The sequence below is a fragment of the Collimonas sp. OK307 genome (assembly GCF_900113705.1).
Lineage (GTDB): Bacteria > Pseudomonadota > Gammaproteobacteria > Burkholderiales > Burkholderiaceae_D > Collimonas.
In genome coordinates this window covers 115,343-173,013 of sequence record NZ_FOQI01000012.1, presented here as the reverse complement: position 1 = coordinate 173,013, position 57,671 = coordinate 115,343, and the positions used below count along the sequence as shown (strand labels likewise).

Genomic DNA, 57,671 nt, shown 5'->3' with positions numbered 1-57,671 from the left:
GCAGTCAGCTGTTTGCAACCAATACGCAGGTGACGGCCAACACCACCGCGATCACCAATATCAACAATGGCGGCGGCATCAAGTATTTCCACGCTAATTCCACCTTGGCCGATTCGGCGGCGAACGGCACCGACAGTGTAGCGATCGGTCCGGTGTCCACCGCGGGAACCACCAATGCCGTGTCGATCGGCAACGGCGCTACCGCCGGCGCGAACGCGGGCGATGTGGCGTTGGGCGCAGGCAGCACGACGGCAGTGGCAGTGGGCACGCCCAGTACGACTATCGCCGGCACCACCTACAACTTTGTCGGTACCACGCCGACCAGCACGGTGAGCGTGGGCGCGGCGGGTGCCGAGCGCACCATCACCAATGTGGCGGCGGGCCGCATCAGTGGCAGCAGCACGGATGCGATCAACGGTTCGCAGTTGTTCGCCACCAACCAGGCGGTGGACAACCTCAGCAGCACGGTCACCGCCAACGCGACGCACTACTACAGTGTGAACGACAACGGCACACACGGCGGCAACTACACCAACAACGGAGCTACCGGCATCAACGCGCTGGCGGCGGGCGTGGGTGCTGTAGCGTCGGCGGACAACAGCACGTCGCTTGGCCAGAACACGAACGTCTCGATACTGGGCGGCGTGGCGCTGGGTTCTGGCGCAGTGTCCGATCGCGCGATTGCGCCGTCCTCGGGTTCGATCCTCGTCGGTACCAATGTCATTCCGTACAACACCACCGATCGCAATCTGCGCGGTGCGGTGTCTGTGGGCAATGCCATCGACTTCCGCCAGATCACCAATGTGGCGGACGGCACGACGGATCAGGACGCGGTGACATTGCGTCAGTTGAAGGGGGCGATGAGTTCGTTCTCGGTCACGCCGATCAAGTATTTCCACGCTAATTCCACCGCCTCCGACTCGGCGGCGATTGGTGCGGAGTCCGTCGCCATCGGTCCCAAGACCACGGTAAACGGTGACAACGGCATCGGCATGGGCAATGGCGCGATCGTGCAGCAGACAGCGCCGGGCGGCACGGCGATCGGCCAGAACGCCACGGTGAATCTTGCCGATGGTGTGGCGTTTGGCACCAACGCTACGTCCAACGGCATCCAGGCGATGGCATTGGGTGCTGGGACGCAGGCAGCCTTTGCGGGCAGCGTGGCGCTAGGTGCGGGATCGAAAACGGACGCGGCAGTAGGCACGGCCAGCACCATCATCGCCGGCACCACCTACAACTTCGCCGGCACGACACCGGGCTCAACCGTGAGCGTGGGCGTGACAGGTGCGGAACGCACCATCACCAATGTGGCGGCCGGACAATTGAACGCGAACAGCACAGATGCGGTAAACGGCAGCCAGCTGAATGCAACCAACCTGGCGATTGCTGCGAGCAAAAGCCACTACTACAGCGTCAACGACGGCGGCACCCAAGGCGGCAACTACAATAACAACGGCGCCACCGGAGTGGATGCCCTGGCGGCCGGCGTCGGATCCTCGGCCGCGGCGGCGAACGATGTCGCCATTGGCAATTTGGCTGCAGCTTCGGGCGGATCATCGATTGCCATCGGCGATGGCGCGCAGGCATCCGGCGCCAACAGCATCAGCATAGGCACCGGCAATGTAGTCAGCGGCGCCAGCAGCGTGGCGATCGGCGATCCGACCACCATTACCGGCACCGGCAGCTTCTCCGTGGGCAATAACAATAACATCGCTTCCAATAATACCTTTGTGTTCGGCAGCAATGTGACGGTACCCGCGGGGCTGGACGGTTCCGTGGTGCTGGGCAGCGGCAGTGCGGCAGCGGCGGCGAATCCTGTTTCCAGCGCCACGATCAACGGCACCACCTATGGCGGCTTTGCCGGGACCACGCCGACTTCCACCGTATCGGTGGGGGCGGCCGGAGCGGAACGCCAAATCACCAACGTCGCGGCGGGACAGGTCACGGCAAGCTCAACCGACGCCATCAACGGCTCCCAGCTCTATTCGGTAGCAAACGGCCTGGGCACTGCAATCAATAACCTGACCACCGTTGTCAACGCCAACCAGTTCCCGATTGCTTCCAGCGAAGGCAAGGCGTTTACTGGTTCTATCGGCGCGGCCGGCAGCAATTCGCTGGGCATGGGCACCAATGCCGTGGCAACCGGCCAAAATTCGACCGCCGCAGGCCAAGGATCGGTGGCCAGCCAGGCCAACACTACCGCGCTCGGCCAAGGCGCCCAGGCAACCGCTGCCAACAGCACAGCGCTAGGCCAAGGAGCGGTAGCCAGCACCGGCAACAGCGTGGCGATCGGCAGTGCTTCGGCTACCACAGCGGCCGTGGCAACCGCCGGCACCACCATCCTCGGAACCAGCTATTCCTTTGCCGGCGGCGCACCGGTGGGTACGGTGAGTGTCGGTTCGGCAGGAAACGAGCGGCAGATCCAGAACGTCGCGGCGGGACAACTGAGCGCGACCAGCACCGATGCCATCAACGGCAGCCAGCTATATGCGACCAACAGCGCCATCAACAACCTGACTAACGTGGTAGCGTCTACCCAGACCAAGTATTACAGCGTCAATTCCAGCGGCGGCGGCAATGTCAACAATGACGGAGCGACTGGAACCGATGCCATTGCCTCAGGCAAAAACACCACCGCCTCTGGCACGAATTCAGTCGCCATGGGTGCGGGTGCGAGCGCAACGGCGAACAATGGCGTGGCAATCGGCGCCGGTTCGACGGCTGATCGCGCAGGCTTGGGCGGCGCCAAGGAGTCGTTCTCCAACACGGTGGTGGCATCGACGCAAGGCGCGGTCTCGGTCGGCAGCGCCGGCAACGAACGCCAGATCACCAATGTCGCGGGCGGAATCCAGGCTACGGATGCTGTCAATGTGCGCCAATTGCAGGCGGTACAGTCCGGCGGGGTGCATTACGACACCAACACAGACGGTTCCACCAACTACAGCAGCGTCACGATGGGCAACGGCGCTAGCAGTCCTGTGGCAATTCATAACGTCGAAGCCGGCACGGCGGCCACGGACGCGGTGAACGTTTCCCAGCTCAATACCGGCCTGAGCGGGGCGGTACAGCAGGCAAACCAGTACACAAACGGGCTGGCCATGCAGTTGCAGAACAATATCAACGACGTTGCCAAGAAGGCTTATGCAGGTGTCGCAGCGGCCATGTCGATGGAGAGCGCTCCGTATATGGCAGGCAAGATCACCTATTCGGCAGGGTATGGCTATTACCAGAACCAGAATGCGATAGGCGTGTCGTTGCGCCGCACTGCGGATAATGGGCGCTGGAGCCTTAGCGGCGGCGTCTCCGGCACGACTTCCGGCGGTGTAGCCGCCCGGCTTGCGGTGTCTGGCGTTCTCAATTGAACGCAAGGCGGGATGGACGGTTATCCAAGCGGATCTCAGTGGCCGCTAGGGCGCAGAGACAATCTTTCGATTTATTTTTTTTCAGGACTAATGTATGCGACATTCTTCCAGCACTTTCCGTCGGGCCTTATGCATAGGCGCGCTTTATTGCATGAGCTTTTCCGCCACGGCGGCCGATACCGGAGAAACGAATTTTCCGGCGCTCGATAGCTCCTATCTGAAGACCGGGGATTTTGTCGGCCCGGACCATGTAAAGCGCGTGACGCCGGGCCTGAACAAAGACCAGGTGCGCCGCGAGCTCGGCAACCCGCATTTCAGCGAAGGCATCTTCAACGTCCGCGAGTGGGATTACGCGTTCAATTTTTATACCGGCAAGGGCAACGAGTATGTTACCTGTCAGTTCAAGGTGAAGTTCGACTCCAACAAACGGGCTACGTCTACCCATTGGAAGGACCCGGAGTGCGAAAAGTACATCAATCCGCCCTCAGCCAAAGATGCGCCGGTAATAGAGAAAATCTTGCCGCGCCGTGTGGAGTTGGGTGCCGACGGCCTGTTTGCATTTGGCAAATCGGATCTCGGCAACCTCGATACGGCAGGACGCAGCAAACTCGACGATCTGGCAAGCCGTCTCAAACAGGACGGAGTCAAACTGTCGTCGGTAGTTGTGACCGGGCACACGGACCGGATCGGTTCTGAACAGGCAAACCTAGCACTGTCGCAAGCAAGGGCCGATGCGATCCGCGATTATTTAATACAGAAAGGTCTGGATGGCCGTCTGGTGCGGGCTTATGGCGTCGGCGAAAGCAAGCCTGTCGTTCAATGTCCCGGGCAGAAGTTGACGCCACAACTGGTGCGTTGCCTGCGACCCAACCGTCGCGTGGAGATCGAGATCGTCGGAGAACAATGAGCATCGTCAATACAATTTGTTTGTCGGCGATCAATGGTTCTCGACGTTGTATGAGTCACGCATGGCATTATTCATGGTATTTGAAGGATTTCTTGCGGGAAAGTCTAATTAGATATTGGACTTTCTGAGTTAATTGATAATTGAGTGGGAGTGATCTGAGTCTAGCGCTCGCCGGTCAGTAGTAGAGAGTGCTCCAAAGCCCGCGTAAATGCGGGCTTTTTTATTTTCTGGTAGTCGTAGGGTGGGCACGATGTGCCCCCTGCGAGGCTGTCAAGCCATTCACAGCTAACTTGACAAGTGTCAGAAGTTTTTGTATATTTCTACCAAATAGGAGTGTTTCGTCATGCAAACCATTGCCAAACAAGTGCTGGAATACGTAGCCGAGTTGCCGGAAGGCACTCCTTTGGTTGCGAAAGAGCTTCTGCATTTAGGTGGCAGGGCTGCCGTCGATCAAGTGCTCTCTCGCCTGGTGAAGCGCGGTGCTTTGCTGCGGGTTGGGCGAGGTATTTACGTCTTGCCCGTGGAGAGCCGTTTCGGGACGCATGCACCGTCCACCAGCAAAATGGTCGAGGGGCTGGCTAGTCAACGTGGGGAAACGATCGTGCCCCATGGGGCAGCTGCAGCCAATGCGCTTGGCCTCACCACTCAAGTGCCAATGAAGGCTATCTATCTGACATCCGGGCGCAATCGGCGTCTGAAGGTCGGCGCGCAAACGGTCGAATTCCGGCACGCGCCAATCTGGCAACTGATCTTTCCTGGCCGTCCAGCGGGAGAAGTAGTGCGGGCGCTCGCTTGGCTGGGGCCTGAGAAGGCTGGCGAAGCACTACGCAAGCTTCGGTCCAAACTGCAACCGTCCGAACTCGAAGAAGTCGCATCGGTGCGTGCGCGCCTGCCGACCTGGATGGCGCAAGAAGTTAGCGCTTTGCTGGCGCATGGCTGAGTTTTTCGAACTCTCCACTGTTGAGCGTCTGGAGGCGCTCAACGCGGCTGCCAGCAGTTCCGGCCGTCTGCCTCATCTGCTTGAAAAAGATATCTGGGTCGTTTGGTCGCTACGACACCTGTTCGATGGCCCCCATGCCGGTCATCTGGTCTTCAAGGGTGGAACATCTCTATCCAAGGCCTATGGTGTCATCCGCCGGTTTTCGGAGGATGTCGATTTGACCTACGATATTCGCGCGATCGCTGGTGATCTGGTTGGAGGCGCCGACGTGCCCCTGCCAGTCAGCAAGAGTCAGGAAAGGAAGTGGAGCAAAGAGATTCGGGCGCGCTTGGTCGATTGGGTTGCCAATGAAATCGTGCCGAGGCTCAAGCAAGACTTTGATCGGCAGTCTCTACCCGCATCGGTGCGCGCCGAAGACGACAAGATCTTTATCGACTACGTTCCGTTGACCGCTGGCACGGGCTACGTTGCCCCGGCCGTCATGCTGGAGTTCGGTGCCCGCTCTACCGGCGAGCCCAGCGAACCACGCCTCGTCCAGTGCGATGCGGCTGCATACCTGCCGATGCTCGTATTTCCGACGGCCACGCCGCAGGTGATGCGCGCCGAGCGTACCTTTTGGGAGAAGGCCACGGCGATCCATGTCTTTTGTGCCCAAGGTACTTTCCGTGGCGGCGAACGCTTTGCCCGTCATTGGCATGACGTGGCTCGGCTTGATTCCGCCGGATTCGTTGATGCAGCCATCGCGGACACGGCGCTCGGAAAAGCAGTTGCCGATCACAAGAGCATTTTCTTCGCGGAGAAATCTCCGCACGGTGAACTAATCGACTACCACGCTGCAGTTTCTGGCGGCCTGCAACTTGTACCTGACGACGGTGCGCTGGCAACGCTGGCCTCCGACTATCAGCACATGGTCGATGACGGCTTGTTCCTGGATGACGCTGAGCCTTTTGAGGTTCTGCTGGAACGATGCCGAATCATTCAGCAAAAGGCAAATACAAAACCGTCTCAGGACGCGATTTTTCTGGGCGCGGCCGTGTAGGCATCTAACCACGCGGGTTTGGGTGGCCTGTTGATGATCGAGTGGGAGTGATCTGAGGTTTTACACTCGCTAGTATGCAAAAGTAGAGACTGCTCCAAAGCCCGCGTAAATGCGGGCTTTTTTGTTTTTTGGGTTAGCAGTAGGGTGGGCACAATGTGCCCGCCCTACGAGGCTGCGCCTGCTGTGGCCCCAAGTGTTGCGGCCAGTATGAGTGCCGGCCCCAACATTGTTCGAAGCGTCGTGACAACTTCAAGCAGGGGCGTAACGGCGAGTTGATTCTTCTTGAGGAATGCAAGCCACATGGTCTGCCGTGATGGATCGGTAGCAAACTCATCAGTCAGGCCAATGGGCAGAACGACCGGAACCGACATTTCCCGCCGAACGAAGGTTGCGGCGGATCGCTCTGGCCAAAGTGTGGGCGTTGAGCGTTTCGCGATCCAGTAACATCCAGATGTCCAGATAATCCTTCAACCGACTATTGGTCATGCCGAGCAAGACAATGGCGTGAAGCTTTTCCGAGACGACGGTATAGACGGGGTATGTTCGCAGCCGAGAGGTCTTCGAGCAGCACCGGGTAGATGGCGTGAACCGGGCCTGGCGTGACTGCATCACCGAACCCGATGTCGATCTGCGTCTTGCACCGTGCCTTGGCAATTTCGCCCGTAATCAACACCTGAGCGCCGGCGTACCCCGCATCTTTACGGATTTCCTCAACGCTCACCGTTGCCGGGTCGAAGATGATGCCATCCTCAACATCGACGCCTGCGATGTCACGGAATGTCTGGGTGATCGATGCGAGGTCGCTCGGCCCGAAGCCGAGCAGATCCGCATCACGCGTTGGCCGGTGGGGCATGTCATACCAGAGCGCGAACAGCAACGCTCCCTTGAGAAGGAATTGATCGGCATGCTTGGACTGGCTCAGGCGGTACAGCATGCGCTCCAGCGCAAAGCGCACCAGAACCTGGTTGAAGTCCGTGCCCTGCGCCTTGGCGACGTTCAGAAGGCGTGCCCGCACCGACGCGGCGAGACCTTTGGTCATTCAATTACCTCCAGATAGGGGCGCATCACATTCGCGACGCGGCAAATCTTGGCGAAACGCCAGAGATCGTCAGCGCTGGCCTTCCTTTGCGATCGCGCATCCTTGAGCGCCTCCAGCGCTACGTCGAGTCCGATCTTGTTGCGGTGCTTGAAGCAGTCGGCAATGGTCTTTGCCACACAGTAGACCCGCAGTGCGACTTGATCACGCTCATGAATCTCAATACCTTCGGAGTACGCTTCGCCGGCATACTGGACCATCTTGATCGGCGGATAGTCGATCTTGGGCATATGACTGCCGCGCGGCATGGCGATCCAGACCTGGCGTGGCAGTTGCGTGGTCAACTCGTGGAACTGCAGGGCAGTCAGCAGGCAAAACACCGCCTGTGGCACCTTGGTTGCGATGGTTGTCAGGCTCTCATGCTCGGAGCCTTGGCTGTCGGGCAACCGATAGAGACCGCGACCTGCTTTCTCCAGTTGCCCGTTAGCCGTCATGCGCGTCAGGACCACTCGGGGAGCCCCGATGGCATCAAGATCGCTGGGGCGCAGCATCCCCTTCTGACGCAGCAGGTCAAGGACGCGTTGGGCGTGGGTTTCATGGCGCATGGTAGATTAAGTATGTTCCATTTATTCGTTTAATGTAAATAAATGACGAATAAACGGAACTAGTTAGCTCAGATAATCCATCACCGTGCGTGGCGCACTGCTTCATACGCGGCCACTTCCTGTCTGCGCTTGTCGTTGCACTGCGCATTCATCGCAGTGGCAAATGTGCGTGATAGCGGCAACCAACACAACCATGCTGAAATTGAGCGTGACCATGTCCCCTGGCAGCCCACTATTTATCCATGTCGGCCAATATGCTCGCCAGTCTCCTATGCAACTGGCTCGGTGCTACGGGCTTATGCAACAACGGTATTCCACTGGCACGTGCATCGCGCAACCGCTCTGGCGCCGTGTCGCCAGTTATGAGAAGTGCTGGTAAATCTTCGCCGAACTCTTCGCGCAACGCGGCAATCGCTTGTGCACCCGTGTGCTGTTTGCGCAATCGGAAATCACTGATGACAATATCCGGTCGATTGGCGCGTGCCGAGGCTAGTGCTTCCTCGATCGATTCAACCGCCTCGCACTTGCAGCCCCAATCGTGCAGCAGTTGCAGCATGCCTGCGCGCACGGCTTCATCATCATCGACTACCAGCACGCGTATATCGAGCTTTTGCACAGAGACATGCGTAGTTTCAAGCTCATCGCTTATCACCGGGACACGCGCATTGGGCAAGGTCAGTCTGAACACGCTGCCACGCCCGGGTTTGGAAGATAACGACAATTCATGCCCCAGCTTGCGCGCCAGGCCATCCGCAATAGCCAAGCCCAAACCAAGCCCTTTACTGCGGTCTCGTTCGGCGTTGCCGAGCTGATGGAATTCCCGAAATATCTCCTGGTGCTGAAGCGGTTCGATACCGATACCCGTATCCCACACTTCCAGTCGCGTTTGATTGCCGCGCGTACGACAAGCTACCAGCACACCACCCCGCTCGGAGTAGCGGATTGCATTGGACACCAGGTTGCGCAGAATCAGTTCCACCAGCGCCGGATCAGACTGCAACGCCACATGGGTTTCGCGCGTGCGGTAAATGAGCCCCTTCGCGTTGGCTTGGGGCGCCAGTTCATTTTCAATCTTGTGCAGCAAGGGCTGCAGGTGAAATGGCAATACTTGCGCATCGACCACACCCGCTTCGATTCGTGAAAAATCCAGCAGCGTGTTGAGCATCCCCGCGGATGCCTCGGACACCGAGCGGGCGCTGCCGAGCACAGCGCGCTGGATCGCGGTAAGTTCGCTGCGCGCCAGCACTTCCAGAAACAGCCCCAGCGCATGAATCGGCTGGCGCAAATCATGGCTGGCCGCGGCGAGGAATTTGGATTTAGCCAGATTGGCCAGAACCGCCTCCCGGTGCGCGTCCTGTACCTTCAGGGTTTCATCGCGTAAGCGCGCCAGCAGTTCGACATTCTCGAAGCGCAGGCTGATAGCGGCGCGCACGGCAATAGCGCTGTTACGTGCCTGCAGGACGAGCGTGATAAGAAACAATATGAGGGCCAGCGCCAGCGCGGTATAGGCTGGATCTCCCATGTGCCAGAACTTGGCCGCCGTGACGATAGATTCGAACGTCATAAACAGAATGAAGACGGGCAACACCGGTGCAAGCAGCGACATCGAACTGCCTGCAATACCCGCCAAGACAGAGACGACCAATATGCTCCCGGTGACCGAAGTCGTACCGAGCGTAACCCAGGCCAATGCACCCCAAGCCGCGCCATCCACCATGTTCAGCACCAACAACACCAAGACCAGGCGGTGGGCATGTTCAATTGCAATGCCTGAGGCAAGAGTGCGGCGCGCATGATACGCAGAGTAAAGCTTGGACAAGACCACTGTTGCGCACCACGCCCTCAGCCCCAATGCGTTGCTGTCGTTGGATAGCGCCCAGACCAGGACCACGGCCAACAGCAGCGCCGGAATGACAGAGCTGCCCACATTACCTAGCAGCAGCCGCAACTGTTCCACCAGTATGCGATTTTCGCTAAGGCGGAGTAAGCGGCGCATCACCTCAATTAACCAGGCCGCTACGACGCGCTGCAAAGGCCGCTTCGGAACGGCTGGACACTTGCAAGAAACTCAGCAACGCCTGCACATGCCCGCGCACCGTATTTTCCGAAAGGCCCAGCCGTTTTCCGATCGTCTTGTTCGGCAATCCCTGGCATAGCAGATCGAGCACCTCGCACTGACGCGGTGTCAGGTGCGGCTCGGAAGGCGTGTTGCCGCTGATTCCTCCGGGAGTGCCTGCGGCAGGTTCCTTGCGCAGCAGCTGTTCGATGACAGCAAGAATATTCGTGGCGGTATCTGCCTTGGAGACGAACGCCGCAGCGCCGCGCTCCGTCGCCAGCCGCATGGTGGCAGGCGTGGCATCGGCAGACAACATGATGATGGATACCTGCGGCCATTTGCGCTGCAGTATGGCAATGCATTCCAGCCCGTTCAAGCCTTGAAGCTGAATATCAAGCAGCAAAATGGCAGGTGCTTCGATCGGACTGCGCATGGCCTCTTCCAGCGAGCCAGCCTCGAACACGTCGATGTTTGAAATACCCGATCGCAACACCATAGCCATACCGCTGCGGAACATCGCGTGATCGTCAATGAGAAGAATGCTAAGTGGAAACATGACGCCGATTAAACCTTTTCAGAGCTGCTAGCGCAAGCGTTTTTAACGCCACCAGTCCAAACAGACTATTGGCAAGGAGTAACTACAACTCTATTATCGAAGACATAACGACTATAAAAGAATAAGAATATTTTCAATACATCCCGGTGCCGTAGGCGTTGGGCATGGCGCTTACCGGTTGTGGAGGTGAATGCCCCAGCGGCATAGGGAATTTCTCCTCGGCAAGTCATGGTTTCATCGGTGTTCGTCCCAAAGGGCATACAAAAATGAAAAACCAAAAGACCCCGTTTGCAGTTCGTTTCATCGGGTTTTCTGTGCGTGAAATTAATATTTTCGACGCCACTTTTTCGGTTCAGCAGAACCGCCAGAAACAATATTGCCGCTTGTCCGTCGATAGCCTGCAGGAGCCGGATTTGTATCTGGTGAATGCCGACGATCTGAAAGCCCAGGCTATTCTGGCTGACATGGAGCCCAATAATCTGCGACCGGCTTTGCTGGTCGGCGCGCCTCATGTGGACCTGCCGTTTACCACCGTCGAGCGGCCGATACGTTGGCTTAAATTGTTCGATGCGCTGGATGTCTTGATCGAGCGGCGTTTGATTATGCTGGCTACGCAAAATTCGGCTGATGTGGCATTAGCCAATAGTGTGCCGGAGCGTCGTCGGCGTGAGCGTCTCGACCTGGACTTGACCGATCCGCTTGAATACGAGCGGATGCGGACCAAACCTCCGCCGACCGATCGTATCCTGGTAATTGATGAAGAATCGACGTTTCGCGATAGTCTGTCAGTCGCCATGGCGCACTACGTAGTGCCAGTCGAATGGGTCGGAAATCCTGGCGCCGCCGCCGAAGTGTATACCGGGCTAACCATTTCGATGGTGCTGATCAATCCGGAGTTATCCGATTTCGATCCTTATGATTTGTGCACAACGATCAAGCATCAATATCGAAACACAAGAGTTGCGGTCATTTTTTTGGTTGATAAAAATTTTGTGTACGATCACGCGCGGGCGCGGCAGGTTGAATGCGACGGCTTCCTGAATAGGCATTTAGACCAGCCGCAAATATTGGCGGCGCTGGGAAAATTCCTATCGTGGCGACGATCCGAGCAGTTATGAAATACCTGATCCAATGTGCTAAATCCGAGCTAATTGAAGTGTTGCAATGTATTGAGGGAAAACCATGCTTTTGAAAAAAACGGAGAATCAGTCCGCGCTGTCCCTGGCAACGGAGACGGCTGATAAAGAGGTATCCGTTACTGCTGAAAGCATCCTCGCCAGCTCACTCTTTTACCGTCTCAAGCGCGATGTTCTGGAGCTTGTCGCCAACATGAATCATGGCGTCAGCCACAGCGATTGCGAAATCATCAAACGGCAAACCATGTTCGTGCAATCACAGCTGCTGCATAGCCTGTACAACGACCCGTCCTTGCCGTCGGATATCAAAATTCTCCTGATGGACTACCATGCAAAAAGCATTCGGGCGACAGTGGGTGATCGGCGTGGCGAGAACTTGCGGGATAAGTCTTAGTTGATGTGACGTCCCGAGTCGCACTAACAGATCGCCTCAATGCCTTAGTGTCCTGTCAAAAAAAACGACCACCGATGCATTCAATGATGTGTGAAACGCCGTGCGATCAAAGCCTGGGGCGCTAGTACAGATAAACGGCGCTACAGAGGCGAGAGCCGTGCTGCAAGGCGCTAGAAAATCGAAATGTCCGGCATTTTCCACTACGTGGTACTCCGGTGCCTGCGGCAGCGCCAGGCGTACAGCTTCGGCATACCAGGGATGCGGCAGGACGGCGTCATTTTCCGCACGCCAAAGCGCGATGGGAATATTGACGTTCTTGAGCCCATCCGGCGCAAACGTGAAGCCAAGCGCCGGTGCCGCAACGACTGCAGCCTTGATCCGCAGGTCTTGTGAACCATCGTGGCTGACAGAAGGAGCCGCGCTAGCCTCGGGATGTTTGGCAACCAGCTGGCAGGCGAAATCGGTAGTGTGCTCTCGGCAGAAGGGGCCAACCTTGGTGAGGTCGGGGACACCGCCGATGCTCACCAGGGTGGTGAAGCCGCCGGCAGAAAATCCAAACATGCCGATACGCGCCGGGTCGATTTGACTGCGGCCCGCCCAATCGGACAGCATGTAATCAATCAGGCGGCTGATGTGCCTAGGCCTCTCCATGATGAAGACGCTGCGGCTCTGATCCGCGTAATTGTCACCGGTGTGGGTAACCGTAGCAACCACATATCCGGCCTCGGCCAAAGCAATCGCGGTGTCGTAGTGTCCAAGGAAAGAACCGCCGGTTCCGTGGGAAATCACAACCAGGGGCAATGCCTTGCCCTCAATCGCGCCGTTGACTGCAACGGTCTGGGTAATCCGCCCCATCGGTACCGGTGCAGGCAATGCGCTGCTGGGATACCAGATGCCCACCTCCAGCGGCGCGCCGTCCGGGTCTGGAGCGGTAACGTGCTGGAATCCGACTGCCTGGGCGCCGGCGCTGAATAGCGCGACCAATAATGCGAGTAGGGCGACAGGTGTAGTTAGTTTCATTTTCTTCCCCGAGGGTTTGCAGAGAAATAATTGTCTATGGCATCGGGAGAAGCGATCAACACAATTGCGACGAAGTGCGCCTTTTCGGCCGTGAAACGAAGGCATGGGGCGCAAGAAGTGGACACAAGAAGCGAGCGCAGGACACAAATTCAGTTTTGGATGCACGCGGTTCGGGCAGGGTGGTATTTGTTTTAAAATGCCTCATGAAAAAAAACATCAAGAGAATCGTTATTTCCTTAACCTGCATGTCTTCAGCGCTATCGCATGCGGCCGAACTTGAACAACAACTGGCGCGCTGTTCCGTACTGGGTGACGCCAGCGCACGCCTGGGCTGCTTTGACGCTTTAGCCAAGGCCGCGACGGATGTACCTGCTCCCGCTGCCGTTGCAGAGCCCCAGGTTGCGCCAACAATGCCGCAGTCCTCAGTCAGTGCTGAGAAGATTGCTCCGCCGGGCGAGTCGCCGATCTCGCGTACCGTGCAGAGCTGGGAGCTCGATCCCAACGCCAAGCGTGGCGTGTTTACCCTCAAGCCTTACATGAATAATTATGTATTGCTGGCCAACTACAGCACGTCCACCAACGACGCACCGTTCTCCAAATATATTTCGGAGGGAATCAAACCGAAGCACGTGGAACTGACTTATCAGTTCAGTTTCAAGATGAAGATGGCGGAAAACGTCGCCGGCAGCCCGGTCGACTTGTGGCTGGCCTACACGCAGCGGAGTTTCTGGCAAGCCTACAGCCGGGCTGCCTCCAGTCCGTTTCGCGAGACAAATTACCAGCCCGAGTTGATGGCAGTGCTGCCGTTGAATATGAAGATCGGTGACTTCAATTTCCGCTATCTCAATTTTGGACTGGTGCACCAGTCGAATGGGCAGTCTTCTAATTTGTCTCGTAGCTGGAATCGTTTCTATACTGAGTTGGGAGCCGAATATGGCAACCTGGCCCTGTCGGCAAGGGTTTGGAAACGCCTCGACAATGCAGCAGCCAACAACGACAACATCGACATCGTCGACTACATGGGGCATGGCGACGTGAGCGCCACGTACCGTCAGAATGGGTACGAATATTCGATGACGGCACGACACAACTTCCAGACCGGGCATGGCGCACTTGAGGCTGGCTGGGCGTTTCCGGTTACGACTAATTTAAAAGGCTACGTGCAGTTATTTTCGGGTTACGGCGAAAGCCTGATCGATTACAACTATTCGCAGAAATCCATCGGTGCGGGATTCTTGATCGACTTCTGAATTAACCGGGATCATACGGCGCGGCCATGTACGTCCCTGGCTCGCGCCTGCCTTGCCAGAAAGGCGTAAACTGGTTTTCCCTTTTTCATTTGCTGCCATCCGCCTCCCGGATGCAATCACCCTATGCCTGAACAGTTTTTTCTACCGGGCTTCGACGCACCGCACCCCACCGACCGCCTGTTCTTTGCGCTCATCCCGACTCCGGATGCGGCCGCAGGTATCGCGCGGCAGAGGGGGCTGCTGCGCGATATGTATGAATTGAAAGGGCGCTCGATCGGAGTCGGCCGTTTGCATGTCACCTTAAATTTTCTGGGTGATTATCTGGGCCTGCCGGAAGGCATCGTGGCTGCAGCGATAAAGGCAGCGGCCAGCGTCAAAGCGGCGCCGTTCGACGTCGAGTTCGACCGCGCGATGAGTTTTCACGGCAGGCCGCGCAACCGTCCTTTGGTTTTGCTGGGTGATGATGGAGTTGCCTCATTGATAATGTTTCAGCAGACTCTTGGCAGGGCGCTGCAAAAAGCCGGACTCGCGGCTGCAGGTTCACACTACACCCCTCACGTTACTTTACTGTACGACAATCGCTTTGTTCCCGCCGGGACGATTGAACCCATCCGCTGGACGGTGAGTGAGTTTGTTTTGATGCACAGCCTGCTTGGCCGGACTCGCCATGTGCCGCTGGCGCGGTGGGCACTCTGATTCTGAGCGGCTTGTTGCAAGTAGCGTTGTAAATCGGCACATTTTGGGTGAAGCTGCGGCCCGATTTCTGCACCAAAGACAGTCGAACCTGGTACTTGGAATTACCTCAAAACAGCATTCCTTCATTGAGGAATAAGTGGTTATGGAGGTGATTAAGGTGTGTTGCCGTATTGATATATTTCCTTATTGATACATTTCCTCAGCAATATATTTATTGCCTTAACGATATAGGCTTGGTTATCATATGTAAAAAAATGTAAGTGGTTGTCCGAACTGAAAGTTGCTCATTTGACATCGTCATTGGGTTAAGATGATTGGCAGACGTAGCGATAACGCCTACAGATAATTCAAGAAAAAACAAAGGGAAGTTATGCGTCTGGCTCCAGTAATTCTCTGTGGTGGCGTAGGTTCGCGCCTATGGCCTGTCTCCCGTGATATGCATCCGAAGCCGTTTATCCGCCTGGCGGACGGCCAAAGTCTGTTGCAAAAAGCCTTCCTGCGAGGCGCCGCGCTGCCGGGGGTTGAGGAAATCCTGACTGTCACCAACCGCGAACTTTTCTTCAAGACCGAAGACGAGTTTCGTGAAGTCAACAAAGCTCGGCTGGCAACATCATTCATTCTGGAGCCCTTCGGGCGCAATACCTCTGCCGCCATTGCCGCCGCAACACTGCATGTCGCCAAGGAGCATGGTGAGGACACCGTCATGCTGGTGCTGGCTGCCGATCACTTGATCGCGGACCAGGACGCGTTCGCCAATGCAGTTTCCAGAGCAACTGCGCTGGCGCAACAAGGCAATCTTGTCACGTTCGGCATCCAGCCTGATGCACCTGAAACCGGCTATGGCTACATCGAAGCCGAAGGCAACAAAGTATTACGCTTTGTAGAAAAGCCATCCCTTGAAAAGGCTCGGGAGTATCTGGCATCCGGGGGCTTCCTGTGGAATTCCGGCATGTTCTGTTTTACCGCAGGCACCATGTTGCAGGCGATGGAACAGCATTGTCCGGAAATTCTATCCGCGACCAGGGCATGTATCGACCAATCCCTCACAGCAGTAGGTAAAGGCTTCGCCGAACTCAAGCTCGATCCGGACAGTTTCGCGCAAGTCCCTGATAACTCCATCGACTACAGCGTCATGGAGCAATCGAGCAAGGTAGCCGTGGTGCCCTGCAATATCGGTTGGAGCGATATCGGCTCCTGGAGCGCGCTAGGCGATCTCTCCGCCGCTGACGACAACGGTAATCGGATCGATGGCGAAGCGCTTTTGCACGATGTCACCAATTGTTATATCCAGAGTAATAAGCGTGTCGTTGGCGCGGTCGGCATCGACAATCTCATCATCGTCGATACCCCCGATGCGTTGCTGGTGGCGGATAAATCCCGCTCTCAGGATGTCAAGCATCTCTACGCAAAACTGAAAGCGCGTGGGCACGAGGCGCACAAACATCATCTCACCGTACATCGCCCGTGGGGTACCTACACGGTACTCGAAGAGGATCCCGGCTTCAAGATCAAGCGCATCGAGGTCAAGCCGGGCGCATCCTTGTCACTGCAAATGCACCATCATCGTAGCGAGCACTGGATTGTCGTCAGCGGCATGGCCAGGGTGGTCAATGGCGACAACGAGCTGTTCGTCAGAACCAACGAGTCTACTTATATCCCTGCGGGTCACAAGCATCGCCTGGAGAATCCCGGCATGCTGAATCTGGTGATGATTGAAGTGCAAAGCGGCGAATACCTCGGTGAGGACGATATCGTGCGCTTCCAAGACACTTACGGACGCGCCTGATGAGCCTCGCTTGCTTCAAGGCTTACGATATTCGCGGCAAACTCGGTGCTGAACTCAATGAAGAGATCGCCTACCGCATCGGCCGCGCTTACGCCCAACACCTGAAACCACGCAAAGTCGTGGTCGGGGCAGATGTTCGCCTCACCAGCGAGGCTTTGAAGCTGGCGCTTGCCAATGGCCTGATGGATGGCGGCGCCGACGTCATCGACATCGGCATGACCGGCACGGAAGAAGTCTATTTCGCCGCCTTTCATCTCGATGTAGACGGAGGTATTGAAGTTACTGCCAGCCATAATCCTCTGGACTACAACGGCATGAAGCTGGTGCGCCAAGGTGCGCAGCCAGTCAGCGGCGATACCGGTCTCAAAGAGATTCAGCGTCTGGCCGAGGCCAACGAATTCCCTCCGGTCGCCAAACGCGGCCAGATAAGCAAGCAATCCATACTGGAAGATTTTGTTTCCCATTTGATGGGTTACATCGCGGTGGACGCCATCAAACCGCTCAAGTTGGTTGTCAATGCTGGCAATGGGGCGGCGGGGCACGTCCTCGATGCTATAGAAGCCCGCTTCGAGCAACTGAATGTCCCGATTGAGTTCATCAAGGTGCATCATGAGCCGGATGGTCACTTTCCCAATGGCATACCCAACCCGTTATTGCCGGAAAACCGCGCAGCAACCGCTGACGCCGTGCGTGCGCATCAAGCCGATATGGGGATTGCCTGGGATGGCGATTTTGACCGTTGTTTCCTGTTCGATGAACGAGGTGAGTTCATCGAAGGCTATTACATCGTCGGTCTGCTGGCAGCGGTTTTTCTGGCCAAGCATCCCGGCGAGAAAATTATTCATGATCCACGCCTGACATGGAACACGATCGACATCGTCGAGCAAGCAGGCGGTGTTCCGGTGCAAAGTAAAACCGGCCACGCCTTCATCAAAGAACGCATGCGCTCTGAAAATGCGATTTATGGCGGCGAGATGAGTGCCCACCATTATTTCCGTGATTTCGCCTACTGCGACAGCGGCATGATCCCATGGTTGCTGGTCGCCGAACTCATGTCGCGTACGGGAAAGCCACTCTCGACATTGGTGAGCGAACGCGTCGCAGCCTATCCATGCAGCGGTGAAATCAATTACCGCGTCGATGCCGTGCAACCGATCATAGAGCGCGTCTTGAATCACTTCGCGCCGATGAATCCCAAGATTGACCGTACCGATGGCATCAGCCTGGAGTTTCCGGACTTTCGTTTCAATTTGCGCTCCTCCAATACCGAGCCGCTATTGCGGCTGAATGTGGAAACGCGCCAAAACATCGATGCTGTTCAGTTACGGGTAAGTGAAATCGAAAAACTATTTTTGTAAATGCTTTTGTGAGCAAGTGCTTTCACATTCATCGCATCACAAAACACGATCAACATTAAAGCCAAATAGCAGGAAATGACCCGGAAATGCCACCAGATCTAGCTTCAGACGCAGCAATAATTTCAACCAAAAATAGCCGACTCGGCACTTGGGGTCAGGCCGCGAAAACACGTCTCTCCGGCATCAATCGCTTGTTTTTATTGACAGTAGTAGTGCCAACTGTTTTGTCTATTCTGTATTTCGGCTTGATAGCGTCCGATGTTTATATTTCGGAATCCCGCTTTGTTGTGCGCAGTCCGCAGCGCCAATCAAGCACCGGTCTGAGCGCGCTACTTCAAGGGGCCGGGTTTGCTCGTTCGCAGGACGACGCCTATAGCGTACAAGATTTCATGCTCTCGCGGGATGCGTTACAGCAGTTAAATAGCAAGCTTGCACTAGACAAAGCATTCGGTCATCGTGATGTCGATTTGTTCAACCGGTTTGCGGGTTTTGGGTGGGATCACAGTTTTGAGGCGCTGTACCGATATTACCAAAAGCAAGTCCTCATTGAAATGGATTCAGCTTCTTCAATTTCATCGCTAAAAGTCAGTGCTTTTACGGGGGAGGACGCTTACCGTATCAATGTGATGCTGTTGGAAATGGGGGAGCAGGTTATCAACGACCTTAATGAACGTGGGCGACAAGATATGATCCGCTTTGCCAAAGCGGACGTGGACATCGCAGAGAAAAAGGCAAAAGACGCCGGTTTAGCGTTATCTAATTATCGCAACCAAAAAGCTATCTTTGATCCGGAACGTCAATCTGGAATCCAGTTGCAGTTGGTCTCCAAGCTTCAGGATGATCTTATCGCAACCAAGACGCAACTCGATCAAGTGCGCAGCTTTACACCGGACAATCCGCAAATTCCCGCTTTACAAAAGCGCGCACAAACATTGCAGTCGGAGATGAATGCGCAAATGGCCAGTGTGGCGGGGGGGAGCGCGTCGCTGACCAATCACACCACCGAGTATGAGCGCCTTGAGTTAGAGCGAGTGTTTGCCGATAAGCAATTGGGGACAGCGCTGGCCTCACTTGAACAAGCCCGCAATGATGCTCAGCGCAAGCAACTCTACCTAGAGCGTATTGTCCAGCCTAATAAGCCGGATGTGGCAATAGAGCCACGTCGAATACGCGACATTCTAGCCACGTTTTTACTCGGTTTAGTCGCCTGGGGTGTGTTGAGCATGCTGCTCGCCGGTGTGCGTGAACATCAGGATTGAGGGCGGTGATGCGAAATACCCTAACACCTCCAACAACCTCGCTTCGGCGCTCGTTAGCGATACAGTTTCGCGTGATCGGAGCGTTACTTATGCGCGAAGTCATCACGCGCTATGGACGGCATAACATTGGGTTTCTTTGGCTATTCGTAGAACCCATGATGTTCACGTTAGGGGTGACGGCATTGTGGTATTTTCTAAAAGCCGCACACGGTTCTAATCTGCCAATTGTCGCGTTTGCCATCACAGGCTATTCGTCTGTTCTCCTTTGGCGAAGTATGCCTGCTCGTTGTGGTGGTTCTATTGAGCCAAACCTAGCATTGATGTACCACCGTAACGTAAAGATTATCGATATTTTTGCTTCGCGCATTCTTCTTGAAGTCGCAGCCACAACAGCATCTTTCATTACATTGGCGAGCCTTTTTACCGTCGTCGGCTGGATGAAACCCCCGGAAGACATATTAAAGATCATGTTCGGCTGGGGCATGCTGGCTTGGTTCGGAGCTGCGCTAGGAGTGCTTATCGGCGCGTTAAGTGCTAGATCCGAAATCGTTGAAAAGATATGGCACCCGCTGGCTTATCTCACATTTCCATTATCTGGGGCGGCGTTTATGGTGGATTGGCTTCCCCCGACCGGGCAAAAAATTGTTTTGCTCCTGCCTATGGTGCATTGCGTTGAGATTTTGCGTGAAGGCTACTTTGGTTCTGCAGTTCATGCACATTACGACATGCTCTATGCAGCAAGTGTCAACGTCTGCATTACGTTGGTTGGGCTCACACAGGCGCGCGTAGTGTCGCGTACGGTGATACCAGAATGATTCACATCGATAATATCGTCAAACGCTATCACACTAGGCAGGGAACAAGCACCGTGCTCAATGGTGTCAGCCTCCAAGTGAAGCCCGGAGAGAAAATTGGCATTTTGGGCCGCAATGGCTCGGGAAAATCCACATTAATTCGTCTCATCAGCGGTGCCGAGCGGCCGACTAGCGGTGCCATCACCCGCAGTATGAGTGTGTCATGGCCGCTGGCGTTTGGCGGAGCTTTTCAAGGATCACTCACTGGACTCGACAATTTACGCTTTATTTGCCGCGTGTATGGCACCGCTTCAGATGACAAAATTAGCTACGTTCAAGAATTTTCCGAATTAGGAAAATATCTTCGTGAGCCAGTCAAAACCTATTCGTCGGGAATGCGCGCCCGATTGGCTTTTGCGATTTCGATGGTGATCGAATTTGACTGCTTTCTGATTGACGAAGTGATTTCTGTCGGTGATGCACGTTTTCATGAGAAGTGTCAGCGCGAGCTTTTCGAGAAACGTAGCGACCGCGCCATGATTATGGTGTCGCACGAAGCTCACAATATTCGGGAGCACTGTCAACGCGCCTGCGTGATTCGCGACGGACGGCTTCACGAATTTCCAAACATTGATGCAGCGTACGACTACTACAACAACAACGTATGACACAGGACTTGATTGAAATGAACAACGAAGCGAATAAAAAAATAAAAGTATTACTGGAAATGCGCCCTGCACTAGAGGGATTTGCAGGCATCCCGCAGGAAGTCCGTTTGTTGTTTCGTGGACTACGCAAAATCGAATCCGTGGATGTTGAAGGGATGTTGCAAACCTCCCATCGTCGTCTGGCGAGAGGAACAAGCGATGCTGGATTTTTCTGGAAAAAAATCTCCACGGCCCGGCGCTATAACCGATTCTCGAATGTCATTATTTCGATGGCTGAAAAGCCGTACCGAAATATCCTGGATATTGTTATTGACTACTTTCATAAGCGAGCGGAAGCCATTAGTCTGCAAATTTCGATGAGCAGCGGTTTTGGAAAAATCAAGCTCACGCGTTTCGAATCCAAATCGTTCGAAGATTTTACTTGGCGTACCCTGTTTTCAAAGACCTTGCCGGCGTCTGATTTTGCATTGGTCGCCCCGGCCAACCACCGCATCTGTTCTGTGCCGTGGCATACCTTGCATACGGTTGGTCTCAGTACTCTGAACTGGCGCACGACACCCAAATATCCGAAGCTAGACACTAAAGGCTTTGATATTTTCATCGGTCAAACTCCCTATCCGGCGCGCGTCAATCCTAACACTGCCTTCGTCATTCGTTACCACGACGCGATCCCGATTTTCATGCCGCATACCATCCCTGATAAATCGTTGCATCAGGCGACGCATTTCAATGCCTTGATGAGCAACGTCAAATCAGGTGCCTGGTTTGCGTGTGTTTCGGAGGCAACTCGGCAGGATTTGCTTCGACTTTTCCCCGAAGCCGCTGATCGTGCGGTGACGATTCACAACATGGTATCGAATCACTATTTTAAGGAGCAGTCGGCTGTTGATCGGATACCGGGGATTATCAGAGCCAGGTTGCATGAAGGTGATACGTCCAAAGGAGTGGACGTCAACCCGAAGTTTTTCACCTTGAGAGAAAAAGAGAATTTTTACAAACGCGCTCTTGGCGGTAAAGATTTCAAGTATCTGTTGATTGTTTCCACTGTTGAGCCGAGGAAAAACCACACACGTCTTCTAGCGGCGTGGGAGGTGTTGAAGGCGGATGTTGATCCTGATTTGAAACTGGTGATCGTTGGAGGATTAGGCTGGGATTACGCTTCGACCTTAAAAGGTTTTGGCTCTTGGATTGATCGCGGTGAGTTGTTTATGTTGAACGCCGTTCCCGCGCCAGATCTCCGTGTCCTCTATCGTCATGCCGTTGCCACAGTTTGTCCGAGTCTAGGGGAGGGATTTGATTTTTCTGGAGTGGAATCAATGGCCAGCGGTGGCATCACGGTCGCCTCCGATATTCCGGTTCACAGAGAAGTGTACGAGGACGCCGCTGAATATTTCGATCCCTATGCTACGTCGAGTCTCGTTAAAGCACTTAAAAAGGTGCTTTACGAACCCAATGCATTGCAGGAGCAAGAACGTTTGCGTGAACGGGGTGAAGCCATATCGTCGCGATATCTTCCAGAGAAAATTTTGCCGCAGTGGGAGCAGTTTCTTCAACGCGTGTCGTGTTAAAAAAATGAAAAAAGCATTAGCTATTATTTGTTATAACCGGCCCGATTATTTTGAGTTGTTCTGGTTGTCAGTGACAAGCCAAGTGATCAATGATCGCCCTCTACATGAGACGTATGACATTTATCTCTTTCAAGACGGGCTCTGGGAGGGGGAACCTGTTATTAATAAGGATAACCACCAGAGAGTTACGCAGCTTGTTAGTCGCTTGCCTGAAAATGTAAAGATATTCCATCAAAAGGAAAATCTTGGTGTGGCGTTGCACTTTGATTTTATTGAAAAACACCTTTTTCAACAGGCAGGTTATGACTTTGTGGCCTTTTGCGAGGATGATCTCATTTTGGCACCAGGTTATATGTCAGTTATCGACATGATGGCTAACAAGTTTCATGATGACCCACGCGTCGGAATGGTTTCTGCGCACCCAGGTAATCCGACGGTGCCTCTGGAACAGCAAAAGAGCAATCGACATAAATATGCCGCGATGGACCATAACTGGGGATTTGGGCTCACTCGCTCATTCTGGGAAAAACGTCAGCCGTTAGTGGAATGTTATCTGGATTTGATTCGTAGTGTGCCCTATCGCAAGAGACCGGAAAAGGTCATTTTTGAGTGGTTGCGAGCTGCAGGATTTAATCCCGCTGCATCCAGCCAGGACTATATTAAGAGTTGCGCCACTTTCGCTCTTGGCGCTCTGAAACTGTCTACGTTTCCTAATTTTGGTCTTCCCATTGGTCGAACCGGTTTGCATTGCTCACCAGAATTATTTAAAAAAATGGGGTTTGATCGGACCGTTGTCTTCGACGAAGAGTTGGACATGGTCGGTGATTTGGATCAAGAGCAATTTCTATCCCTTTATAAAAAGGGTGAACACCATTTTTTGAAAAAAAAGGATCGGTCAGTATCGGGGCCAGAACGATTTAACTCCGATCAATGGAAAATTAAACTCAACTCGGGAGAGTTGCATCCTCGGCGTTTGATACCAGATTTTTTTTTGGCGTCGACTGCCGAGGCGAATGCTATCGATTGGAAATGGCAAGATATTCCTGTACGTCCACAGATGGAAAGTGAGAGCCTTGATCTCCTTCAGACTCGACTAAGGAATGCAGGACGTTATCTCGAATATGGCGGTGGGGGCAGTACAGTATTGGCGGCATCCTTGGGTGTAACAGAAATACATTCTGTAGGTTCAGATAAACGGTTTCTAGAGGCTATTCAGAAGCGGGTTATAGACAGCCAACCTGTCGCGAAGGTAATTACGCATTATGTCGATATCGGTCCGACGAAGGAATTGGGATTGCCTGTTGATGCGAGCTGTGCCGGGCAGTGGCCACGGTATTGTTCCGGGGCATGGGATACCTTGACTTCTCAAGGACTATCGCCGGATTTGATTTTTGTTAATGGACGCTTTCGTGTGGCATGTTTCCTTACGGCATTGCTGTTGGCAAAGCGGGGAACCATCATCTTGTTCAATGACTATGTGGATCGCCCGCATTATCACGTCGTTGAGAAATATATACTTCCCCATAAAACTGCTGGCAGGATCGCGGAGTTTATCGTCGAAAACCCTATTTCACCCCAGTTGGTTTTGACAGATTTGTTGGCCTTCTCAACCGAATTCGCATGATCGTGAAAATTACAAATGGGAGAGGGTGGAATGGCTGTTACAGATAAAAATAACTGGCGGGAAGAGTCGGTTCCAATACTGCAATTAATTGCAGCTAGATTGGTGAGTAATCCCGATTGGTCGCTTAATTTACTTGAGACAACTACGCATAGGCTTTTGCACAGTAGATTCAAATACTTGGTTGAGGGTGGAGCCGACATAATACAGCTCACCGAATTAGCTGAGAGCATTTCTCGCCGGCAGGTGGATGATATTGAGAGCTTTTCGAAATTAGCCCAGTTGTTGGCTAAGACGAATCATGAAGAAGCATCATTGAAGTGGATTGATCGGGCGATTGCACTCAAAGGCGACGAGGCAGAATTTTACCGACTTAGAGCAAGCCTTTTTGAAAGAACGGGTAAGTTACGGGAAGCGGAAGAAGCTATTCGATGCGCGATTACATTGGCGCCGAATGATTCTGCGCTGCAGGAAGATTGCGAGCGAATAGAGCAAAGATTGCTGGCGGCGCTGAAACAGGAGCGCAGTACGGCAGCAGAACCGAATCTGGCTTTGGCGGCTGCGGTAGCGATCGTGGATCGTTGCCCGGATGATCCTTATGAAATGGCACATCTGGCGCAGCTCATGGCCAAGGCTGATGCTCAAGAGATGTCATTGAATTGGATTGAGCAAGCAATTATCTTCAAAGATGATGAGGTCGAGTTTCATCGGCTGCGGGCCAGTCTTCTTGAACGGATGGGACGAATGAGGGCTGCCGAAGTATCTGTTCTACGTGCCATTGAATTGGCCCCCGATGATTCGGCGTTGCAGCAGGACAGCGATCGAATCAAGCATGGGCTAGTGACAATATTACGACAGGAACGGGACGCTCATATCGATCTGGATAGAGCTATAGAAATGACAAAAGAGATCGTGCTGCGGTCTCCAGATGATCATCAGGAAATGGCTTATCTGGCGCAATTGCTAGCCAAGGAGAATCACTGCGAAGCGTCATTGATTTGGATTGATCGTGCCATTGCACTTAATGGAGATGAGGCGGAATTTCATCGGTTGCGTGCAAATTTTCTGGAAAAGCTCGATCGGTTGATGGATGCTGAAACATCTATTAAATACGCGGTTGAGTTGGCGCCTAATGATCCTACGTTGCAACAGGATAAAGAAAGAATAGGAGCCGAGCTGCTGTCGGTGCTACGGGATGACCGCGATGCGGCTAAAGACTTGGTGCGTGCTATCGATGCCGCGAAGGAGGTCGTCCAGCGCTGCCCGGAGGATCCTCATGAATTGGCGCATCTGGCACAGTTATTGGCCAAAACCGATCAGCGAGATGCATCGTTGAAATGGGTTGATCGAGCAATTTCTCTTCGGGAGGATGATCCCGAACTATATCGATTACGAGGAAGTCTTCTCGAACAAAAAACGAGGTTTCGGGACGCTTATAGTGCGGCAAGAACGGCGTGGAAGCTTAATTTAACTGATCCTTTGTTACTTAAAGATCTTAGACGGATACGTAAAAAATATCTTATCTCTATGTTGTGGCCGAAAACCTCTAGCCAGGGAGATGTTTAAATGAACGATCAAAAAAATACAAAAACGGGAATTCGCTTATTTCGTCGCTTAATGCGCCGGTCCTTTTTTTTAATGTTGTTCTGGAATATATTTTCTTCGCAAATGGCCTGTGCCGCAGACCATAAAATTGGTCTTTCTGGAAAAGTGATCATGGGCTACCAGGGCTGGTTCGGTTGCCCGGGTGACTTTGAAAAAAACAACAGTTGGCAGCACTGGTTTCTAGGGAGCGCTCAGTCGAATCATTTCACTGTTGACCTTCTGCCTTCTGTGCGCGGGATCAAGGCGGAAGATCTATGCGATACAGGCCTTCGTAGGCCGGACAATAGTCCCATTCAACTTTTTTCATCACAGAATGCTTCTGTGGTGGCGACGCATTTCCGGTGGATGCAGGAACATGGTATTGACGGTGTCGCAGTACAGCGCTTCTTGACAGATCTCGCTACCCCAGAAAAGAAACGTCGTAACGACAATGTCGTGAAGAATGTACAGAAAGCTGCAGAGGCTAATGGCCGGGTTTTCTATGTGACGTATGACATTACAGGCGCTAATCCTAAAACGGTAACGGATGATGTTCGTAACGACTGGCATCATCTGGTCGACGTATTAAAAATCACTGAAAGCCCTAGCTACTTGCTGGATCGTCGTAAGCCTGTGCTTCAGTTGTGGGGATTCGGTTTCGACAACCGTCCTGGCGAGGCAGATGAGGTTGCTGTTCTGATTGGTGACCTGAAGAGTGGACGGGGCGACCTTCAGGCCGTGACGTTAATCGGCGGAGTGCCAACCTTCTGGCGCACCCTTTCGGGCGATTCCAAGAAAGATCCAACCTGGGCAGACGTGTATCGGAGTTATGACGTCATCAGTCCATGGTCGGTTGGGCGGTTTTCAAACGACGAAGAAGCTGATGCATTCGTGAAACGTAATGTCGTCCCAGATATTGCAGAGACGAGACGCTTGGGCGTTGGGTACATGCCGGTAATTTTTGCAGGATTTTCCCGGTATAACCTGACGGTAAATTATAAGAGGAAAGAGCCGACGGTTCTTAACAAAACGCCGCGCAATTGCGGTAAGTTTTTGTGGCATCAGGTCTCCGACCTGCTCGACCTCCACGTCGATATGCTCTACGCCGCTATGTTCGATGAGGTTGATGAAGGGACCGCCTTATTTCCGGCCGAAACGCGGCAGGACAAGCTGCCCGTCGGCGCAAGCATGGTTTTTCTGAATCAGGACGGTTGTTCTTTGCCGGATGACTGGTATTTGCGTGTTACCGGCAAAGCAGCAGAGTATTTGCGACTACATCAGCCGCCACCGAAAAATCTGGACGCAGTTCTCAAGCCTTGATTTGCATTTTCAATTTCAATTTCAATTTCAACCTCAACCTTAACCTCAATTAATACAAAAACTCATGGACATATTTTTCCGCGTTTCAAAATCTATTTTACTGTCGTTGATCATGTTTTTCTCTTTAAGATATATGGGGATTTCATACGCAACGTCCATCGTAATCAGCCTAATTCCACTGGTGCTGGGTTCTATCGGCGTCTTAACATCGTTTGCTTATATGCTTAGCGGCCTCGTCTTTATTGCTGCTTGCGCATCTTCCTTGCTGCCAGAGTTTCATATCGACACCAAGGACATAGTGGAATTTGCAAAATCCGATGTCGTTGTCAAAAAAAATAAATAATATGAAATTACTGCAAAACGGCTGCCGCCAATTTATTACTTGTTGTGCGGCTACCGCTATAACAATTACATTAACCGGCTGTGCCAACTCGCCAAGTTGGCTGCCATCTTCAGGCCCGAACTATGCGCAAGTGCAGGAAGTCGCAAAGGCTCAACCTGGGGCCGGCATCCAGATAATAGATGTCAATGACACGGTGGCACGCAAGCTGCTCGCCAACCAGAAGCAAAGTCTGTTTTCTGAAAAATTTAACGTACCTGCGCAGGCGGGCTATGTTATCGGAGCCGGTGACGTGATTGAAGTGTCGATCTGGGAGGCGCCGCCTGCTGCGCTGTTTGGTGGAGGTGCAATTGACGCTCGTTCGGGACCGGCTACTACACGCGTTACTACGTTCCCCGAGCAGATGGTAAGCAGTGAAGGGACGATCAATATTCCCTTTGCGGGACAAATAGCCGCTAACGGACTCAGTCCGCAAAAAATTGAAGCGGAGATTGTGCGCCGCCTGAAAGGCAAAGCGAATCAGCCGCAGGTGCTGGTGCGGGTGATCCATAACAACACTGCGAACGTGACCGTGGTAGGTGAGGTGACTGCCAGTACACGTATGCCGCTGACCGCACGTGGCGAGCGGTTGCTGGATGCCTTGGCTGCGGCAGGTGGAGTACGGCAGCCGGTCAACAAGATGACGTTGCAGCTCACGCGTGGCGAGCAGGTTCAGGCATTGCCGCTGGATACCATCATTCGGGACCCGAAACAAAATATCGTGCTGCAGCCGGGTGACGTGGTTACGTCGTTATTTCAGCCGCTCAGTTTTACTGTGTTGGGGGCGACCGGCAAGAATGACGAGATGAATTTCGAGGCCCAGGGTATTTCGCTCGCCCAGGCATTGGCTCGCGCCGGTGGGTTGCAGGATGCCCGTGCCGATGCACAAGGCGTATTCATTTTCCGCTTCGAGTCACCTGCGGCACTTGATCTGGGCGGGAAGACACCGGCTATGACACCCGAAGGAAAAATACCGGTGATTTATCGGGTGGACCTGAAGGACCCGGCGACTTTCTTTGTCGCGCAGAGTTTCCCGATTCAAAACAAGGATGTCTTGTATGTATCCAATGCGCCTGCGGCCGAATTGCAGAAATTTCTTAATATCGTAGTTTCTACTGTTTATCCAATTGCCAATGTCATCAACATGACCAAATAAGCCGGCCCGTTCTACTCTTTTCGGGATTTCCCATGCGTGAGTCGTTGATTGACATCACCCGTCTGCTGGACCGGACCATGCAGGGGCGCCTGCCTACTGGGGTCGACCGGGTCAGTCTGGAATATGTGCGCCACTTCGGTGGCCGCGCAACGGCTTTGCTGCGCTTTGCCGGACAGTGGATAGAGCTGTCCCAGAGGGATTCCGAACGGGTCTTCGAGGCGCTGCTATCGCCATCGGAAAATTTCAATCAACTGATCCGATGGACAGTTGCAAGAGCTCTTCCGATGAGTATCGGACAGCGCTTTTCCGCACCTCGGTTTCTGTTCAATACCGGGCATAGCGGCCTGGAGCAGACACACTATGTCGATCGCCTGCAGCGCACCGGATTGAAACCGCTTTATTTTCTTCATGACCTTATTCCAATCACGCACCCTGAGTATTGCCGGCCCGGAGAGGCAGGGCGGCACAGGGTTCGCATGGATACGATGCTTGGAACGGGGCACGGAGTGATTGCCAATTCTGCTGCAACGCTCGACGAATTTGCGGCCTATGCCAAGACCAGCGGCGCGTCCATGCCGGCAACAGCGGTGGCATTGCTCGCGCCAGCGCAATTACCTCTGCCTGCAGTGCGTAAACCCTTGAGCGCACCTTATTTCGTTGTACTGGGCACGATTGAATCTCGCAAGAACCACTGGCTGTTGCTGCAGCTATGGAGGCAGATTGTCGAGCGCATGGGGGTGGCCGCGCCGCGCCTGGTGATCATTGGCCAACGCGGATGGGAATGCGAAAACGTCGTGGATATGCTGGAGCGCTGCGAAACATTGAAAGGTTTTGTCATTGAACAGCCAGCATGCTCAGATGCCGAATTGTCTTCCTGGTTGCATCACGCGCAGGCTCTGTTATTCCCTTCGTTTGCGGAAGGCTACGGCATGCCATTGGTGGAGGCGCTCGCGCTCGGAGTGCCTGTGATCGCCAGCGATCTGCCGGCGTTTCGGGAGATCGCCGGGGATATACCAGAGTATGTCGATCCGCTGGATGGAAAACGCTGGGGCCAATTGGTTGCTGAATATGCGCAGGCAGAAAGCCCGATGCGACTGCAGCAACGCCAAAGGATGGCCGGCTTTGAAGCGCCTACCTGGGGCGCCCATTTCGAACAGGTTGAGGCATTGATGGAGCGCTTGCGTGTTACCGGGCGCTAGTTTGTCGGCAGCTTCGGTGATTTACGCACTGGATTTTTCCGCCTGGAAGAAACCGGTGGTGCGCCAGTGCTTTCCGGCTGCGCGGGTGGTGTTTATCACTAGTGCGGCAGATACGCCGGCGGGTGCGGTGTTGGCGGTCTGGGGCATGAAACCGGTAGTTGGCGAGTTGGCTGCGGGCGTGACGGTTTTACGCCTGGAGGATGGTTTTTTGCGATCGGTCGGCCTGGGCGCGGATTTAATCCGGCCCCTGTCATGGGTAGTGGATGGCCGCGGCATTTATTACGACGCAACCAAGCCTTCCGATCTTGAGCATTTGTTGGCCGGCATGACGTTCGAGCCGGCCCTGGTACAGCGCGCAGCCAGCTTGCGGCAACGTATCGTGGCCGAGCGGCTTACCAAGTACAACGTTGGGGCCGATGTCTGGCAGCGGCCGGCCAGCGTTGGAAAAGTCATCCTGGTACCTGGCCAGGTCGAGAGCGATGCATCTCTGGCCTACGGCGCGCCGGAGATTCGTTCGAATCTCGCGTTATTGCAAGCTGTTCGCCAGGCCAATCCGCAGGCGTATGTCGTGTACAAGCCGCACCCGGATGTCATGGCCGGATTGAGGGCCAAGGGAGCAGGAGAGGATCAGGCGTTGCATTGGTGCGACGCCGTCGTGACAGATGCCGCCATGGGGGATTTGCTCATGGCCGTGGACGAGGTCCATGTGCTGACTTCATTGGCAGGATTCGAAGCTTTGTTGCGTGGCAAACCGGTCACCTGCTACGGCCAGCCTTTCTATTCAGGCTGGGGACTGACGCAGGATGTGGTTCCAAGCCTTCGCAGAGCCAGGCGGTTGTCGCTTGATGAATTGGTGGCGGGAGTGCTGATTGAGTACCCGATGTATCTGAGCCTGGTGAACGATGGATTGATAACCCCGGAGCAGGCGCTGGATGAGCTGGTAGCCTGGCGCGCCAGAAGCGGTGCGACTGTGCCTTTGTGGCGGAAATTTTTCAGAATGGTATTGCGGCATATTGTGGGGGTGCGATGAGTCGAGCTCGTTCTTTTTTGTTTCTGCAAGGGGTTTGTTCTCCTTTCTTCGTTCGCTTGGCAGATCGCCTCAAAGCCGATGGTCACCGGGTTTTCAAGATTAACTTCAATGCGGGCGATTTGGCGTATTGGGGCGGTCGCTCAGCCTGGAACTATCGGGGAAGAGTTTCCGATCTGCAGGGCTTTCTGGATGACAAATACCGTAAATTCGGCATCACCGACCAGATTCTGTTTGGCGATCGTCGGGCGGTTCACCGTCCTGCCGTGACGCAGGGTGAAAGTTGCGGGATCCGGACCCATGTTTTTGAAGAGGGTTATTTCCGCCCTTACTGGGTGACGCTGGAGCGGGGAGGAGTCAACAAGCACTCGTCGTTGCCGCGCGATCCGGACTGGTTCCGGGAGGTTGGTGCGCATTTGCCAGAGTATGGTGATGGACAGGCGTTCAAGTCGTCTTTCAAGATCCGCGCCGCGCATGACGTTGCTTATCACATTGCAGGATTCTGGAATCCGTTGGTCTTCCCGCGCTATCGTACCCATGCGCCGGTGAACGCCGCCATTGAATACGCCGGCTACGCTACCCGGCTGCCCATGCTGCGTTTTCACAAGCCGCGGAATAACGCGTTGGTGAGCGAACTGGTTCGGACCGCCGCGCCGTTTTTTCTTTTGCCTCTTCAACTGGGAAACGATGCACAGATTCGCGATCATTCGCGCTTCGATGGCATGGCCGGGGTGATGGAGTTTGTCATGGAATCGTTCGCGCGGCATGCGCCTGCAGGGACCCGGCTGGTGATCAAAAATCACCCGCTCGATATGGGACTTGTGAATTATCCGGCGATGATCCGTGGCTTTTTGAAACGCTTTGATTTACAGGGTCGTGTGGACTATATGGAAACCGGGGATTTGGATGTCTTGCTGCGTAACGCGCGTGGAACAGTGACTGTCAACAGTACGGTGGGGGCGCTTTCGTTAGGTTTGAACTGCCCGACCATTACGCTCAGCGACTCGATCTACAACCTGCCGGGGCTCACCTTCCAGGGAGCGCTGGATGATTTCTGGTGCGAGCGTCCGTTGCCGGATGCGGAGTTGTTTCGGCGCTTTCGTAACACGGTGATTCATACCACGCAGGTCAATGGCGGTTTTTATTGTCGCAACGGGATCGCCCTCGCGGTGGAAAACAGTAGCCGCATGCTGGAGCCGAAGACTTCGCCGTTGGAGGCGTTGCTATGACGCGGCCTGCTGTTCCAAAAACTGTATTGATCACCGGTGCAACCGGCGGTATCGGCGGCGCGCTGGCTGAAGTTTATGCTGAAGCCGGGAATACCCTGATTCTTCAGGGGCGCAATGTCGCCCGCCTGGCGGAGTTGGCGGCGCTATGCGAAGCGCGCGGCGCACGGGTGCTTACCCGCGAGCTGGATGTGCGCAACCGGGATGAGTTGTCGGCGTGGGTGCACGAGATAAGCCAACAGGAACAAGTGGATCTGGTGATCGTGAATGCGGGTGTGAATATCAACATCGGCCCGGACGGCGCCGGTGAACGTTGGGAAGACGTGCAGGCATTGATCGAGGTTAATGTGCTGGCGGCGATGGCGACGGTGAATGGCGCGTTGCCATCGATGCGCGCCCGCGGCCAAGGGCAGATTGCGCTGATCAGTTCGCTTGCCGCCTATTTTGGATTGGCGGCCACTCCTAGCTATAGCGCCAGCAAAGCGGCAATCAAGGCATACGGCGAAGGTTTGCGGGGCTGGCTGGGGCCGGAGGGGATACATGTTAACGTGATAATGCCCGGTTATGTGGATTCCCAGATGTGCCGGGACATGCCAGGACCCAAGCCATTTTTGTGGCCGGCGGATAAGGCTGCACGGGTTATCAAGAGCGGTCTCGCACGCAATCAATCACGTATCAGCTTTCCATTTCCGCTGAATTTCGGCACCTGGGGGTTATCCGTGCTACGTCCGGCAATTTCGCAACGGATATTGCGGCTGGTCGGATACCATGGTTAAGTCGTTCTGGGAAGCGGTCGCGCTGCCTGTATTCGTAGGGGTAAGTCTGTCTTTCCTGGTTGAGCAATTGTTGCAGCCAAGGCCACCTCCTTTCTGGAAGCGGCCATCGGCTACGTTTGCGATCCATGCCGGTCTGTGGCTGTTGCTGTTCGCATTCGAGCTTTCCGTGTTTCGCCGGCCCTGGTTTGCGACAACGATCGTGCTCGCCTTCATATTTTTTGTCGTGATGGTTGGCAACGCCAAGTTTCACTCCATGCGCGAACCTTTCCTTTTCCAGGACTTCGAGTATTTCACCGATGCGTTGAAACACCCGCGCCTGTATATTCCCTTTCTCGGATGGTGGCGGGCGTTGATGGCGCTGGCGGCATTTGGCCTGGCGCTGTATGCGGGCATGAAATTGGAAGTCCCTTTATTGGGTCCGGTTCCAATGGTCGATTTCCTCGGTGGTGCATCTACGCTGGTGGCGGTTGGGATCGCATTATTGTGGCTTGGGGGACGCAAGAAACTAGCGGTAACCTTCGAACCGGAAACGGATTTGCAGCAGCTGGGATTGCTGGCCAGTCTGTGGCGGTATGGAGAAGAGGAGCGTGCGCGCGCTAACGTTCCTTCGGCCTACGATTTCGCAGTGCCTGCGCAAGCCGCCGGCAGCGCGTTGCCGAACCTGGTAGTGGTTCAGAGCGAGTCGTTTTTCGATGCACGGCGTTTGTTCTCGGGCGTCCGGCCGGAGGTGTTGCGAGAGTTCGATGCGATCAAGGCTGCTTCGGCTTGCCAGGGACAGCTGGAGGTGGCTGCCTGGGGGGCGAATACTGTGCGTACCGAGTATGCCTTTCTTTCCGGGCTGGAGCCCGCATCGCTCGGTGTACATCGCTTCAACCCCTATCGTAAGCTTGCGCGGTTGGGTGTGCCGACATTGGCCGGCTATCTGAAACGCCTCGGTTACCGGACCGTGTGCGTGCATCCGTATAACGCGAGTTTCTACGCCCGCGACAAAGTGTATCCGCTGATGGGATTTGATGAATTTCTCGATATCCGCAGTTTTGACGGTATCGAAAAAACCGGCCCTTATGTTGGCGATGTGGTCCTGGCAGAGAAAGTTTGTTCCTTGCTGGGCCATACCTCAGCTCAGCCGATCTTCGTGTTCGTCATTTCAATGGAAAACCATGGGCCGCTGCATTTGGAAAAAGTGCAGGGGGACGACATGGAGCGCCTGTATTCGAATCCGCCACCTGATGGTTGCGACGACTTGACGATTTATTTGCGGCATCTGGGGAATGCGGATCGCATGGCAGGGATGCTGCGCGATCGGCTCAGCAGTTTGCCGGGTTCCAACTGGCTGTGCTGGTTCGGCGACCATGTACCGATCATGCCTAAGGTATATGGTGCGATGGGTGCGCCAGACGGCAAAACCGACTACCTGATCTGGGGCACCGTTGGCAACGACGACAGCGCTGATAAGGGAACTACGCGGGAACTGAAAGTGGAGAATCTGAGTCGGCTTCTGCTGCAGAAAATGGGGCTGTGCTCGGTGCCTTGATTGACGGCTGAGGACAATCCAGAGCATAACCTTCTGCAAGCATTATTTTGAAGCGGTCGGCAAAGCGCATGAGCGGGGCGCCGTCGATGATGTCGTGATCGGCGCCGAGATTCAAATGGATAATGTCTCGTTCAACAGGAACACCGTTTTCCAGTACCAGTTTTTTGCCGATGGATCCGATGGACAAAGTCAGGGTCATTGGCGTGATGGGAATAACCACCGCTGAGCCGCTGGTGTGCATGCCCATCGACGTTACTCCTACCGTGCCGACCAGATCCTTGAACATGGCCGGATCGCGCCGGATGAAGAACCAGACGATTTTGCGTAAGACGGCAGGCATTTCGAAGAACCGCTTCTCCAGCGCCGACATCGGGCCTTGTTCGCCTAGCGGTGCAACCTTGGCTGCCTGGAGTTCCTTGTGAATCTCACCAGAGGTTTTATTGTTTGCCGAGCGTACGATATGGGTAACCGGAAGCAGGGCGACCGGAAGCGCTCCCTCTTCAATCTCGCGTTCCACCATGACGGACAGGTCGACGTCCTCGAATAGGATAAGTTTGGATTTCCCATGCCGATAGCCGTGCATCGGCTTGTTTTCGGCAACGGCGCAGGCGAGGGATTTGGCAAGGTAGGTGGTCAGCGAAATGCGTTCGGACGTCGCCGCACTGTGCCGGGCAAGATTATCCCGGACCGGCGCGAGTTCAACTTCAAATAGCAGGTTGATGATGTTCTTGCGGCGTCCCTCCGCCATGACATCAAGAATGAAATTGCGGAGTTTCGGATAAGCCTGATGCGTGCTTGCAGGCGCCGGCTGCCGGACGAGCTGTATCAGTTGCGACAGGGTCGATGAAAAGCTATTTGCCATGTTCAGTCTCAATCTCGGTTTCTGTCTATTCGCTCAGCTGCTGCTTACAATCGTTCGATTTCTTCGGCGAGGGCTTGAACCGTTTGCCGGATCTGCGCTTCAGTATGCTGGCATGAGACGAAGAAACGCAGCCGCGCAGATTTTTCCGGTACGGCAGGGTAGAGAATCGGCTGGACATTGATGCCGCGTGCAAACAACGCTGCAGACAAGCGCGCCGCTCTGATCGAACTACCGACAATCGCCGGAATGACGGCCAGGCCGGTGCTGGTGCCGGTATCGATGCCGGCCAGCTTGGCTTGCTCCAGGAAGAACCGGCCACGCTCTTGCAGGGTAGCTACACGCTCCGGTTCGCGTTGCATGATGTTCAGAGCGCTCAGCGAAGCTGCCGCGAGTGGCGGCGACATGCCCACGCTGTACAGGAATCCCGGCGCCAGAAACTTGAGGTGTTCCACCAATGCCGTCTCGCCGGCGACGTAACCGCCGCAGCCCGCCAACGACTTGCTCAAGGTGCCCATCCAGATATCAACGTCGCTCCCTTCAAGTCCGAAGTGCTCGCGGATACCTCTGCCAGTGCTGCCCATCACGCCGAAAGAGTGGGCTTCGTCCACCATCAGGAACACCTTGTGCCTGCGCTTGATGTCGACAAAGCGGGGCAGGTCCGGATAGTCGCCATCCATGCTGTAGATGCCTTCCAGCACGATCAGCACCCGTTCAAAATGGTGCCGCTGGTCGGCCAGGATGGCATCCAGCGCGGCCCAGTCGTTGTGGGCGAAGGGGAGACGTTTTGCGCCTGAAAGCGTGATACCTTGCACGACGCTGTTGTGTATCAGTTCATCGTGCAGGATGAGATCCTTCGGGCCGAACAAATGGCCGATGGTCGTAACGTTGGTGGCGTGTCCGCTGACGATGACAATAGCGTCATCGACACCGTAGGACTTGGCGATTTCCTGTTCCAGTTCGCGATGAATCGGCCGCTCGCCGGACACCAGCCGGCTGGCGGAAACTGAGGTGCCGTAATCGTCTATGGCGGTTTTCGCGGCGTCTGAAACTTCAGGATGGCCAGACAGATCGAGGTAGTTGTAACTGGCGTAGTTGATGTATTCCTGGCCGCCGATCCGGGTGGTCGCTCCGGCAATTCTTTCATGCAGTTTGAAGAAAGGATTGCCAACCCCCAAGCGAGCCGCGCCATCATTGATGATGCGAATTTGCTGGTAGCCGGGATGCAGGTTGAAGCGGTAGTGCTGCTCCGGCACACTGGCTGCACCTGCAGGGGCATGTACGGGGGGCGTTGCGGCGGGTCCTTGTTCAGCCTGCCGCAGTCGCCGCTCGAGCGCCTGCTGGATGAGTTTGTCCTTGAACTGGGAGGTAAGGCCAGGGAGTCCTTTACGTATCATGTTAGCGGATCATCCGGTTATTTGCGGCGTTACCCGAAGACTGGATATCCTCGGCCAGGGTTGCAAGAGATTCAGCAGACATCTCGGAGCCATGCTGAGAAGCGAGCTGTGTTGCCTGCGCCAGAATCTCTTTCTCGTCTGACGCTGCTTCCACTTCATTATTGCTTTTCAATTGTTCGATGATCCGCTCGGCCAGTTTGACGATGGTGGGGCTTTGGCTCAATGCCATGACCGGCAACCGGATGCCGAAGCGCGACTCGAGCGCAACCACCAGTTCGACTCCCATGAGGGAGTCCAGGCCCATATCGTAAATTGAACGGGTCGGATCGATCTTGTCCGGAGAAACCCGGAGGATTTCACCCACTTCGCTCTTGAGCATGTCGGTCAAGGCTGCCAGCATGTCTGCGTCCGATAGTTCCGAGAGCGCGCGTTGAATGTCGTCGGAATTATCCTCGTCGCCATCGCTGTCGCCAGCGTGCCGCGCAAGTTCGCTGAACTTGGGGCTGGATGCGCTGGGCAGGAAGCGGGACAGCGCTTTCCAGTCGAGTTCCATGACACCGAGACCAGAGCGATCTGCAATCAACATGCTTTCCAATGCGTCCAGGGCGATCGCGGAATTAAGCGCCGATCCACCCATGCGGCTTTGCAGGGCATCCTTGATTTTTTCATTGCGCGCCAGGAAGCCGACATCGTCAATCGCACCCCAGCGCACGCTGGTGGCGGCCAGTCCGTTGGCCCGGCGGTGCTTCGCCAAGGCTTCCAGGCTGGCGTTTGCGGCTACATAATTGCCTTGGCCGGGATTGCCGAACAAGGTGGTGGCCGATGAGAAGAGCACGAAGAAATCTAGCGTTATGCCGAGCGTCATTTCATGCAGGTGGCACGCTCCCAGCACTTTGGGTGCGAGCACGCTGCGAATCTGATCCGCATCCATGCTGCGTATCAGTCCGTCATTGATAACGGTAGCGGCATGCACGATACCCTTGAGAGGCGGCAGTGTCTTGCTTACTTCTGCCAGCAGGGCGGCAACGGCTTCTTTATCGGTAATGTCGCAGGAAGCGGCATGAACCTTGACGCCTTGCTTTTCCAGCCGGGCAATCGCGTCCTGGGCCGCAACCGAGGACGGGCCGCTGCGGCTGATCAAGATCAGATGGCGAGCCCCTTTACTGGCGAGCCATTCGGCGGTTCTCAGGCCGAAACCGCCCAGGCCTCCGGTCACCAGATAGGAGCCATCGGTGGCAAGTTCCAGCTGTTTTTGCGTAGCTGGAGCCGGCGTATGAACGCGGTTGATACCGTTGCGATAGGTGACGACGATTTTGCCAATCTGCCGCGCCTGCTGCATGTAGCGGAAGGCGTCGACAATATCTTCGGCTTCGAATACGTGGTACGGCAAAGGATGGAGTACACCTTCGGTAAACAGCGCCATCACTTCGGCAAACAGGCTGCGAGTGAGATCCGGACGTGCTTGCATCAACTGGTCGGCATCGATACCGAAGTAGCTGATGTTGTTGCGGAACGGGCGCAGGCCGATCTTGGTATTTTCGTAGAAATCCCGCTTGCCGAGTTCCAGGAACCGGCCGAACGGCTTCAGCACGCGGAAGTTGCGGTTGATGGCTTCGCCGGCGAGGGAGTTGAGCACGACATCGACGCCTTTGCCGCCAGTCTGGGCCAGGATTTCGTCGGCAAAAGCCAGTGAGCGGGAGTCGTAGATATGATCGACACCGAGTTGTCGCAGGAAGTCGCGTTTTTCGTCCGAACCTGCTGTTACGTAGATTTCGGCGCCGATCCATTTGGCCAGCTGGATGGCGGCAATACCCACGCCGCCTGCTGCACCGTGGATAAGGACCTTTTCCCCGGGCTGCAGTCGCGCCAGATGGTGCAGGGCGTAATAGACCGTGAAAAAGGTGCTTGGAATGGTCGCTGCAGCTTCGAAGGAAATCTCGGACGGGATGTGCGAGACGGCACTGGCCTGGGTGATTACCCGATTGCCAAAACTGGATGGCCCGAAGCCGACAACCAGATCTCCCGGCGCGAATCCGGACGCCTTGTTGCCGACGCTACGCACGATGCCGGAAAATTCCAGGCCTAGTGTCGGGCCGGCAAAGCCGTTTTCGATGGCTTCGTCGGAAAGCATGCCAAGGGCGTACATGACGTCGCGGAAATTAAGGCCGGTGGCGTGGACCTCGACTTCGATTTCATCGCCGGCGGGCACACTGCGCGGATGGGTTTCCCAACGCAGGTTGCGCAGCTGGCCAGGGAGCTGGAAGGCAAGGCGTATGGTTGGATCTTCAATTTCCAGGTGTTCTTGCGGCCGCGGCTCAAGTCGCAGGCGTGGCGCATAACGTGCGCCTTGTCTGGTCAGGATGATTTCCTGTTCCTGGTCCGGTTGCTCGAACTCCTTGTCCAGCGCTGTGACCACGGCTTCGCTCGCCAGAGGATCTTCCAGATCGATCAGGCGTATGGCGCAGTTGGTGGTTTCGTTAATCAAGGTTCGGCCGAATCCCCATAGCGCTGCATCGACCGGGATGGGGGCCGCGACAGGGGAGTCGGCAAAGCCGCGACCGGGTAGCAGGTAAGTTGCAACGCCGCTGGTGATCAGCCAGCAAGTAGTGTTTGTCGAGGTTGTTTCGCAAGCCTGGATGATGCTGGCGGCGATGGCGCATCGCGCCACCTGCTGCTCCAGGACGGCTTCGGTTTCGGCTGGTTGGAAAGCGAGACCGGCCAGATGCACGATGCCGTCGAGCTTGCCGTAGCTGGCGGTGGTATCTCGCAGCAGCGACGCGATGTGAACGGTATCGCCAGGGCCGGCTTGCACCACGAGATCGCCCCGTTCTTGCAATTTTTTGGCCAGGTGATCGGAAAGTTGCGCCGAATTTTCCTCCGGGTCTGCCAGCAGTACCCAGCTACGTGGCTTCGCCTGGCGGGGTGAGGCCGGCGACAGGGCGGCACGTGCCGGCTTGGCCAGCAACAAGTAAGGGCCGGAGAATGTGTCCGGCGACAGTTCAAAGGTGTCGGGACTGGAGAAGCCGAGTTGTTGCAGCTGTTGTTGCCAGAACAGGACCGACCGCTGATTCGATAGCGATGATCCGCTTTCCGATGGCAGCCAGTTTTTGCGTTGTGCACCAAAAACAAAATCGACCCAGCGCGATGGGTGTTGTCCCAATACGATGAGAGAACCGCCGGGCGCGAGACACGCGCCGGCGTACGCCAATGCTCTCGTTGCTTCCTCTAGCATGTTGAAGTCGAGCGTGACAATCGCTATCTGGCAGGTGGCGACGACCGGATGCTCCGGCGTGGCGCCAATCAGGCGGGTATCGATGCCGGGGAAACGTTCCTTGAATTGGGCAGCATCCTCCAACGTGGCGGCAGAGGTGCTGGCAAAAACATAATCGCAACAATTGAAATCCATGGAGATGCACGCATCCATGGCAAATGAAGGTGATCCTTCACTGATTTCCACGATGCCCAGGCGTTGGCCTTCAGGCAGCTGGTGCATTCCCTGAGTAATCAAATCGCGCAGGGCTTCGCCGATTTTTTGCTTGCCGCCAGCGCCGAGCACCTGGCGTGTCAGTGTTACCAGCGATGACTCCTGCGGGCATATCTGGGCCAGCGTCAGGCTTCCGCTCAGGAGCGACTGGAGGTGTATCCCGATGCGCCCCACCGAGTGCACGATCTGGAAATAGTCAGGGTAATCCGCTACCAGGCTGTTCCAGATGTCCTGGGCTGAAGCAGGTTCGTCCTGGTCCGGCAGAATCGTCCAGCCATCCTGGGTGGACGCAATCGATTGATCGTCCACGGCCAGCGAGAGCAAGTGCGCAAGGAACGGTGCAATTTCCGGGGTAGCGGTCTGCAAGGCTTGAATTTCCGCGGCGGATATTTTTGCACCGTCTGCCGACAGCTGTTGTAGTGCTTGCCGGGTAAATTGACTGCACAGGCTATCCAGCAAGGGATCCACCTCCTCCGAGTAGCGACGATGAGATCCCTTTAGCGCTGCGCGTCTTGCCAGCTCGGCAATCGCCGTCTGCACGCTGTCGAAGGCGATAGCCGAACTGGCGTCAGAGGTAGATGCGAGAGGTTTCGGCATGCCGTGGTAATCGAGAAAGCGCAGGTGATCCGCCGCGTTCTTGCTCAGGCGGACGCTGCGGAACCGGACTTCCTTGATGACGGCGATGACTACGCCGTCGGTATCGAAAACGGTAAATTCCGCAGTCAGTGCGTGTGCCGTTCGCCGCAGCAGCGTGGCGCGGGCGATACCGGGTTTGGCTTTGCTGGCGCGGAAGGCGATTCGTCCCATTTTGGTAGGGATGAAGGTGACGCCGTCGTGACTGCCTAAATCTTCTTTCAGCAACTGGATGATTAACTGGAAAGTGCAATCCAGGAAAGCCGGGTGCAGGTGAGCATGCGCCAGTTCGGACTCGATACTTTCCGGTATCTTGAAGACGGCCAGTGCAGAACCGTTTTCTACCCAGCCGTGATCGATGCACTGGAAAGCAGGGCCATAAGCGAGGCCCGCTGCCTTGGTAAGTGCCTCGTGGCTGGCGGCATTGAAATCGGGCCGGCGTGTGGGCAGCGCAGGGCTGTCCTGATGCAGCAGAATGGTGCGAGGTTCGCGCAGAATGCGGCCCACGGCGTGCAGGACCCAGGGTTCTGTGCCGGCGTGTTCCTTACCCTTGATCGTCAAGCCGCCGTCCTGGGCCTCGATGCTCAAGCGGACCAGTTTTGAGTGGCTATCGCTCAGAAGCAGCGGCGAGCGGATTTCAAGTTCCTCGATTTCGACCAGGTCGCCGGGGTGCCAGGCCAAGGCGGCTGCAAGGGCAAGCTCGGAAAAGCCTGTGCCTGGAAATATGGTGGCATCGCCAACCACATGATCGGCAAGCATCGGGTTGAGTTTTGTGTCGAGCTGGTTTTCCCAGGTCAGTTCATGTTGTTGGAGCGGGTAACCCAGCAGAGGATGGATTTTGCGCCGATCGAGCAAGCCGATCGATCCCGGTGTCACCGGATGCCAGTGGCGCTCGCGCTGCCACGCGTAGTTCGGTAGCTGGACAAAACCGCCGGCCCATGAGAACTCTTGCTCCCAGTCGACGCTGGCGCCAGCGATCACGGCCTGGCCGCACGCTGCCCAAACCCGTTGCGGAGCATCGTCATCTTTGACAACGGTGGAAATGACACGCCCCTCTGTCGCTGTATCTTTCAGACAGTCATTGATGTAGCCGCGTAAAACGGCATTGGGACCGATTTCAATGAAAATGTTGGCGCCGTCGTCCAGCATGCCCTTGATCGCTTGTTCGAACAACACGGGGTAACGGATGTTCTGCCACCAGTATTCGGCGCCGAGTTCGGTTCCGTCCAGCTGCGCGCCGGTGACGGTCGAATAGAAGGGGATGAGCGTTGCGCCGGGTTGCAGCTCTGCCAGAGTCTCCCGGACGCCAGCTTCAATCCCGTCCATGGCAGGACTGTGGAATGCATAGTCAAGATCAAGCCGTTTATTGACGATGTCGCGCTGGTGTAATGCTGATTCAAGGCGGCTAAGCAATTCCGAGCTGCCGGCGATGGTCACGCCGCGCGAGCTATTGACGCCGGCAATGGCTAGTGACGACCCGAGCTCCATTTCGTCGAGCAAATCACGCGCGGCTTCTTGCCCTACTCTGGCGGCGGTCATTTCTCCGTTACCTTTAGTCGTTCCTTGTAGCCGGCTACGGTGGTATATGACCGTTACCGCAGCTTCCAGCGACAATGCGCCGGATGCCCATGCGGCAGCTACTTCGCCTACGCTATGTCCAGCTACGGCAACAGGTGCGATGCCACGGTGGCGCAGCATTTGCGTAATCCCGACTTGCAGCGCGAATAATGCAGGTTGCGCGATTTCCGTGTATGCGTAGCGGCCTTCACCGTTCTTGCCGGCTAGTTCGTCTTCCAGCGAGAAATCGGCATGACGCTGGAAAAATGCATCGACCTCACGGACTGATGCTCTGAACAGCGGCTCTTCCTCCAGCAATCGTTTGCCCATTCCAAACCACTGAGAGCCATTTCCCGAGTAGATGAAGGCTGGGCCGGAAGGCTTTTCCAAGGCGCTGCCAGAGATCACGGAGGATGCTCCAGGCGCATCGCCGGCAAAATTGAGGAGCGCTTCGGCGACGGTTTCGGGCGTGTTGCCATACACGATGGCGCAGTGTTCAAGACGCTCACGTCCGAAAACGGTGTTGTAGGCGATATCGTAAAACGCGGACTCAGGTTGTTCGCTCAGAAACGCAGAAAACTCGCGTGCCGCCGCTTTCAGTGCAATATTTTCTTTTGCAGAAACCATGATCGGCAGCAGCGTGCGGTTAAGCAGTCTCGGCGACTTTGGTTCTGCTGGTTCAGGACTTTCAAGAATGACGTGCGCGTTGGCGCCGCCGAAGCCGAAGGAATTGATCCCTATAACGAGTTTGCCAGTCTTTTTAAGTTGCCTGGTTTCGGTCACGACCTCAAGGTTCCAGTCATCGAAATGGATGTTCGGATTAGGCGTCTTGATGCCGATAGTCGCCGGCACCACCCGATGCTGGATGCAGTGCAGTGCCTTTACCAGCCCCGCCACGCCCGAAGCGGCTTCGAGATGTCCGAGATTGCTCTTCACCGAACCGATGAGGAGAGGGGTATCTTTGGCGCGGTGCTTACCTAGTGCGTCGCCAATCGCTCGCGCTTCAATCGGATCGCCGACGACTGTGCCGGTACCGTGCGCTTCAAGGTAATCGATGGTCGATGGATCAATGCCGGCCTGGAGGTAAGCTTGCTCCAGCAGGGCCGCCTGGACCTTCGGGTTCGGCACTGTCAGGCCGGATTTGCGGCCATCTGTATTGATTGCTGAATTTGCAACAATAGCCAGGATCGGATTGCCATCGGCTACGGCTTGATCGTAATCTTTAAGGAAAAAAATTCCCCCGCCTTCAGAGCGCACGTAACCATCGCCGGCTGCGTCGAAAACATTGCATCGGCCACGCCGGGAAAGCATGGATGCCTTGGAAAAGGTAATGAAACCGTAGGGGTGCAGATGCAGGCTGACGCCGCCTGTAATCGCCTGCGTGCTCTCGCCCGAGAGGATCGAGCGGCATGCCTGGTGAAACGCCACCATGGACGACGAGCAGGCGGTATCGATCGCCATGCTAGGGCCGCACAGGTCAAGGACGTAAGAGATACGGTTGGCGGCAATGCTCGCGGTATTGCCGGTGGCCACCGACGAGTCGACGGCGGCGAGATCGTCAGCCAGCCGATAGGAGTAGTCGGTGCTGGCGATGCCGATAAAGACGCCGCACTGGCTGCCACGAATTGTCGATGGCTTGATCCCGGAGTTTTCCAGCGCTTCCCAGCTCATTTCAAGCAGCAATCTTTGCTGTGGATCCATCAGGGCGGCTTCCCGTGGGGAAATGCCGAAGAATCCCGCATCGAACGTTGAAATGTCTCCGATCGAGCCTGCGGCGAACGTATAGCTGGTTCCGGGGTGATTTTTGTTCGGATGACGGAACGTGTCCTGCGCCCATCGTTCTGGATCGACTTCTGTCACCAGGTCGCGTCCGTCAAGCAAGTCTTGCCAATACTGGCTGAGATTTGTGCCTGGGAATCTGAACGAAAACCCGGTGATTGCAACACGTTTTGACATTTTTCTTGAATTCTCTAATCGTAATACCATTTTCGTGCGGACTAAGATCCGCTTGTCCCGGAAGACAGTGTCCATTCGTTCCCAGAGATTTTCGCCACCGATAATCTTCTGTTTTTCTTCGCAAACACGCGCTAATCGGAGTCGATGCGAATTGTGCTTAGGCTGCGTGAGAATTGTTATGTAGGAGGTTTCACATTGTACTATGCGAGAGGGAAGGAGATATCCGCTTTGCAATATTTCACATTGTTAACATATTAAGACACATGTTGTTACATTTTAATTGATATTAATTGTTATATCTTAATTTGTGCATCTCGAATCTGGTTTCTTTACCTTCAGCGGGCCGGTCTGTCCGTATTTCGCGGGAATGGCCGTTCTACGTTAAAATGGCGGGTTAGGTCGCATCTGCGCATTATTTAATATGTGAGGCAGAAACGCGGTTTTCCCGCAAATCGACCTATCTCCCACACCAGTAACAGCCTTCGTTTTTGATAGTGAAAATGACGGAAAACTGCGAGTATTGACCGTATCAGGCCGGGTTTGCGGCGAATTGGCGCGATGTTGCGCTGTTATTGCACCGTCCCCGGCTGATGAAAAATATGCGAGAAGCACCGTGACCTATAGCATCAAGGAAATTTTCTACACGCTGCAAGGCGAAGGCACCCATGCCGGCCGCCCTGCGGTGTTTTGCCGCTTCAGCGGTTGCAATTTGTGGACCGGCCGCGAAGAAGACCGCAGCACGGCGGTCTGCCAGTTCTGCGATACCGATTTTGTCGGTACCGACGGCGAGGGCGGCGGCAAGTTCAAGGATAGCGAATCGCTCGCCGGCACCATCAATGCGCTCTGGCCGGAGACTTACGCCGCCAGCAAATTCGTGGTGTTCACCGGTGGCGAGCCGCTGCTGCAACTGGATGCTGCGCTGATCGACAGCATGCACGCGGCCGGTTTTGAAATCGCGATCGAAACCAACGGCACGTTGCTACCGCCGCCGGGTATAGACTGGATTTGTGTCAGTCCGAAGATGGGTTCGGTATTGAAGCTGCGCAAGGGTAATGAGTTGAAAGTGGTGATTCCGCAAATCGGCCAATCGCTGGCGGCATACGAATCGCTTGATTTCGAACATTTCTATGTACAGGCCATGGATGGCCCGCAACTGGCGCACAATCTGGAGTTGGCGATTGAGACTTGCAAGCGCAACCCGAAATGGAAGCTGAGCTTGCAGACCCACAAGCTGCTGCAGATTCCCTGAACAGATTTTATAAAGAACCGATTACCTATGCTTACCATCACCCGCAAACTGGAATTCGACGCCGGACACCGGATTCCCGATCACAAGAGCCAGTGTCGCAACCTGCACGGCCATCGCTATACGCTGGAAATTACCCTGGTTGGCGCGGTGATTGAAGTCGAAGGTAGCTCCGACAACGGCATGATCATGGATTTCTCCGACATCAAGACGCTGGCGAAACAGCATCTGGTCGATGTCTGGGATCACGCTTTCCTGGTCTACGAAAAAGACACGGCAGTGCGCGATTTCCTGGCGACCCTGCCGGATCACAAGACCGTCATCATCGATCGCATCCCGACCGTCGAAAACCTGGCGCGCACCGCCTACGATATTCTCAAGGCGGCTTACAAGGACCACTACGGCACCGGTTTGCATCTGCAAAAGCTGGTGCTGCACGAAACGCCCAATTGCTGGGCCGAGATTTCCGAAGACCGTTGATAGCGTTGCTTATTTCGTTGCGTATTTCGTTGCTTATTCCGCTGCTTATCTTGTTATCTGCCTATGCGTGACGCCATTTATATGCAACAAGCCATTTCCCAGGCCCGCAATGCCTGGGCCTTGGGAGAAGTGCCGGTAGGTGCGCTGGTCGTCAAAGACGGACAGATCATCGCTACCGGTTTCAATCAGCCGATCGGCAATCACGATCCCACTGCACATGCTGAGATCATGGCGCTGCGTGCAGCCGCCACCATTCTCGGCAATTACCGTTTGCCCGGTTGTGAAATGTACGTCACCCTGGAACCATGCGCGATGTGCGCCGGCGCCATGATGCACGCCCGCCTGGCGCGCGTGGTGTACGGCGCCAGCGACCCCAAGACCGGCGCCTGCGGCTCCGTGCTCAATCTGTTCGAGCAGGAAAAATTGAATCACCACACCGAGTTGACCGCTGGCGTGCTGGCTGATGAATGTGGCACACTACTCAAAGAATTTTTCGCTGAACGCAGGCAAGCTCAACAAAAACAATCGTGACTGAAACTACCCAAGCTCCGCAAGCCCACTCCAGACAAACCATCGGCGTGGCACTGATCGCACCTGGCGGCTACGCCCCCGACGAAGCAGCGCTGGCGCGTGGCATCCAGGCATTGCAGAGCCAGGGTTGCGTGGTCTATGACTATTACGATCCGGCCGCAAAACACCAGCGCTTCGGCGGCACCGAAATAGCGCGGGTAGGGCAGATCTACGAAGCGATCGATAATCCGCAAGTGCAGATCGTGCTGGCGATACGCGGCAGCTACGGCATGTCGCGTTTGTTACCGCTGCTGGACCTGCGCCGCCTGGCCGCCAGCAAGAAGATATTTGTCGGCCATAGCGATGTCACTGCGCTACAGCTGGCTTTGCTAGCCCAGACCGGAGCCCCGAGTCTTGCCGGTCCCATGCTGTGCAGCGATTTCGGCAGCGCCGAGTTAAGCGAATTCACGATGTCGCACTTTTGGCAATGCCTGCGGCAGCCAAAGCAGGTGCTGCAAATCAGCGCCGCCAACAATCCCGTCGTCAAAGTCAGCGGCACGCTATGGGGCGGCAACCTGGCAATGCTGAACCACCTGATCGGCACTCCCTACTTGCCGCAAATTGAAGACGGCATCCTGTTCCTGGAAGACATCGGCGAGCATCCATACCGCATCGAGCGCATGCTACTGCAATTGCAATACGCCGGCATCCTCGGACGGCAGCAAGCGATCGTGCTAGGCGATTTTTCCGAGTACCGCCTGGGCGAGCACGACAACGGCTACGACTTCAACGCCATGCTAGCCTACCTGCGCGCCCATATCCCGGTACCAATCCTGACCGGCCTGCCATTCGGCCACATTCGCGACAAAGTAACGCTACAGGTCGGCGCCCAAGCACAATTGCAATCAGACGCAAACAGCTACCAGCTAACCATCCAAAACCCGCTAACCCTGTCATCCTGACGCTAGATCACCTAATCAATTCGACTCTGACCCTAATTGATTCCAGCTAACCATCCAAAACCCGCTAACCCTGTCATCCTGACGCCAGATCACCTAATCAATTCGACTCTGACCCTAATTGATTTTCAAAACAATTAGGGTCAGAGTCGAATTATTTTGGAATCAATTGGGGTCAGAGTCGAATTGATTTTGGGGATTACTGCTTGGCGGTTTGGAGTAGCCACTCTCTGAAGGCTTGCATTGCGGGGGTGACTTGTTTTGATTTGAGGCGGGTTAGCCAGTAGCTGCCGCTGGCTATCTCGATGTCGAACGGGCGTGTCAGGCGGCCGTGTTGCAGTTCGCGGGTGAACATGCGGGCTGGCAGCAGGGCTACGCCGGCACCTTGTGCTGCTGCTTCGGCCATGGTGAGCGATGAATCGAATACGGTGCCTCTGAGCAAAGGGCAGGGCAAGTCTGCTGCCGCGAACCAGGTGGCCCATTCGTCGGTCCGGTAGGAGCGTAGTAATACTTGCCTGGCGAGATCGCCTGGATCGCGCAGGAATGATGCTATTGCCGGCGAGCACATTGGCGACAGTGGCGCCGCCGCCAGTGCTTCGGCTTCGGTTGCATGCCAGGCACCGTCACCGAAGCGAATCGCGTAGTCGAGGCCTTCACCGGCGATATCGACGCGGTTATTATTGGTGAACAGGCGGAAATCGACGAATGGGTAGGCTTGCTGGAAATCGCGCAGGCGCGGGATTAGCCAGCCGACGGCAAATGTGCCGACAGCGCCTACGGTCAACACTTCGCGCGAGCGGCCATCGCCGAATTGTTCCAGGACTGAACCGATGCGGCTGAAAGATTCCGCCAGCACCGGCAGCAGGGCGATGCCTTCGGCGGTCAGCGCCAGCCCGCGTGGCAACCGACGAAACAGCTGTACGCCCATTCTCTCCTCAAGGTTCTTCACCTGTTGGCTGATCGCGGCTTGCGTGACATTCAGCTCGGATGCAGCGCGGGTGAAACTAAGGAAACGTGCCGAGACTTCGAAAGCGCGCAGTGCGTTTAAAGGAAGATGCATGTGACTCTCCAGGTGACATAGTTTTTCTTATGTCTTAGCTTGGATATTGTAGCTTGAAAGACAAGCTTGATGACGTTATCGTGACTGACAGGGAACCAGGCAGCATCCACCACGGGCGATGCTGCGCTGGCGGAAATAGGCGTCTGGCGGTATCTCTGGTGAACTGGAAACTGGCGCGCTAAGGCTATTCGGAGGGATGTTCGGGGGATTGGCCGATATCGCTTTCAGGCTTAGACTGAAGCGCGATATCGGCGATGCAACAATGACCTGCCAGACAGAGTCTACCGGGCAAAATTGATCAGTTTGGCGCGCATTATTGCTTCTTGAGCGTGTGTACCCTGCGGTGTTCCCTGCATCACCGAAATAGCGATCGCACCGGAGTTGACGACATTTTGTTCCGAATCAGGATTGGTGTCCGGGACGTACTTCAGTCCGGCCGGCACCGGCCCTTGATTAAGCACCAGCGTCACGCCAGGATAAGCGGGAACGCCGTGCGGAAAGGCCTGCGCCAGATACGATTTGGCCAGCGGGTCGGTCGACAGATCCTCTACGAAATAGGGCAGGGCGACAGTAGCCAGGCCGATCTTGCTGAGTTTGACCGGCAATGCCGCCGCAGCGCCTTTGGCGAATTTCGGCAGGTTGACATTCAAACCGACTCCCTGCGGCAGCAAGGTACCGCCGGCTACGGCTTTGCGCTGCTGCAACGCCTTCACCAGCCGGACCACCACATCCGCCACTTCGTATTCCGGATCGCCTGCCGCCAGCTTATTGAACGGTTTATAGGTTTGCGGCAGTTCTGCACTGACGGCGATTGCCGGAATGCCGCGATTGATCGCAATCAGGGCAGCATTGACGGTACCGGAATTATTATCGATGAGGCCGGTATTGTTGCCGTAGTTGGGGCCGGAAATGACGAGATCGGGCGCTTGCCTGAACACCTGCTTAGAGGTGATGTCGATGCCGTACAAGGTTGCCGCGACCGGTGTGCTGTTGACATAGTAGGCATATGTAGTGGTGCATGACATGTCGCTGCGTGACGGCATGCACCCGAAACGTCATCAGATCTCGCTGCAGCAAATGCAAAGTATTGCTGCCGGACTGGATGAAGCCGGCGTGCCGCTGATCGAAGTTACTCACGGCGATGGCCTGGGCGGTGCTTCGGTCAATTATGGTTTTCCTGCGCATAGCGACGAGGAATATCTGCGTGGCGTGATTCCGTTATTAAAGAAGGCCAAGGCTTCAGCGCTGTTGATCCCGGGCATCGGCACCGTCGACCATTTGCACATGGCGCATGAATGCGGGGTCGGTACTATCCGCGTCGCTACCCATTGCACCGAGGCCGATGTCTCGGAACAGCATATCGGGCTATCGCGCAAACTCGGGCTGGATACGGTGGGTTTCCTGATGATGGCGCATATGACGGAGCCGGCGAAGTTGCTGGAGCAGGCGCGGTTGATGGAATCGTATGGCGCCAATTGCATCTACGCCACCGATTCGGCCGGCTACATGTTGCCGGAACATGTGCGCGCCTGTATCGGCCTGCTGCGTGAAAAACTTAAACCTGAAACCGAAATCGGCTTTCATGGCCATCACAACCTGGCGATGGGCGTTGCCAATTCAGTGGTTGCGGTGGAGTATGGCGCACGCCGCATCGATGCCGCCGCCGCTGGACTGGGAGCGGGGGCCGGCAATACGCCGATGGAAGTGTTCGTCGCAGTGTGCGAGCGCATGGGGATCGAGACGGGCGTCGATGTGTTCAAGATTTCCGACGTTGCCGAAGACCTGGTGGTGCCGATCATGGATCATCCGATCCGGATCGACCGCGATGCCTTGACGCTGGGGTATGCCGGCGTCTATTCCTCTTTCCTGCTGTTTGCCAAGCGCGCCAGCGCCAAGTATGGCATTCCGGCACGCGACATATTGGTAGAGCTGGGCCGGCGGCGGATGGTTGGCGGTCAGGAGGACATGATTGAAGATACCGCGTTGACCATGGCGCGTGAGCGCCAATCGGCTCAGTAACAGGAATCTGCACAAGCATTTCCAAATGGAAATATTTGGAAATGTTTTAGTTTTTACATCAAAACCGGCGGATCGTTCCGCCGGTTTTCTTTTTTATCTGGTAACAGATGTTCAAAACGCTCTGATCTTGACCTGTACAGTACCGATTTCGTGGGAAACAGAGCGGTAAGTCGTTGTTTTTACGGTGGCCCGCAGTGCACAATTGCGGATACTGTATAATGCCGCCTCATTGTCTAACCCCATGATTCAATTAAGAAAAGAACCAGTTTAAGATGCTTTCCACCGCAAATATCACGATGCAGTTCGGCCCCAAGCCGCTGTTTGAAAACATTTCAGTCAAATTCGGCGACGGTAACCGCTACGGTTTGATCGGCGCGAACGGCTGCGGCAAGTCGACGTTCATGAAGATCCTGGGCGGCGATCTGGAGTCTTCTGCTGGCAACGTGATGCTCGATCAGCACGAGCGCCTGGGTAAATTGCGCCAGGATCAGTTTGCGTTTGAAGAAATGCGGGTACTCGACGTGGTCATGATGGGCCACACCGAAATGTGGGCAGCGATGGCCGAGCGCGATGCGATCTATGCCAATCCAGAAGCCACCGACGACGACTACATGAAGGCCGCCGACCTGGAAGCCAGGTTCGCCGAATACGATGGCTACACCGCCGAAGCGCGCGCTGGCGAACTGTTGTTGGGCGTGGGCGTCTCGATCGATCAGCATCAAGGCCCGATGAGCAGCGTCGCACCAGGCTGGAAGCTGCGCGTCTTGCTGGCGCAGGCACTGTTTTCGAATCCGGATATCCTGCTGCTCGACGAGCCGACCAATAACCTCGATATCAACACCATCCGCTGGCTGGAAGATGTGCTGAACCAGCGCAATTCGACCATGATCATCATTTCCCATGATCGCCACTTCCTGAACCAGGTATGTACCCACATGGCCGATATGGACTATGGCACGTTGAAGGTCTATCCAGGCAATTACGACGACTACATGCTGGCATCGTCGCAGGCACGTGCGCAGCAGTTGTCGGTGAATGCGAAGGCCAAGGACAAGGTCGCCGAGTTGCAGGATTTCGTGCGCCGCTTTGCTGCTAACAAATCGAAGGCACGCCAGGCTACCTCGCGCGCCAAGCAAATTGAAAAAATCAAGGTCGAGGATGTCAAGCCATCCAGCCGCGCCAATCCGTTCGTGCGTTTCGACGGCGAGAAAAAGCTGCATCGGCTGGCAGTCGAAGTGCAGGGCATCAGCAAGACTTACGACCGGCCGATCTTCAAGAATTTCAGCATCATGGTTGAAGCTGGCGAGAAAATCGCCATCATCGGCGCCAACGGCGCCGGTAAGACCACGCTGTTGCGCAGTATTGGCGGCATCGACATCGCCGGCCTGGCAGCAGACAGCGGCCTGGTGAAATGGGCGGAAAACGCCAACGTCGGCTACATGCCGCAAGATCCGACCGAAGATTTTGCAACCGACTTGACCCTCACCGACTGGATGGGACGCTGGACCCAGGAAGGCGACGACGACCAGGCTGTGCGTTCCAGCCTGGGCCGTTTGCTGTTCAGCGGCGACGACGTCAAGAAATCGGTCAAGGTATTGTCCGGTGGCGAGAAGGGCCGCATGATGTACGGCAAGCTGATGCTGGGCCGCCATAACGTGCTGCTGCTGGACGAGCCGACCAACCATATGGACATGGAGTCGATCGAATCGCTCAATATCGCGCTGGAGAAATATGCCGGTACCCTGATTTTCGTGTCGCATGACCGCGAGTTCGTGTCATCGCTGGCGACCCGGATTTTGGAAGTCAAGGAAAACGAAATAGTCGACTTCCAGGGCTCTTACGAGGATTACCTGACTAGCCAGGGAATTGAGTAAATATCAGGAGTTGCGCGCAGAAACTGCTGCGCCGTGAATCCATGAAGAACAAAAAAAAAGCGTGGCAGAATTTATCTGCCACGCTTTTTTTATATCCAATCATTATGTTGTCTATGGTTGCTGCCGTTCGCCCAGATACAGCAACTGATCCAGCCGGCCACGCAGGCTACGGGCAATTTCCTCGCCCTTGGCTTTGAGCACCGCTTCCAGGTAAACCTGTCGCAATTCGCGGAAATCCTGGACGCTGCCGGCGCGCTCGACTTTCAACTGCAAGCCATATCCGCGCAAACCGATCATGCTCTTGATGGTGTCGTTGTAGAAATGATAAATCGCTTCAAACTGGGTTTGTCCTGGCGGCAGTATTTGTTCAGCGGACATGAGGGAGACAGCGGGCGGAGGGATGTTTTTCGACGCCGGCGCTTCTGCAGTAGCGACATTATTGGCGACGGGACTGCTGGCGGTGGCGGTGTTGGCGCTGCCGCTGCCGCTGCCGGTATCCGCGCTAGCCTGGATCAGGCCGGCTTGCAGCAGTTCGTCCAGATGTTCCTGGTTCAGTCCCAGACCCGCCACTTTCCTTAATAATTCATCATTGCCGGTCTTGCCATCTACCAGTAATAACAGCGTGCGCAGGCGTGGCGCCACGGTTTGGCCGCGCGTTGCTATTTCTGTACGGCCGCGCTCGGTTTTGTCGAAAATAATCATGATCTCCCTGTATTCTTTTATTGCATCCAAAAAAATGCGTGAGGATTTGATCCGGCAGATTTTCAGTCACAGTTTTTTGTGATAATTGTTAAATCATAGTACGGGAGTTCATTCCAGCTTGCAATACGGTAATGTTAAGGCGCGGCCTGACAGATAGCGGTAGAATTCCTGTCCGCAGATACTGCGGCGAAATATGCTGTTGCGCCTTCTGTCGTATGATTGCGCTATTGCCGCACTGAGCCACGTATTCACCTACGCATTTACCCACGCATTTACCGATCATCGCCATGCAAACCCACGCCATCAAAACCGTTGAATTCGAGCGGCCGCAAATGGACCCAGGCAGCAGCTTGGGTTCCAGTTCAGGTACCAGCTGTACTGCCCACGCCTGGGCCCGCGTTCCCGATACCCCCACGCCAGACCAGAAAATCGCGCTCAAGGAGCGTATAAAACGCTTGCTGAAAGAACAGCAGGCGGTACTGGTCGCCCACTATTATGTCGATGGCGATTTGCAGGACCTGGCAGAAGAAACCGGCGGCTGCGTATCCGATTCGCTGGAAATGGCGCGCTTCGGCCGCGATCATCCGGCCAAGACGCTGGTGGTCGCCGGCGTCAAGTTCATGGGGGAAACCTCAAAAATCCTGAGCCCGCACAAGCGCGTGCTGATGCCTGACCTGGATGCGACCTGTTCGCTCGACCTGGGCTGCCCGGCCGACGAGTTTTCCGCTTTTTGCGATGCCCACCCTGATCGCACCGTGGTGGTGTACGCCAATACCAGTGCCGCCGTCAAAGCGCGTGCCGACTGGATGGTCACTTCCTCCATCGGGCTCGACATCGTGGCGCATTTGCATGCCCAGGGTAAAAAGATCCTGTGGGCGCCCGATAAGCATCTGGGCGGCTATATACAGAAACAGACCGGAGCTGACATGTTGCTATGGCAGGGATCCTGCCTGGTGCATGACGAATTCAAGGGTGTCGAACTGGAATTGCTGCGTCAGCAGCATCCGAACGCCAAGATCCTGGTGCATCCGGAAGCGCCGGAAGCAGTGGTGGCGCAAGCCGACGTAGTCGGCTCCACCACGCAATTGATCGCCGCCGCGCAACGCCTGGACGCCGACGAATTCATCGTCGCCACCGATAACGGCATTTTGCACAAGATGAGAATGGCGGCGCCGGGCAAACGCTTTATCGACGCCCCGACAGCCGGTAACAGCGCCACCTGCAAGAGCTGCGCGCATTGCCCCTGGATGGCGATGAATGGCTTGCAGAATCTGGCCGACGTGCTGGAATCCGGCAGCAATGAAATCCATGTCGATGCTGAAATCGGCCGCAAAGCCGTGGTCTGCATCGATCGCATGCTCGACTTTGCGGCGCAACGCAAAGCTAATGTGCGCCCGTCCGGCGATCTGGCGCAAGAACAAAAACTGTTTTCAGGAATCGGTCCCGCATGAGTACTTCCACCAGCACTTTAGAGAATCGTTTTGCGCCGTTTGATGCTGCGCTGCAAACGGCCTTCGATAACAATATCCGCACCGCGATTGCGGAAGATGTCGGCAGCGGCGATCTGACCGGCAAGCTGGTCCCCGAGCAACAAATGGTCAAGGCGCGCGTGATCGTGCGCGAACAGGCAGTGCTGTGCGGCGCACCATGGTTCGAAGCCGTGATGCGGCAGCTCGACGCACGCATTCATATCGACTGGTCTTATGCAGAAGGCGACCTGATGAGCGCCGACAGCCAGGTTTGCCTGATAACCGCACCGGCCCGGGCGCTACTGACCGCCGAGCGCGGCGCCTTGAATTTCCTGCAGCTGTTGTCCGGCGTGGCCAGCGCAACGCGCGTTTATGTCAACGCCATTGCCGACACCAAGGCGCATATTCTCGATACGCGCAAAACCTTGCCTGGCCTGCGCCTGGCGCAAAAATACGCGGTACGGGTAGGCGGCGGACATAACCAGCGCCTGGCTTTGTACGATGGCATCCTGATCAAGGAAAATCACATCGCGGCGGCTGGCGGCATTGCAGCAGCCATGCAGGCGGCGGACAAGCTGGATGCAGGTGTCACGGTGCAGATTGAAGTGGAAAGCCTGGTGCAGCTGGATGAGGCTTTGCGCGCAGGCGCGAAATCGATTCTGCTGGATAACTTCAGCCTCGATGCGATGCGTGATGCAGTCAACCTGACCGCCGGCAGAGCGCTGCTGGAAGCTTCCGGTGGCATCAACATGGAGACGGTGCGGGCGATCGCTGAAACCGGCGTTGACCGGATTTCTATCGGCAGCCTGACCAAGGATGTCCGGGCGACCGATTATTCACTGCGGATTATTGCGTGAATTGGTGATGGTTGTACTTCAGGCGTATGCGCCCGGCGAGTAAGCTTAGTGAATGAGTTTTGCTGCAGTGAACGCCAGCGCTGTCAGGGAGACGGCTGTGATGATAAACCATCTTAGAAGAATGGACCCGAGTTTGGACATATCTTCTTTGGTGGCCATATGATCCAGGCGTGTTTCGATTCGGATCATACGGCCACGCGCCTCGGGTGCCCGTGGTTTTATCCGAAGCTTTACTGGACTTTACCTTGAGCAAAATCCATGATCAGCCGTGTCGATAAATACAGGCGCGGAACAATGGTATTCAGCAGGACATATTCCGCATCATTCGAATGCGCGCCGTAACCGGTCAGTCCCATTCCTTCGATCACAGCCCCTTTCGATTTCAACGCAGCGAACGCGGCATCGGTACCGCCGCCGCTAGCTACGTCTACTATCGTCATCGGTAAACCGAGTTCCTGATATATCGCCGCGCCATGGGCCGACACCGCGCGCGACGCAGCATTGGTTTCCAGCGGCGGCCGGCGCATTTCAAATTTCAGATGGACTTTGGCATCCGGAATCAGTTGATTCTTGACGCGCTCCTGCAACTGGGTTTGCAACTGCTCGAAATCGCTCATCTTCAGGGCGCGGGCATCGGCTTGCGCACTGGCGCTGGCGGGAATCACGTTGCGGTTGGTGCCGGCTTGCGCCACGGTCCAGTTCAATTTCAGGCCACGTTCCGGTTGTGACAAGGAGTTCAGCTGTAACAGTTGATGCGACAGTTCATACAAGGCGTTGATGCCTTTTTCGGGTGCGGCGCCGGCATGTGAAGATTTACCGTCAACCGTCAGATAGGCGGCCGCGATACCGCTGGTCGCCAACCGCAACTCGCCTTTGGCGCCGCCGCCTTCGTAGGAAAACACGGCATCCTGTTCCGCACCCAATTTGGTATGCAAGCTGCGGCCGCCCGGTGAGCTGATTTCTTCATCGCCGTTAATCAGCACGGTCAACGTGTCGTAATCCTTGAAGCCGATTTTTTGCAGGATAGCGATGGTATGCAAGATGGTAGCGACACCTTGCTTGTCGTCGGCAATGCCGAGGCCGTAGGCTTTGTCGCCGTCGACCCGGTATTGCTGATTTTTCAGCATGCCACGCAGGTACACGGTATCCATGTGGGCGATCAGCATGATCTTGCGCTTACCGGTGCCCTTGAACACCGCATGGACGATTTGCCCGATCTTTTCCGGTGTGTCGCCCATCCGGTAAATTTCCGGGGCATCCAGCAACTCAGCCTTGCCGCCCAGCTGCGTCAGGCGATCGCGAATCAGGCTGGCGATCTTTGCCAGGCCTTCAAGATCCTTGCTGCCCGATTCGATATTCACCAGGTCGCGCATGGTATCCATCATTGCCGGCTTTTCCTTTTGCGCCAGCTCGTATACCGGCGCCACCGGGGCCGCCAGCACCAGGCCGGCACTAAATGCCAGTGCTGGAAAAATCAGGCTATTGAGCAGATTTTTTTTCAAGGAAAGGGATGCTTGCATCAATTTTTGTCTCCGTTATACAAACATAGAAAATGTGTCGTGCTGCGGTTTGATTCGCTGCTAAACCTGCTGCAGATTGTCGTGACGTGTCTCGCGCATGCATAGCACCGCGATCAGGCTCAGTGTCGCCGCAACCGATACATAAGCGCCGACATAAGCCAGGCCGCCGCGCTGCGCCAGCAATTGCGCGATGTAGGGCGCCACCGATGCGCCGAGGATGCCGCCGATGTTATAGGCGACACCGGCGCCGGTATAGCGCACGCTGGTGGGAAACAGCTCTGGCAGCAACGCTCCCATCGGCGCGAATGTGACGCCCATCAAGAACAGGAAAATGATCAGGAACAAGGCAATCGCTACCGTATTGCCGCTGCCAAACAGCGGTTGCATGGTAAAGCCCGCAGCGATAGCCGCCAGGGTGCCGGCTATCAGCACCGGCCGGCGGCCGAAGCGGTCGCTGGCGATGGCCGACAACGGCGTCGCCAGCGCCATGAACACCACTGCCAGGCACAGTAGCGCCAGGAATTCCTGCCGCGGGATATGCAAGGTGGTGACGCCATACGACAGCGAAAATACGGTGGCAATATAGAACAGCGTGTAGCAGACGATCATCGCGACCGCGCCCAGCATTACAGGCCGCCAGTTATGTTTGAACAAGGTGATAGCCGGCACTTTGACGGGCTCGCGCTTTTCCAGCGCGGCGGCAAACACCGGCGTTTCGGCGATCTTCATCCGGACATACAGTCCCAGCACTACCAGCGCCGCACTGAAAATAAACGGCACGCGCCAGCCCCAGCTCTTGAACTGTGCATCCGACAGGCCCAACGCCAACGCCAGGAA

Annotated in this window: 44 protein-coding genes and 1 pseudogene (2 of these 45 running past the window's edge); 32 read left to right on the top strand and 13 right to left on the bottom strand. The window is 55.5% G+C overall.

Features of this window, described 5'->3' with window-relative positions; translation table 11 throughout:
* The 4 genes from BM205_RS16495 to BM205_RS16480 all read left to right on the top strand — a co-directional run.
* The coding region annotated (locus BM205_RS16495; RefSeq protein WP_371326501.1) for a beta strand repeat-containing protein crosses the window boundary (this coding region is incomplete at its 5' end): on the top strand, positions 1-3,362 show 3,362 of its 4,018 nt. 656 nt of the annotated region lie to the left of the window's left edge.
* A 151-nt stretch (positions 3,363-3,513) separates the two neighbouring features.
* On the top strand, positions 3,514-4,269 hold the full coding sequence (locus BM205_RS16490) for an OmpA family protein (RefSeq protein WP_175511297.1): 756 nt from the start codon (positions 3,514-3,516) through the stop codon (positions 4,267-4,269).
* Between the two features lie 343 nt (positions 4,270-4,612).
* A complete protein-coding gene (locus BM205_RS16485) occupies positions 4,613-5,209 on the top strand; it encodes a DUF6088 family protein (protein WP_092415959.1) in 597 nt (198 codons plus the stop codon).
* Positions 5,202-6,248 carry a nucleotidyl transferase AbiEii/AbiGii toxin family protein gene (locus BM205_RS16480; RefSeq protein WP_092415958.1) on the top strand — a complete coding sequence of 349 codons (1,047 nt, stop codon included), beginning with the start codon at positions 5,202-5,204 and terminating at the stop codon, positions 6,246-6,248. The genes BM205_RS16485 and BM205_RS16480 overlap by 8 nt, the downstream gene beginning before the upstream one ends.
* Positions 6,249-6,581: 333 nt before the next feature.
* On the opposite strand, the pseudogene BM205_RS24595 reads toward BM205_RS16480, so the two are convergent.
* The 4 genes and pseudogenes from BM205_RS24595 to BM205_RS16460 form a co-directional block, all read right to left on the bottom strand.
* Positions 6,582-7,182: pseudogene (locus BM205_RS24595) on the bottom strand (nucleotidyl transferase AbiEii/AbiGii toxin family protein).
* Positions 7,183-7,283: 101 nt separating this feature from the next.
* Positions 7,284-7,889, bottom strand: coding sequence for a type IV toxin-antitoxin system AbiEi family antitoxin domain-containing protein (locus tag BM205_RS16470; RefSeq protein ID WP_092415957.1), 606 nt, complete (start codon positions 7,887-7,889; stop codon positions 7,284-7,286).
* A gap of 232 nt (positions 7,890-8,121) precedes the next feature.
* Positions 8,122-9,885, bottom strand: a complete 1,764-nt coding sequence (locus tag BM205_RS16465; RefSeq protein ID WP_092415956.1) for an ATP-binding response regulator — start codon at positions 9,883-9,885, stop codon at positions 8,122-8,124.
* Positions 9,886-9,889: 4 nt separating this feature from the next.
* Positions 9,890-10,501 carry a response regulator gene (locus BM205_RS16460; RefSeq protein ID WP_092415955.1) on the bottom strand — a complete coding sequence of 204 codons (612 nt, stop codon included), beginning with the start codon at positions 10,499-10,501 and terminating at the stop codon, positions 9,890-9,892.
* A gap of 266 nt (positions 10,502-10,767) precedes the next feature.
* Between BM205_RS16460 and BM205_RS16455 the strand changes: the two genes are divergently transcribed.
* Both BM205_RS16455 and BM205_RS16450 read left to right on the top strand, forming a co-directional pair.
* Entirely contained in the window at positions 10,768-11,619 is an 852-nt protein-coding gene (locus BM205_RS16455; RefSeq protein ID WP_175511296.1) for a response regulator, read from the top strand.
* 64 nt (positions 11,620-11,683) lie between these two features.
* Entirely contained in the window at positions 11,684-12,031 is a 348-nt protein-coding gene (locus tag BM205_RS16450) for a hypothetical protein (RefSeq protein WP_254783920.1), read from the top strand.
* Between the two features lie 36 nt (positions 12,032-12,067).
* On the opposite strand, the gene BM205_RS16445 is transcribed toward BM205_RS16450, so the two are convergent.
* A complete protein-coding gene (locus BM205_RS16445) occupies positions 12,068-13,051 on the bottom strand; it encodes an alpha/beta hydrolase family protein (RefSeq protein WP_092415953.1) in 984 nt (327 codons plus the stop codon).
* Positions 13,052-13,254: 203 nt separating this feature from the next.
* Between BM205_RS16445 and BM205_RS16440 the strand changes: the two genes are divergently transcribed.
* The 18 genes from BM205_RS16440 (at position 13,255) to BM205_RS16355 (ending at position 34,252) form a co-directional block, all read left to right on the top strand.
* Positions 13,255-14,301 (top strand): phospholipase A, encoded by a 1,047-nt coding sequence (locus BM205_RS16440; RefSeq protein WP_092415952.1) that lies wholly within the window; start codon positions 13,255-13,257, stop codon positions 14,299-14,301.
* 123 nt (positions 14,302-14,424) lie between these two features.
* A complete protein-coding gene (locus BM205_RS16435) occupies positions 14,425-14,997 on the top strand; it encodes a 2'-5' RNA ligase family protein (RefSeq protein WP_092415951.1) in 573 nt (190 codons plus the stop codon).
* Positions 14,998-15,367: 370 nt separating this feature from the next.
* On the top strand, positions 15,368-16,783 hold the full coding sequence (locus tag BM205_RS16430; protein ID WP_092415950.1) for a mannose-1-phosphate guanylyltransferase/mannose-6-phosphate isomerase: 1,416 nt from the start codon (positions 15,368-15,370) through the stop codon (positions 16,781-16,783).
* Complete coding sequence (locus tag BM205_RS16425) at positions 16,783-18,141, top strand: phosphohexomutase domain-containing protein (protein WP_092415949.1); 1,359 nt, start codon at positions 16,783-16,785, stop codon at positions 18,139-18,141. The genes BM205_RS16430 and BM205_RS16425 overlap by 1 nt, the downstream gene beginning before the upstream one ends.
* A gap of 86 nt (positions 18,142-18,227) precedes the next feature.
* Positions 18,228-19,400, top strand: a complete 1,173-nt coding sequence (locus BM205_RS16420; RefSeq protein ID WP_254783919.1) for a KpsE/RkpR family capsule polysaccharide export protein — start codon at positions 18,228-18,230, stop codon at positions 19,398-19,400.
* A gap of 8 nt (positions 19,401-19,408) precedes the next feature.
* Positions 19,409-20,215, top strand: a complete 807-nt coding sequence (locus BM205_RS16415) for an ABC transporter permease (protein ID WP_092415948.1) — start codon at positions 19,409-19,411, stop codon at positions 20,213-20,215.
* Positions 20,212-20,862, top strand: coding sequence for an ABC transporter ATP-binding protein (locus BM205_RS16410; protein WP_092415947.1), 651 nt, complete (start codon positions 20,212-20,214; stop codon positions 20,860-20,862). Before BM205_RS16415 ends, BM205_RS16410 begins: the two co-directional genes overlap by 4 nt.
* A 17-nt stretch (positions 20,863-20,879) precedes the next feature.
* A complete protein-coding gene (locus tag BM205_RS16405; protein WP_175511295.1) occupies positions 20,880-22,430 on the top strand; it encodes a glycosyltransferase family 4 protein in 1,551 nt (516 codons plus the stop codon).
* 4 nt (positions 22,431-22,434) lie between these two features.
* Positions 22,435-24,054 (top strand): glycosyltransferase, encoded by a 1,620-nt coding sequence (locus BM205_RS16400; RefSeq protein ID WP_092415945.1) that lies wholly within the window; start codon positions 22,435-22,437, stop codon positions 24,052-24,054.
* 30 nt (positions 24,055-24,084) lie between these two features.
* The gene (locus tag BM205_RS16395) at positions 24,085-25,617 is read left to right on the top strand and encodes a DUF3835 domain-containing protein (protein WP_139227292.1); all 1,533 of its coding nucleotides are present in this window, start codon (positions 24,085-24,087) and stop codon (positions 25,615-25,617) included.
* The gene (locus BM205_RS16390; RefSeq protein ID WP_092415943.1) at positions 25,618-26,955 is read left to right on the top strand and encodes a glycoside hydrolase family 99 protein; all 1,338 of its coding nucleotides are present in this window, start codon (positions 25,618-25,620) and stop codon (positions 26,953-26,955) included. It begins immediately after the preceding gene.
* 64 nt (positions 26,956-27,019) lie between these two features.
* Complete coding sequence (locus BM205_RS16385; RefSeq protein ID WP_092415942.1) at positions 27,020-27,298, top strand: hypothetical protein; 279 nt, start codon at positions 27,020-27,022, stop codon at positions 27,296-27,298.
* 1 nt (position 27,299) lies between these two features.
* Entirely contained in the window at positions 27,300-28,490 is a 1,191-nt protein-coding gene (locus BM205_RS16380; RefSeq protein ID WP_092415941.1) for a polysaccharide biosynthesis/export family protein, read from the top strand.
* Between the two features lie 32 nt (positions 28,491-28,522).
* On the top strand, positions 28,523-29,689 hold the full coding sequence (locus BM205_RS16375) for a glycosyltransferase family 4 protein (RefSeq protein ID WP_092415940.1): 1,167 nt from the start codon (positions 28,523-28,525) through the stop codon (positions 29,687-29,689).
* On the top strand, positions 29,673-30,719 hold the full coding sequence (locus BM205_RS16370; protein ID WP_254783918.1) for a capsular polysaccharide export protein, LipB/KpsS family: 1,047 nt from the start codon (positions 29,673-29,675) through the stop codon (positions 30,717-30,719). Before BM205_RS16375 ends, BM205_RS16370 begins: the two co-directional genes overlap by 17 nt.
* Positions 30,716-31,945 carry a capsule biosynthesis protein gene (locus tag BM205_RS16365; protein WP_092415938.1) on the top strand — a complete coding sequence of 410 codons (1,230 nt, stop codon included), beginning with the start codon at positions 30,716-30,718 and terminating at the stop codon, positions 31,943-31,945. Before BM205_RS16370 ends, BM205_RS16365 begins: the two co-directional genes overlap by 4 nt.
* Complete coding sequence (locus BM205_RS16360) at positions 31,942-32,718, top strand: SDR family NAD(P)-dependent oxidoreductase (RefSeq protein WP_092415937.1); 777 nt, start codon at positions 31,942-31,944, stop codon at positions 32,716-32,718. Before BM205_RS16365 ends, BM205_RS16360 begins: the two co-directional genes overlap by 4 nt.
* Positions 32,711-34,252 (top strand): LTA synthase family protein, encoded by a 1,542-nt coding sequence (locus tag BM205_RS16355; protein ID WP_092415936.1) that lies wholly within the window; start codon positions 32,711-32,713, stop codon positions 34,250-34,252. Before BM205_RS16360 ends, BM205_RS16355 begins: the two co-directional genes overlap by 8 nt.
* On the opposite strand, the gene BM205_RS16350 is transcribed toward BM205_RS16355, so the two are convergent.
* Genes BM205_RS16350 through BM205_RS16340 form a run of 3 tightly spaced genes read right to left on the bottom strand, consistent with a single transcriptional unit; the run spans position 34,179 to position 44,138 of the window.
* Positions 34,179-35,114, bottom strand: a complete 936-nt coding sequence (locus tag BM205_RS16350; RefSeq protein ID WP_092415935.1) for a 2-oxo acid dehydrogenase subunit E2 — start codon at positions 35,112-35,114, stop codon at positions 34,179-34,181. The two genes, BM205_RS16355 and BM205_RS16350, sit on opposite strands and share 74 nt — an antisense overlap.
* A gap of 44 nt (positions 35,115-35,158) precedes the next feature.
* On the bottom strand, positions 35,159-36,508 hold the full coding sequence (locus BM205_RS16345; protein ID WP_092415934.1) for an aminotransferase class I/II-fold pyridoxal phosphate-dependent enzyme: 1,350 nt from the start codon (positions 36,506-36,508) through the stop codon (positions 35,159-35,161).
* 1 nt (position 36,509) lies between these two features.
* The gene (locus tag BM205_RS16340; protein WP_092415933.1) at positions 36,510-44,138 is read right to left on the bottom strand and encodes a type I polyketide synthase; all 7,629 of its coding nucleotides are present in this window, start codon (positions 44,136-44,138) and stop codon (positions 36,510-36,512) included.
* Between the two features lie 613 nt (positions 44,139-44,751).
* Here BM205_RS16340 and queE point away from each other — a divergent pair.
* The 4 genes from queE to ldcA all read left to right on the top strand — a co-directional run bounded on the left by queE (position 44,752) and on the right by ldcA (position 47,336).
* Complete coding sequence (gene queE / locus BM205_RS16335) at positions 44,752-45,387, top strand: 7-carboxy-7-deazaguanine synthase (RefSeq protein WP_092415932.1); 636 nt, start codon at positions 44,752-44,754, stop codon at positions 45,385-45,387.
* 27 nt (positions 45,388-45,414) lie between these two features.
* Positions 45,415-45,864, top strand: a complete 450-nt coding sequence (queD, locus tag BM205_RS16330; protein ID WP_014005360.1) for a 6-carboxytetrahydropterin synthase QueD — start codon at positions 45,415-45,417, stop codon at positions 45,862-45,864.
* 63 nt (positions 45,865-45,927) lie between these two features.
* Positions 45,928-46,395 (top strand): tRNA adenosine(34) deaminase TadA, encoded by a 468-nt coding sequence (tadA, locus tag BM205_RS16325; protein ID WP_092415931.1) that lies wholly within the window; start codon positions 45,928-45,930, stop codon positions 46,393-46,395.
* Positions 46,389-47,336, top strand: coding sequence for a muramoyltetrapeptide carboxypeptidase (gene ldcA / locus BM205_RS16320; RefSeq protein ID WP_371326502.1), 948 nt, complete (start codon positions 46,389-46,391; stop codon positions 47,334-47,336). The genes tadA and ldcA overlap by 7 nt, the downstream gene beginning before the upstream one ends.
* 196 nt (positions 47,337-47,532) lie before the next feature.
* Here ldcA and BM205_RS16315 read toward each other — a convergent pair whose 3' ends face one another.
* Positions 47,533-48,393, bottom strand: coding sequence for a LysR family transcriptional regulator (locus BM205_RS16315; protein WP_092415929.1), 861 nt, complete (start codon positions 48,391-48,393; stop codon positions 47,533-47,535).
* Between the two features lie 281 nt (positions 48,394-48,674).
* Positions 48,675-49,418 carry a 5'/3'-nucleotidase SurE gene (locus BM205_RS16310; protein ID WP_175511294.1) on the bottom strand — a complete coding sequence of 248 codons (744 nt, stop codon included), beginning with the start codon at positions 49,416-49,418 and terminating at the stop codon, positions 48,675-48,677.
* Here BM205_RS16310 and dmpG point away from each other — a divergent pair.
* Positions 49,417-50,412, top strand: a complete 996-nt coding sequence (gene dmpG / locus BM205_RS16305) for a 4-hydroxy-2-oxovalerate aldolase (protein WP_092415927.1) — start codon at positions 49,417-49,419, stop codon at positions 50,410-50,412. The two genes, BM205_RS16310 and dmpG, sit on opposite strands and share 2 nt — an antisense overlap.
* Before the next feature lie 272 nt (positions 50,413-50,684).
* Entirely contained in the window at positions 50,685-52,286 is a 1,602-nt protein-coding gene (locus tag BM205_RS16300; RefSeq protein WP_092415926.1) for an ABC-F family ATPase, read from the top strand.
* Positions 52,287-52,397: 111 nt separating this feature from the next.
* Here BM205_RS16300 and BM205_RS16295 read toward each other — a convergent pair whose 3' ends face one another.
* Positions 52,398-52,988, bottom strand: coding sequence for a hypothetical protein (locus BM205_RS16295; RefSeq protein ID WP_092415925.1), 591 nt, complete (start codon positions 52,986-52,988; stop codon positions 52,398-52,400).
* A gap of 287 nt (positions 52,989-53,275) precedes the next feature.
* Here BM205_RS16295 and nadA point away from each other — a divergent pair, with 287 nt between their 5' ends.
* Positions 53,276-54,439, top strand: coding sequence for a quinolinate synthase NadA (gene nadA, locus BM205_RS16290; RefSeq protein WP_175511293.1), 1,164 nt, complete (start codon positions 53,276-53,278; stop codon positions 54,437-54,439).
* A complete protein-coding gene (gene nadC, locus BM205_RS16285) occupies positions 54,436-55,314 on the top strand; it encodes a carboxylating nicotinate-nucleotide diphosphorylase (protein WP_092415924.1) in 879 nt (292 codons plus the stop codon). Before nadA ends, nadC begins: the two co-directional genes overlap by 4 nt.
* 230 nt (positions 55,315-55,544) lie before the next feature.
* Here the strand turns inward: nadC and BM205_RS16280 are convergent, their stop codons facing one another.
* Both BM205_RS16280 and BM205_RS16275 read right to left on the bottom strand, forming a co-directional pair.
* Positions 55,545-56,834 carry a M20/M25/M40 family metallo-hydrolase gene (locus BM205_RS16280; protein WP_092415923.1) on the bottom strand — a complete coding sequence of 430 codons (1,290 nt, stop codon included), beginning with the start codon at positions 56,832-56,834 and terminating at the stop codon, positions 55,545-55,547.
* A gap of 60 nt (positions 56,835-56,894) precedes the next feature.
* A protein-coding gene (locus BM205_RS16275; RefSeq protein WP_092415922.1) for an MFS transporter crosses the window boundary here: on the bottom strand, positions 56,895-57,671 show its 3' portion. 537 nt of this gene lie beyond the right edge of the window; 777 of the gene's 1,314 nt are visible here — the last part of the coding sequence; its start codon lies off the right edge, out of view — the gene reads right to left on this strand; it ends in the stop codon at positions 56,895-56,897.

What these genes read in the sequence shown, in the direction of transcription:
- BM205_RS16340 (WP_092415933.1), bottom strand. Translation starts at nt 44,138, where the DNA reads ATGTCAAAACGTGTTGCAATCACCGGGTTTTCGTTCAGATTCCCAGGC.
- queD (WP_014005360.1), top strand. Translation starts at nt 45,415, where the DNA reads ATGCTTACCATCACCCGCAAACTGGAATTCGACGCCGGACACCGGATT.
- BM205_RS16465 (WP_092415956.1), bottom strand. Translation starts at nt 9,885, where the DNA reads ATGCGCCGCTTACTCCGCCTTAGCGAAAATCGCATACTGGTGGAACAG.
- BM205_RS16345 (WP_092415934.1), bottom strand. Translation starts at nt 36,508, where the DNA reads ATGATACGTAAAGGACTCCCTGGCCTTACCTCCCAGTTCAAGGACAAA.
- BM205_RS16350 (WP_092415935.1), bottom strand. Translation starts at nt 35,114, where the DNA reads ATGGCAAATAGCTTTTCATCGACCCTGTCGCAACTGATACAGCTCGTC.
- BM205_RS16405 (WP_175511295.1), top strand. Translation starts at nt 20,880, where the DNA reads ATGAACAACGAAGCGAATAAAAAAATAAAAGTATTACTGGAAATGCGC.
- BM205_RS16485 (WP_092415959.1), top strand. Translation starts at nt 4,613, where the DNA reads ATGCAAACCATTGCCAAACAAGTGCTGGAATACGTAGCCGAGTTGCCG.
- BM205_RS16390 (WP_092415943.1), top strand. Translation starts at nt 25,618, where the DNA reads ATGAACGATCAAAAAAATACAAAAACGGGAATTCGCTTATTTCGTCGC.
- BM205_RS16480 (WP_092415958.1), top strand. Translation starts at nt 5,202, where the DNA reads ATGGCTGAGTTTTTCGAACTCTCCACTGTTGAGCGTCTGGAGGCGCTC.
- BM205_RS16365 (WP_092415938.1), top strand. Translation starts at nt 30,716, where the DNA reads ATGAGTCGAGCTCGTTCTTTTTTGTTTCTGCAAGGGGTTTGTTCTCCT.
- BM205_RS16380 (WP_092415941.1), top strand. Translation starts at nt 27,300, where the DNA reads ATGAAATTACTGCAAAACGGCTGCCGCCAATTTATTACTTGTTGTGCG.
- BM205_RS16375 (WP_092415940.1), top strand. Translation starts at nt 28,523, where the DNA reads ATGCGTGAGTCGTTGATTGACATCACCCGTCTGCTGGACCGGACCATG.
- BM205_RS16310 (WP_175511294.1), bottom strand. Translation starts at nt 49,418, where the DNA reads ATGTCATGCACCACTACATATGCCTACTATGTCAACAGCACACCGGTC.
- dmpG (WP_092415927.1), top strand. Translation starts at nt 49,417, where the DNA reads ATGTCGCTGCGTGACGGCATGCACCCGAAACGTCATCAGATCTCGCTG.
- BM205_RS16490 (WP_175511297.1), top strand. Translation starts at nt 3,514, where the DNA reads ATGAGCTTTTCCGCCACGGCGGCCGATACCGGAGAAACGAATTTTCCG.
- BM205_RS16455 (WP_175511296.1), top strand. Translation starts at nt 10,768, where the DNA reads ATGAAAAACCAAAAGACCCCGTTTGCAGTTCGTTTCATCGGGTTTTCT.
- BM205_RS16395 (WP_139227292.1), top strand. Translation starts at nt 24,085, where the DNA reads ATGGCTGTTACAGATAAAAATAACTGGCGGGAAGAGTCGGTTCCAATA.
- BM205_RS16300 (WP_092415926.1), top strand. Translation starts at nt 50,685, where the DNA reads ATGCTTTCCACCGCAAATATCACGATGCAGTTCGGCCCCAAGCCGCTG.
- BM205_RS16280 (WP_092415923.1), bottom strand. Translation starts at nt 56,834, where the DNA reads ATGCAAGCATCCCTTTCCTTGAAAAAAAATCTGCTCAATAGCCTGATT.
- BM205_RS16385 (WP_092415942.1), top strand. Translation starts at nt 27,020, where the DNA reads ATGGACATATTTTTCCGCGTTTCAAAATCTATTTTACTGTCGTTGATC.
- nadA (WP_175511293.1), top strand. Translation starts at nt 53,276, where the DNA reads ATGCAAACCCACGCCATCAAAACCGTTGAATTCGAGCGGCCGCAAATG.
- tadA (WP_092415931.1), top strand. Translation starts at nt 45,928, where the DNA reads ATGCGTGACGCCATTTATATGCAACAAGCCATTTCCCAGGCCCGCAAT.
- BM205_RS16420 (WP_254783919.1), top strand. Translation starts at nt 18,228, where the DNA reads ATGCCACCAGATCTAGCTTCAGACGCAGCAATAATTTCAACCAAAAAT.
- BM205_RS16445 (WP_092415953.1), bottom strand. Translation starts at nt 13,051, where the DNA reads ATGAAACTAACTACACCTGTCGCCCTACTCGCATTATTGGTCGCGCTA.
- BM205_RS16425 (WP_092415949.1), top strand. Translation starts at nt 16,783, where the DNA reads ATGAGCCTCGCTTGCTTCAAGGCTTACGATATTCGCGGCAAACTCGGT.
- BM205_RS16440 (WP_092415952.1), top strand. Translation starts at nt 13,255, where the DNA reads ATGAAAAAAAACATCAAGAGAATCGTTATTTCCTTAACCTGCATGTCT.
- BM205_RS16450 (WP_254783920.1), top strand. Translation starts at nt 11,684, where the DNA reads ATGCTTTTGAAAAAAACGGAGAATCAGTCCGCGCTGTCCCTGGCAACG.
- BM205_RS16415 (WP_092415948.1), top strand. Translation starts at nt 19,409, where the DNA reads ATGCGAAATACCCTAACACCTCCAACAACCTCGCTTCGGCGCTCGTTA.
- BM205_RS16295 (WP_092415925.1), bottom strand. Translation starts at nt 52,988, where the DNA reads ATGATTATTTTCGACAAAACCGAGCGCGGCCGTACAGAAATAGCAACG.
- BM205_RS16460 (WP_092415955.1), bottom strand. Translation starts at nt 10,501, where the DNA reads ATGTTTCCACTTAGCATTCTTCTCATTGACGATCACGCGATGTTCCGC.
- BM205_RS16435 (WP_092415951.1), top strand. Translation starts at nt 14,425, where the DNA reads ATGCCTGAACAGTTTTTTCTACCGGGCTTCGACGCACCGCACCCCACC.
- BM205_RS16315 (WP_092415929.1), bottom strand. Translation starts at nt 48,393, where the DNA reads ATGCATCTTCCTTTAAACGCACTGCGCGCTTTCGAAGTCTCGGCACGT.
- BM205_RS16470 (WP_092415957.1), bottom strand. Translation starts at nt 7,889, where the DNA reads ATGCGCCATGAAACCCACGCCCAACGCGTCCTTGACCTGCTGCGTCAG.
- BM205_RS16360 (WP_092415937.1), top strand. Translation starts at nt 31,942, where the DNA reads ATGACGCGGCCTGCTGTTCCAAAAACTGTATTGATCACCGGTGCAACC.
- nadC (WP_092415924.1), top strand. Translation starts at nt 54,436, where the DNA reads ATGAGTACTTCCACCAGCACTTTAGAGAATCGTTTTGCGCCGTTTGAT.
- BM205_RS16400 (WP_092415945.1), top strand. Translation starts at nt 22,435, where the DNA reads ATGAAAAAAGCATTAGCTATTATTTGTTATAACCGGCCCGATTATTTT.
- BM205_RS16355 (WP_092415936.1), top strand. Translation starts at nt 32,711, where the DNA reads ATGGTTAAGTCGTTCTGGGAAGCGGTCGCGCTGCCTGTATTCGTAGGG.
- BM205_RS16410 (WP_092415947.1), top strand. Translation starts at nt 20,212, where the DNA reads ATGATTCACATCGATAATATCGTCAAACGCTATCACACTAGGCAGGGA.
- BM205_RS16430 (WP_092415950.1), top strand. Translation starts at nt 15,368, where the DNA reads ATGCGTCTGGCTCCAGTAATTCTCTGTGGTGGCGTAGGTTCGCGCCTA.